Source organism: Nocardia sp. CA-128927 (assembly GCF_050955855.1).
In the GTDB taxonomy this organism is placed as follows: domain Bacteria; phylum Actinomycetota; class Actinomycetes; order Mycobacteriales; family Mycobacteriaceae; genus Nocardia.
In genome coordinates this window covers 5,951,903-6,006,458 of record NZ_CP192087.1, presented here as the reverse complement: position 1 = coordinate 6,006,458, position 54,556 = coordinate 5,951,903, and the positions used below count along the sequence as shown (strand labels likewise).

61 protein-coding genes and 2 pseudogenes (2 of these 63 cut by a window edge) are annotated in these 54,556 nt (G+C 65.6%); 31 read left to right on the top strand and 32 right to left on the bottom strand.

Going from position 1 to position 54,556, the window contains the following annotated elements:
• Positions 1-112, bottom strand: the start of a protein-coding gene (locus tag ACQPW1_RS28180; protein ID WP_433654620.1) for a TIGR03084 family metal-binding protein. 662 nt of this gene lie to the left of the window's left edge; 112 of the gene's 774 nt are visible here — the first part of the coding sequence; the start codon lies at positions 110-112; its stop codon lies off the left edge, out of view.
• Positions 113-234: 122 nt separating this feature from the next.
• Positions 235-987, bottom strand: a complete 753-nt coding sequence (locus ACQPW1_RS28175) for a HEAT repeat domain-containing protein (protein ID WP_433654619.1) — start codon at positions 985-987, stop codon at positions 235-237.
• A 153-nt stretch (positions 988-1,140) separates the two neighbouring features.
• Here ACQPW1_RS28175 and ACQPW1_RS28170 point away from each other — a divergent pair, with 153 nt between their 5' ends.
• Positions 1,141-1,530 carry a VOC family protein gene (locus ACQPW1_RS28170; protein ID WP_433654618.1) on the top strand — a complete coding sequence of 130 codons (390 nt, stop codon included), beginning with the start codon at positions 1,141-1,143 and terminating at the stop codon, positions 1,528-1,530.
• A 151-nt stretch (positions 1,531-1,681) separates the two neighbouring features.
• Here the strand turns inward: ACQPW1_RS28170 and ACQPW1_RS28165 are convergent, their stop codons facing one another.
• Together ACQPW1_RS28165 and ACQPW1_RS28160 are read right to left on the bottom strand one after the other, a co-directional pair.
• A complete protein-coding gene (locus tag ACQPW1_RS28165; protein WP_433654617.1) occupies positions 1,682-2,038 on the bottom strand; it encodes an NAD(P)H-binding protein in 357 nt (118 codons plus the stop codon).
• A 96-nt stretch (positions 2,039-2,134) separates the two neighbouring features.
• A complete protein-coding gene (locus tag ACQPW1_RS28160) occupies positions 2,135-3,100 on the bottom strand; it encodes an Lrp/AsnC family transcriptional regulator (protein WP_433654616.1) in 966 nt (321 codons plus the stop codon).
• A gap of 115 nt (positions 3,101-3,215) precedes the next feature.
• Here ACQPW1_RS28160 and ACQPW1_RS28155 point away from each other — a divergent pair, with 115 nt between their 5' ends.
• Together ACQPW1_RS28155 and ACQPW1_RS28150 are read left to right on the top strand one after the other, a co-directional pair.
• On the top strand, positions 3,216-4,670 hold the full coding sequence (locus tag ACQPW1_RS28155; protein ID WP_433654615.1) for an FAD-dependent monooxygenase: 1,455 nt from the start codon (positions 3,216-3,218) through the stop codon (positions 4,668-4,670).
• Positions 4,663-5,136 carry a helix-turn-helix domain-containing protein gene (locus ACQPW1_RS28150; protein WP_433654614.1) on the top strand — a complete coding sequence of 158 codons (474 nt, stop codon included), beginning with the start codon at positions 4,663-4,665 and terminating at the stop codon, positions 5,134-5,136. The genes ACQPW1_RS28155 and ACQPW1_RS28150 overlap by 8 nt, the downstream gene beginning before the upstream one ends.
• A 130-nt stretch (positions 5,137-5,266) precedes the next feature.
• Here the strand turns inward: ACQPW1_RS28150 and ACQPW1_RS28145 are convergent, their stop codons facing one another.
• Entirely contained in the window at positions 5,267-5,932 is a 666-nt protein-coding gene (locus tag ACQPW1_RS28145; RefSeq protein WP_433654613.1) for an MspA family porin, read from the bottom strand.
• A gap of 48 nt (positions 5,933-5,980) precedes the next feature.
• The gene (locus ACQPW1_RS28140; protein WP_433654612.1) at positions 5,981-6,649 is read right to left on the bottom strand and encodes an MspA family porin; all 669 of its coding nucleotides are present in this window, start codon (positions 6,647-6,649) and stop codon (positions 5,981-5,983) included.
• Positions 6,650-6,983: 334 nt separating this feature from the next.
• Here ACQPW1_RS28140 and ACQPW1_RS28135 point away from each other — a divergent pair, with 334 nt between their 5' ends.
• On the top strand, positions 6,984-7,670 hold the full coding sequence (locus tag ACQPW1_RS28135) for an LGFP repeat-containing protein (RefSeq protein ID WP_433654611.1): 687 nt from the start codon (positions 6,984-6,986) through the stop codon (positions 7,668-7,670).
• Between the two features lie 9 nt (positions 7,671-7,679).
• Here the strand turns inward: ACQPW1_RS28135 and ACQPW1_RS28130 are convergent, their stop codons facing one another.
• Positions 7,680-8,177 carry a serine hydrolase gene (locus ACQPW1_RS28130; protein WP_433654610.1) on the bottom strand — a complete coding sequence of 166 codons (498 nt, stop codon included), beginning with the start codon at positions 8,175-8,177 and terminating at the stop codon, positions 7,680-7,682.
• A complete protein-coding gene (locus ACQPW1_RS28125; protein WP_433654609.1) occupies positions 8,105-8,743 on the bottom strand; it encodes a hypothetical protein in 639 nt (212 codons plus the stop codon). Before ACQPW1_RS28125 ends, ACQPW1_RS28130 begins: the two co-directional genes overlap by 73 nt.
• 112 nt (positions 8,744-8,855) lie before the next feature.
• On the opposite strand from ACQPW1_RS28125, the gene ACQPW1_RS28120 reads away from it, so the two are divergent.
• Complete coding sequence (locus ACQPW1_RS28120) at positions 8,856-9,497, top strand: hypothetical protein (protein ID WP_433654608.1); 642 nt, start codon at positions 8,856-8,858, stop codon at positions 9,495-9,497.
• A 59-nt stretch (positions 9,498-9,556) separates the two neighbouring features.
• Here ACQPW1_RS28120 and ACQPW1_RS28115 read toward each other — a convergent pair whose 3' ends face one another.
• From ACQPW1_RS28115 to ACQPW1_RS28105, 3 genes are all read right to left on the bottom strand, one after another.
• Positions 9,557-9,895: a hypothetical protein gene (locus tag ACQPW1_RS28115; RefSeq protein ID WP_433654607.1), complete on the bottom strand. Its 339-nt coding sequence runs from the start codon at positions 9,893-9,895 to the stop codon at positions 9,557-9,559.
• Between the two features lie 139 nt (positions 9,896-10,034).
• A complete protein-coding gene (locus ACQPW1_RS28110) occupies positions 10,035-10,631 on the bottom strand; it encodes a TetR/AcrR family transcriptional regulator (RefSeq protein ID WP_433654606.1) in 597 nt (198 codons plus the stop codon).
• A 179-nt stretch (positions 10,632-10,810) separates the two neighbouring features.
• Positions 10,811-11,170 (bottom strand): MerR family transcriptional regulator, encoded by a 360-nt coding sequence (locus ACQPW1_RS28105; protein ID WP_433654605.1) that lies wholly within the window; start codon positions 11,168-11,170, stop codon positions 10,811-10,813.
• Between the two features lie 362 nt (positions 11,171-11,532).
• On the opposite strand from ACQPW1_RS28105, the gene ACQPW1_RS28100 reads away from it, so the two are divergent.
• A complete protein-coding gene (locus tag ACQPW1_RS28100) occupies positions 11,533-11,895 on the top strand; it encodes an STAS domain-containing protein (protein WP_433654604.1) in 363 nt (120 codons plus the stop codon).
• A gap of 49 nt (positions 11,896-11,944) precedes the next feature.
• On the opposite strand, the gene ACQPW1_RS28095 is transcribed toward ACQPW1_RS28100, so the two are convergent.
• Together ACQPW1_RS28095 and ACQPW1_RS28090 are read right to left on the bottom strand one after the other, a co-directional pair.
• The gene (locus ACQPW1_RS28095) at positions 11,945-12,910 is read right to left on the bottom strand and encodes a glycoside hydrolase family 43 protein (protein WP_433654603.1); all 966 of its coding nucleotides are present in this window, start codon (positions 12,908-12,910) and stop codon (positions 11,945-11,947) included.
• 78 nt (positions 12,911-12,988) lie between these two features.
• On the bottom strand, positions 12,989-13,828 hold the full coding sequence (locus ACQPW1_RS28090; protein ID WP_433654602.1) for an SGNH/GDSL hydrolase family protein: 840 nt from the start codon (positions 13,826-13,828) through the stop codon (positions 12,989-12,991).
• A 358-nt stretch (positions 13,829-14,186) separates the two neighbouring features.
• On the opposite strand from ACQPW1_RS28090, the gene ACQPW1_RS28085 reads away from it, so the two are divergent.
• The 4 genes and pseudogenes from ACQPW1_RS28085 (at position 14,187) to ACQPW1_RS28070 (ending at position 16,384) form a co-directional block, all read left to right on the top strand.
• Positions 14,187-14,345 carry a hypothetical protein gene (locus ACQPW1_RS28085; protein WP_433654601.1) on the top strand — a complete coding sequence of 53 codons (159 nt, stop codon included), beginning with the start codon at positions 14,187-14,189 and terminating at the stop codon, positions 14,343-14,345.
• An 18-nt stretch (positions 14,346-14,363) separates the two neighbouring features.
• Positions 14,364-14,618: pseudogene (locus tag ACQPW1_RS28080) on the top strand (PhnE/PtxC family ABC transporter permease); the annotation flags it as partial.
• A 21-nt stretch (positions 14,619-14,639) separates the two neighbouring features.
• Positions 14,640-15,542, top strand: coding sequence for a PhnE/PtxC family ABC transporter permease (locus ACQPW1_RS28075; protein ID WP_433665354.1), 903 nt, complete (start codon positions 14,640-14,642; stop codon positions 15,540-15,542).
• 23 nt (positions 15,543-15,565) lie between these two features.
• The gene (locus ACQPW1_RS28070; RefSeq protein WP_433654600.1) at positions 15,566-16,384 is read left to right on the top strand and encodes an inositol monophosphatase family protein; all 819 of its coding nucleotides are present in this window, start codon (positions 15,566-15,568) and stop codon (positions 16,382-16,384) included.
• Positions 16,385-16,563: 179 nt separating this feature from the next.
• On the opposite strand, the gene ACQPW1_RS28065 is transcribed toward ACQPW1_RS28070, so the two are convergent.
• Positions 16,564-17,160, bottom strand: coding sequence for a TetR/AcrR family transcriptional regulator (locus tag ACQPW1_RS28065; protein ID WP_433654599.1), 597 nt, complete (start codon positions 17,158-17,160; stop codon positions 16,564-16,566).
• Positions 17,161-17,311: 151 nt separating this feature from the next.
• Here ACQPW1_RS28065 and ACQPW1_RS28060 point away from each other — a divergent pair, with 151 nt between their 5' ends.
• Entirely contained in the window at positions 17,312-18,517 is a 1,206-nt protein-coding gene (locus ACQPW1_RS28060) for an FAD-dependent oxidoreductase (RefSeq protein WP_433654598.1), read from the top strand.
• A gap of 192 nt (positions 18,518-18,709) precedes the next feature.
• Positions 18,710-20,770, top strand: a complete 2,061-nt coding sequence (locus tag ACQPW1_RS28055; protein WP_433654597.1) for an MMPL family transporter — start codon at positions 18,710-18,712, stop codon at positions 20,768-20,770.
• Here the strand turns inward: ACQPW1_RS28055 and ACQPW1_RS28050 are convergent.
• Positions 20,746-22,305, bottom strand: coding sequence for an AMP-binding protein (locus ACQPW1_RS28050; RefSeq protein ID WP_433654596.1), 1,560 nt, complete (start codon positions 22,303-22,305; stop codon positions 20,746-20,748). The genes ACQPW1_RS28055 and ACQPW1_RS28050 overlap by 25 nt on opposite strands.
• A 276-nt stretch (positions 22,306-22,581) precedes the next feature.
• Here ACQPW1_RS28050 and ACQPW1_RS28045 point away from each other — a divergent pair, with 276 nt between their 5' ends.
• The 6 genes from ACQPW1_RS28045 (at position 22,582) to ACQPW1_RS28020 (ending at position 27,769) form a co-directional block, all read left to right on the top strand.
• On the top strand, positions 22,582-23,238 hold the full coding sequence (locus tag ACQPW1_RS28045) for a helix-turn-helix transcriptional regulator (RefSeq protein ID WP_433654595.1): 657 nt from the start codon (positions 22,582-22,584) through the stop codon (positions 23,236-23,238).
• On the top strand, positions 23,235-24,197 hold the full coding sequence (locus tag ACQPW1_RS28040; protein WP_433654594.1) for an ornithine cyclodeaminase family protein: 963 nt from the start codon (positions 23,235-23,237) through the stop codon (positions 24,195-24,197). The genes ACQPW1_RS28045 and ACQPW1_RS28040 overlap by 4 nt, the downstream gene beginning before the upstream one ends.
• A gap of 3 nt (positions 24,198-24,200) precedes the next feature.
• Entirely contained in the window at positions 24,201-25,334 is a 1,134-nt protein-coding gene (locus ACQPW1_RS28035; protein WP_433654593.1) for a DSD1 family PLP-dependent enzyme, read from the top strand.
• A 143-nt stretch (positions 25,335-25,477) separates the two neighbouring features.
• On the top strand, positions 25,478-25,987 hold the full coding sequence (locus ACQPW1_RS28030; protein WP_433654592.1) for a hypothetical protein: 510 nt from the start codon (positions 25,478-25,480) through the stop codon (positions 25,985-25,987).
• A 73-nt stretch (positions 25,988-26,060) separates the two neighbouring features.
• Complete coding sequence (locus tag ACQPW1_RS28025; protein WP_433654591.1) at positions 26,061-26,423, top strand: PadR family transcriptional regulator; 363 nt, start codon at positions 26,061-26,063, stop codon at positions 26,421-26,423.
• On the top strand, positions 26,423-27,769 hold the full coding sequence (locus ACQPW1_RS28020) for a permease prefix domain 1-containing protein (RefSeq protein ID WP_433654590.1): 1,347 nt from the start codon (positions 26,423-26,425) through the stop codon (positions 27,767-27,769). Before ACQPW1_RS28025 ends, ACQPW1_RS28020 begins: the two co-directional genes overlap by 1 nt.
• Before the next feature lie 16 nt (positions 27,770-27,785).
• Here ACQPW1_RS28020 and ACQPW1_RS28015 read toward each other — a convergent pair whose 3' ends face one another.
• A complete protein-coding gene (locus tag ACQPW1_RS28015) occupies positions 27,786-29,468 on the bottom strand; it encodes an ABC-F family ATP-binding cassette domain-containing protein (RefSeq protein WP_433654588.1) in 1,683 nt (560 codons plus the stop codon).
• 232 nt (positions 29,469-29,700) lie between these two features.
• On the opposite strand from ACQPW1_RS28015, the gene ACQPW1_RS28010 reads away from it, so the two are divergent.
• The 3 genes from ACQPW1_RS28010 (at position 29,701) to ACQPW1_RS28000 (ending at position 33,502) form a co-directional block, all read left to right on the top strand.
• Positions 29,701-32,067, top strand: coding sequence for a hypothetical protein (locus ACQPW1_RS28010; RefSeq protein WP_433654587.1), 2,367 nt, complete (start codon positions 29,701-29,703; stop codon positions 32,065-32,067).
• A 24-nt stretch (positions 32,068-32,091) separates the two neighbouring features.
• The gene (locus ACQPW1_RS28005; protein ID WP_433654586.1) at positions 32,092-32,394 is read left to right on the top strand and encodes a hypothetical protein; all 303 of its coding nucleotides are present in this window, start codon (positions 32,092-32,094) and stop codon (positions 32,392-32,394) included.
• A gap of 88 nt (positions 32,395-32,482) precedes the next feature.
• Positions 32,483-33,502, top strand: coding sequence for an alpha/beta hydrolase fold domain-containing protein (locus ACQPW1_RS28000; RefSeq protein ID WP_433654585.1), 1,020 nt, complete (start codon positions 32,483-32,485; stop codon positions 33,500-33,502).
• A 27-nt stretch (positions 33,503-33,529) separates the two neighbouring features.
• On the opposite strand, the gene ACQPW1_RS27995 is transcribed toward ACQPW1_RS28000, so the two are convergent.
• The 4 genes and pseudogenes from ACQPW1_RS27995 to ACQPW1_RS27980 all read right to left on the bottom strand — a co-directional run bounded on the left by ACQPW1_RS27995 (position 33,530) and on the right by ACQPW1_RS27980 (position 35,811).
• The gene (locus ACQPW1_RS27995) at positions 33,530-34,618 is read right to left on the bottom strand and encodes an IS3 family transposase (protein WP_433653973.1); all 1,089 of its coding nucleotides are present in this window, start codon (positions 34,616-34,618) and stop codon (positions 33,530-33,532) included.
• Positions 34,510-34,752, bottom strand: a pseudogene (locus tag ACQPW1_RS27990) (transposase); the annotation flags it as partial. The pseudogene ACQPW1_RS27990 and the gene ACQPW1_RS27995, both read right to left, overlap by 109 nt.
• Positions 34,753-34,956: 204 nt before the next feature.
• Positions 34,957-35,553, bottom strand: coding sequence for a hypothetical protein (locus tag ACQPW1_RS27985; RefSeq protein ID WP_433654584.1), 597 nt, complete (start codon positions 35,551-35,553; stop codon positions 34,957-34,959).
• A gap of 42 nt (positions 35,554-35,595) precedes the next feature.
• A complete protein-coding gene (locus ACQPW1_RS27980) occupies positions 35,596-35,811 on the bottom strand; it encodes a hypothetical protein (RefSeq protein ID WP_433654583.1) in 216 nt (71 codons plus the stop codon).
• 453 nt (positions 35,812-36,264) lie between these two features.
• Here ACQPW1_RS27980 and acpM point away from each other — a divergent pair, with 453 nt between their 5' ends.
• The 4 genes from acpM to ACQPW1_RS27960 all read left to right on the top strand — a co-directional run bounded on the left by acpM (position 36,265) and on the right by ACQPW1_RS27960 (position 40,514).
• Positions 36,265-36,570: a meromycolate extension acyl carrier protein AcpM gene (acpM, locus tag ACQPW1_RS27975; RefSeq protein WP_433654582.1), complete on the top strand. Its 306-nt coding sequence runs from the start codon at positions 36,265-36,267 to the stop codon at positions 36,568-36,570.
• Positions 36,571-36,943: 373 nt separating this feature from the next.
• Positions 36,944-38,575, top strand: a complete 1,632-nt coding sequence (locus ACQPW1_RS27970; RefSeq protein WP_433654581.1) for a protein-arginine deiminase domain-containing protein — start codon at positions 36,944-36,946, stop codon at positions 38,573-38,575.
• 128 nt (positions 38,576-38,703) lie between these two features.
• Entirely contained in the window at positions 38,704-39,408 is a 705-nt protein-coding gene (locus ACQPW1_RS27965) for a response regulator (RefSeq protein WP_433654580.1), read from the top strand.
• On the top strand, positions 39,405-40,514 hold the full coding sequence (locus ACQPW1_RS27960) for a sensor histidine kinase (RefSeq protein ID WP_433654578.1): 1,110 nt from the start codon (positions 39,405-39,407) through the stop codon (positions 40,512-40,514). The genes ACQPW1_RS27965 and ACQPW1_RS27960 overlap by 4 nt, the downstream gene beginning before the upstream one ends.
• A gap of 4 nt (positions 40,515-40,518) precedes the next feature.
• Here ACQPW1_RS27960 and ACQPW1_RS27955 read toward each other — a convergent pair whose 3' ends face one another.
• Entirely contained in the window at positions 40,519-41,049 is a 531-nt protein-coding gene (locus ACQPW1_RS27955) for a GNAT family N-acetyltransferase (protein WP_433654577.1), read from the bottom strand.
• 77 nt (positions 41,050-41,126) lie between these two features.
• Between ACQPW1_RS27955 and ACQPW1_RS27950 the strand changes: the two genes are divergently transcribed.
• Positions 41,127-41,570 (top strand): pyridoxamine 5'-phosphate oxidase, encoded by a 444-nt coding sequence (locus ACQPW1_RS27950; RefSeq protein ID WP_433654576.1) that lies wholly within the window; start codon positions 41,127-41,129, stop codon positions 41,568-41,570.
• Here ACQPW1_RS27950 and ACQPW1_RS27945 read toward each other — a convergent pair whose 3' ends face one another.
• The 4 genes from ACQPW1_RS27945 to ACQPW1_RS27930 form a co-directional block, all read right to left on the bottom strand.
• Entirely contained in the window at positions 41,571-42,446 is an 876-nt protein-coding gene (locus ACQPW1_RS27945; RefSeq protein WP_433654575.1) for a hypothetical protein, read from the bottom strand.
• A gap of 164 nt (positions 42,447-42,610) precedes the next feature.
• Entirely contained in the window at positions 42,611-42,994 is a 384-nt protein-coding gene (locus tag ACQPW1_RS27940; RefSeq protein ID WP_433654574.1) for a hypothetical protein, read from the bottom strand.
• Positions 42,995-43,098: 104 nt separating this feature from the next.
• The gene (locus ACQPW1_RS27935; RefSeq protein ID WP_433654573.1) at positions 43,099-44,520 is read right to left on the bottom strand and encodes a CoA transferase; all 1,422 of its coding nucleotides are present in this window, start codon (positions 44,518-44,520) and stop codon (positions 43,099-43,101) included.
• Positions 44,517-45,170, bottom strand: a complete 654-nt coding sequence (locus ACQPW1_RS27930; RefSeq protein ID WP_433654572.1) for a TetR/AcrR family transcriptional regulator — start codon at positions 45,168-45,170, stop codon at positions 44,517-44,519. Before ACQPW1_RS27930 ends, ACQPW1_RS27935 begins: the two co-directional genes overlap by 4 nt.
• Before the next feature lie 309 nt (positions 45,171-45,479).
• On the opposite strand from ACQPW1_RS27930, the gene ACQPW1_RS27925 reads away from it, so the two are divergent.
• Complete coding sequence (locus tag ACQPW1_RS27925; protein WP_433654570.1) at positions 45,480-46,559, top strand: MCE family protein; 1,080 nt, start codon at positions 45,480-45,482, stop codon at positions 46,557-46,559.
• 54 nt (positions 46,560-46,613) lie between these two features.
• Here the strand turns inward: ACQPW1_RS27925 and thiD are convergent, their stop codons facing one another.
• Positions 46,614-47,465, bottom strand: a complete 852-nt coding sequence (gene thiD, locus ACQPW1_RS27920) for a bifunctional hydroxymethylpyrimidine kinase/phosphomethylpyrimidine kinase (RefSeq protein ID WP_433654569.1) — start codon at positions 47,463-47,465, stop codon at positions 46,614-46,616.
• Between the two features lie 17 nt (positions 47,466-47,482).
• On the opposite strand from thiD, the gene ACQPW1_RS27915 reads away from it, so the two are divergent.
• Complete coding sequence (locus ACQPW1_RS27915; protein WP_433654568.1) at positions 47,483-47,905, top strand: YncE family protein; 423 nt, start codon at positions 47,483-47,485, stop codon at positions 47,903-47,905.
• Here ACQPW1_RS27915 and ACQPW1_RS27910 read toward each other — a convergent pair.
• Positions 47,885-48,013: a MerR family transcriptional regulator gene (locus ACQPW1_RS27910; RefSeq protein ID WP_433665353.1), complete on the bottom strand. Its 129-nt coding sequence runs from the start codon at positions 48,011-48,013 to the stop codon at positions 47,885-47,887. The genes ACQPW1_RS27915 and ACQPW1_RS27910 overlap by 21 nt on opposite strands.
• Positions 48,014-48,212: 199 nt before the next feature.
• Here ACQPW1_RS27910 and ACQPW1_RS27905 point away from each other — a divergent pair, with 199 nt between their 5' ends.
• Positions 48,213-49,361 carry a serine hydrolase domain-containing protein gene (locus ACQPW1_RS27905; RefSeq protein WP_433654567.1) on the top strand — a complete coding sequence of 383 codons (1,149 nt, stop codon included), beginning with the start codon at positions 48,213-48,215 and terminating at the stop codon, positions 49,359-49,361.
• A gap of 144 nt (positions 49,362-49,505) precedes the next feature.
• On the opposite strand, the gene ACQPW1_RS27900 is transcribed toward ACQPW1_RS27905, so the two are convergent.
• Positions 49,506-50,102 (bottom strand): ABC transporter permease, encoded by a 597-nt coding sequence (locus ACQPW1_RS27900; RefSeq protein ID WP_433654566.1) that lies wholly within the window; start codon positions 50,100-50,102, stop codon positions 49,506-49,508.
• Between the two features lie 64 nt (positions 50,103-50,166).
• A complete protein-coding gene (locus tag ACQPW1_RS27895) occupies positions 50,167-51,198 on the bottom strand; it encodes a medium chain dehydrogenase/reductase family protein (RefSeq protein WP_433654565.1) in 1,032 nt (343 codons plus the stop codon).
• A 105-nt stretch (positions 51,199-51,303) separates the two neighbouring features.
• Between ACQPW1_RS27895 and ACQPW1_RS27890 the strand changes: the two genes are divergently transcribed.
• Together ACQPW1_RS27890 and ACQPW1_RS27885 are read left to right on the top strand one after the other, a co-directional pair.
• Positions 51,304-51,951, top strand: a complete 648-nt coding sequence (locus ACQPW1_RS27890) for a TetR/AcrR family transcriptional regulator (protein ID WP_433654564.1) — start codon at positions 51,304-51,306, stop codon at positions 51,949-51,951.
• Between the two features lie 190 nt (positions 51,952-52,141).
• The gene (locus ACQPW1_RS27885) at positions 52,142-52,612 is read left to right on the top strand and encodes a GtrA family protein (RefSeq protein ID WP_433665352.1); all 471 of its coding nucleotides are present in this window, start codon (positions 52,142-52,144) and stop codon (positions 52,610-52,612) included.
• A gap of 64 nt (positions 52,613-52,676) precedes the next feature.
• On the opposite strand, the gene ACQPW1_RS27880 is transcribed toward ACQPW1_RS27885, so the two are convergent.
• The 3 genes from ACQPW1_RS27880 to ACQPW1_RS27870 form a co-directional block, all read right to left on the bottom strand.
• Entirely contained in the window at positions 52,677-52,811 is a 135-nt protein-coding gene (locus ACQPW1_RS27880; RefSeq protein WP_433654563.1) for a hypothetical protein, read from the bottom strand.
• Positions 52,812-52,861: 50 nt separating this feature from the next.
• Entirely contained in the window at positions 52,862-53,386 is a 525-nt protein-coding gene (locus ACQPW1_RS27875; protein WP_433654561.1) for a hypothetical protein, read from the bottom strand.
• Positions 53,387-53,514: 128 nt separating this feature from the next.
• Positions 53,515-54,556 carry the 3' portion of a hypothetical protein gene (locus tag ACQPW1_RS27870; RefSeq protein WP_433654560.1) on the bottom strand. It continues 605 nt past the right edge of the window, so 1,042 of the gene's 1,647 nt are visible here — the last part of the coding sequence; its start codon lies off the right edge, out of view; its stop codon occupies positions 53,515-53,517.

Here is a 54,556-nt window from a genome sequence, read left to right as displayed (position 1 = left end):
ACCAGTCGGGTTGCGCTGATACCAGGGCGTCGAGCTCATATCCTTCGGCCACCAGGTCGGGCAGCGCGATATCGCGCACCACATCGGACATGTCGAGGCCGTAATCCAACATCTAGTAGCACCTTCACACGCATCGACGGCACCGGGGCCTGCCGAGCCTATGGGCGCCGACTGGGGCCCGCAAGCACTCTGACGTGCAGGATTACTGAAAACTGACAGCCGACTTGCCGATGGCTATCGGCCCGTCGCCGCCGCGTCACGTACTTCGGGATCGGTATCCGCAGCCAACCTGGCCAGCAGTCGTCGGGCCTCGCCGCCGCGATATCTGCGCAATGCCAGCGCGAGCACGTAGCGAACCTCTGGGTTGGCGTGGTCGACCAGGTGCGCGACGTCGTCGACATCGCCACGACTCCGACGGGCCAAGCCGTAGAGCGCGTCGATCAGGTCATCGTCGTTGTCCGCGTTCCGTAAGTGTTCCAGCAGTTGAGGTTTCGTGAGCGCCGGGGAGTCGATGGAGAATCGGCGGCGCAGATCGGCGGCCTTGAATTCGCCGCGTCCCAGGCACGCCGGACAGGCGCAGGGTCGACGACCGTGTGCCTCCGGGTGATACCGCCACCCCGTCACCTGCCGGACCTGCCGAATCCGATGTAACTCCGTAGGAGCGATCGAACGAGGTACGACGATCTGGTACCCGCGCGCGTCCTCGGCGTGCATGATCACCGAAACAGCCTCGGCCGCAGTCATTTCCGTGCCAGCGCTCGAGTAGTGCCCGACGAAGACCGGTTCGTCGTCGGGTATCCGGAAATGCACCGCGACGATCAGCCGCTGCCCACCGCGCCGCAACTCACGCAACCATTGATTCGACAGCACATACGACGGCAGCACCGGCATGCAGAACACGCCGCGCCGGTAGCCGCGCGCGGTGATGCCCGCACGGCGGATTCGCCGAGCGTCTTTCTCGGGTGTCAGGTGCACTAGCAGGGCCACAGCACAAACCGTAGCGACCCCGGGCAACCGGATTATCGGGGCCTGCGCGACTCGGGTGACGGCGGACACTCAGGCGGGTGGGGTTACCGGGTTAAGATCAACTAGAGCTGGCAAGAACATCCTCAGGCTGACCCGAAGGAGGGGAAGCGGTAGGTGAACGTCCTCGGCGGCGCGATAATGGTCAACGTTCCTGATCCGGATGCCTCGGCGGATTTCCTGATCAGCCATCTCGGTTTCACCGATACCATTTCCGACGATGGTCTCGCCGTGGTTTTCTCGGCCGAAGCAGGATTGCATATAGCATTCCTGCGCGTCGGTGCACCCGACTTCATTCCGGAATCCATAGCGGGTGCTTTGAGCAAGGGGATGATCATCGTGCTCGTCACCGACGACGTCGAAACCGAGTATTCTCGGGTGCAGGAAGCGGGTGTCGATATAGTGACGCCACTCCGGTTCTCGAAATGGGAAGCGAGCACCGGCGAGCGATACTTTCAGATGCGGGATCCGAATGGGATCATTGTCCGCCTCACGGAGTGGGTGTGATCTCTCGGGGATCCTTCTGCACTAGCGAACATTCGCTCGGACCGCCTTGTCGATCGGTGCCGAGCCCGTGTTGAGTTCGAGGATCTGCCGACCGATGCGCGGCTCGTGCAGCAGTTCGGCGAGCGTGCCTGCCACATCATCGCGAGTGATCTCACCGTGGAACTCGGCGGGACCGAGGGATACGTTGCCTGTTCCCGAACCATCGAGCAGCAACGCGGGACGCAGGATCATCGCCATCGATGGCCTTCGTGATTTCCCGACTGCCGCCATTGGATCCGGCGCTGAAAACGATCACGTCGGCCGCACCGAACGATGCCGCCAGCTCGTCCTCGGTCATACCGGCCAGATCGCCGACCAGTGCGTCCACGCCGCGCGTTGCGAGCTCAGCCCGCTGGTCCTCTCGGCGCACGAGCCCGCGGACAGTGTCTCCGCGCGACCGCAGTTTCTGCGCGAGCAGACCACCGATACCGCCGGTGATGCCGATGATGCCGATGATGAAAACGTCCATCGTGGATGCTCCGTTCAGTTGATCGGGCCATACCTCAGCGTTCAACCACGCTGCCCTCCACGAGAATTCCGGACGGCTACGGCGACGAACAGTCGGCTACGCCGAATTCGCGGCCTGTTTGACGGTCCTGATCACCGGTGCGGTCTCCACGTGGGTAACGCCGGGCAGGGCCGCCACCTGGGTGGTCAGATAGCGGTACAGCGCCCGCTGATCAGCGCAGATCGTGGTCGCGTACAGGTTCGTCGGCCCGGTTGTCGCTGCGGCGAAAGCGATCTCGGGATGCTCGGCCAGTGCCGCGCCCGCCAACTGCAAATGCGCGGGGGAGACCGAGAGCCAGAGCAGGGTGCGGATGCCGAGACCGAACAGGCGCCAGTCGATGTCGATATCCAGGTACAGCACCCGGTGTTCGCGTAGCTCGGTCATCCGCCGCCGGACCGTCGTCGGCGACCAGCCGGTCACCGCGGCCAACTGCTCGACGCTGGTCCGCCCGTCGTCGGCCAGGGCGGCGAGCAGTTTGCGGTCGCCGTTGTCGAGCCGCACCGGTTCCGGCCGATTCGGCAGCGGGGACGGGCGTAGCCGCGCGGCCTCCGCCTCGGTCAACAGGCCGCGCTTGGCGATCAGGTTGTCCGAGCTGCCGTAGAAGACGTGCAGCACCGAGTGCGCGGTCACCCCCTCCACTCGGGAGGTGCGCGGGAGTTTGGCCAATAGCAGTGTCTCGCTGTCGGTTTCGCTCTCCGTGCGGACCGCGCAGGTGATCTCGGTGCCGCCGGAGCACAGGCTCACCCAGGAGGTGTCCGTGCGCCGGGCCAGCGCCTCGGCGACCGGGACGGCCGCGGCGGGTGCGCAGCGCACCCGCAGAAACCACATCGCCGCACCCAGCCCCGCGGGGTCGACGTCGCCGAGCACCCGCACCGCACCGACCGACCGCATCCGGGCGTAGCGGCGGGCAATGGTGCGATCCGATACGCCGAGCACCTCGGCGATGGCGCTGAACGCGGCCCGGCCATCGATCTGCAGGGCGTGCACGAGGCGAAGATCGAGCTCGTCGAAGGCGAATTCCACCGCCCAGACGCTAGCCAATGTCGAATGTCGCCACAATGCGCCCGGTCGCTGGCTCGACCATCCCCATGGACGCACCGTTGCTCTGACACGACAGCCAGGCAATGAAGGGAAAACCGTGGATACCGACGTGCTGATCATCGGCGCAGGCCCGACCGGGATGACGCTGGCCAACGAACTGCAGCTAGCCGGCGTGCCGACTGTGCTGGTCGACAAGCTCGCACAGCGCAGCGAGTTGTCCAAGGCGGGTGGCGTGCAGTCCCGCACCCAGGAGGCATTCGATCAGCGCGGTCTGCTGGAACCGTTGCTGGCCAAGGGAAGTCACCCGACCAGCATCGCGCACTTCGCGGGCATCCGGCTCGAACTGACCCGGGGCAGGCACCGCCTGCCGTGGCGCTCCATACCGCAGGTGGTGATCGAGGCGGTCTTCGAGGAACACCTTGCCGCACAAGGCATTCACGTCCGGCGCGACCACGAACTGGTCGACCTCACCCAGCACGACAGCGGCGCGACCGCGACCTTCGCCAACGGCGTCACCATCGACGCCGGCTATGTTGTCGCCGCTGACGGCGGTCACAGCACGGTGCGGTCACTGCTGCGCGCCGAATTCCCCGGCCGGCCGGGAACAACGACCGTGGTCGCTGCCGACGTGCGGTTGGCCGGCGACATCCCGTCGGTGGCCCAAAGTCGAAGCGAGGAAGGCTATTCCGCGCAGATCTTCCCGCTGGGCACCGACCCGCAGGGCAGACCACTGCACCGACTCGCCCTCGGCGGACCGGACCGGTCAGTGCCCAGAGATACCCCGATCACCGAGGACGAAATCCGCGACGGACTGCGCAGCGTATTCGGCTCGCGAGTACGACTACTCGAACTGCGCTACGCCCGCCGCATCACCAACGCGGCCCGCCTGGTCGCCCGATACCGGCACGGGCGCGTGTTCCTGGCCGGCGATGCCGCCCACGTCCATCTCCCGATCGGTGCGCAAGGCATGAACACCGGAATCCAGGACGCACTCAACCTCGGCTGGAAACTCGGTGCGGCGGTGCACAATTGGGCCCCGGCGCGCCTGCTGGACACCTACCACAGCGAACGGCACCCGGTCGCGGCCGCCGTGCTGCGCAATGTCCAGGCACAAAGCCTGCTGATGGACCGGGACGGCGTCGGCGACCCGGATGTGGCCGCCGCCAAGGATTTGTTCGCGTCGCTGACGCAACTGCGCGAGGTCCAGTACCACCTCGACGACATGCTGTCCGGGATGGGCATCCGCTACCCGATGCCCGGCAGCGACGACCGGCCACTCGTCGGCCTCCCGGCACCGGACCGGAAGATCGGCGCGACTCGGTTGCACGAACTGCTGCGCTCCGGCCGCGGCGTCCTGCTGGACCCGTCCGACGAACTCGCCGAACTCGTTGGCCCCTGGTCGGATCGGGTAGACCGCACTGGTCAGGGGGCCGAGACCGAGCCGATGCTCATCCGTCCCGACGGCTACGTGTGCTGGACCGCAGGCGGTGACCACCGCACTGCGGGGTTGGAATCGTCACTGGATCACTGGTTCGGTGTATCTCATGGATGAACAGCTGAGCAGGTTGACACCCGATCGGTATCCAGCAGTGCCGAATGGGTCGCCGTTCCCGGGACTTTCACATCTGCAGTTCGAAGCGGAGCTCTACTTATCCGTGCTCGCGCCGCATGCGCGGCCGGCGGCCGATCGCATACCTTCGCGGGAGGACACGCGGATCCGTGCGGCTACCGCGATGATGCGCGAGCGGCTCGCCGATTCGATCACCTTGGCGGACCTCGGTGCCGAAGTGCACCTGAGCAGCTTCCACTTCGTCCGCGTCTTCAAGAAGGCGACCGGGGTGACGCCATATCAGTACCTGACGCGACTGCGGATCGACGAGGCGAAACGGCTGCTGCGCCATACCGACCTGACCATCGATCAGGTGGCGGGACGGTGCGGGTTTGCCAGCTCAGGTGCACTGTCGACCGCCTTCTTGCGGCATACCGGAGCGCGTCCTTCGGTGTATCGCAATTCCTGATCGGTGTGCAAGCGATCGTGCACGGAGGTGGCGGCGAGCACCCGCGCGAGGGGATGCGCGAACACGGGTGCTCGCCGCCGCACCCGGCGGTGGCTCCCGCCGGGGCATATTCACCGTCCGGTGACCCGGATCAGCCGAGGCTGAACGGCTGACCCCACAGGGTCACCACCGAATTGACGGTGGCGGTCGAGACTTTCACGCGGACGAAGGCGCGAGCCTGGGCATACCCTGCGCAGCCTTGTACACCGATGGTGGAGTCGGCCCAGGTGACGCTGCCGCTGGTGCCCTTGAATCTGTTTCGGGTGCTGTGCGATTCGTTGCCGAAGTCATCGGCTTCTTCCTCGTCGAGTAAGTACATGGCCTTGGCTTGGCCGGGTCCGAGGGAGAGGTTGCCGCCGGCCTTGCCGCCGATTTCCGGCTTCTTGCCCTCCCAGTCGGTCTTGGCGTCGATGCCGCCGTTCACGCCCCCGCCGTTGATCGTGACCTGGCAGCCCACCACATAACCGGGATAGATCTTGCCGCCGACGGCAGCTGAGCCCGACAGCTCGACCTGCGCCGAGCCGGAGACCCAGGCATTGCGATGGACCGGGGTAGCGCCCATCGACGGGCTGATGGTGGCGGATTCGCCGACCAGCCGGACGGTCAACACGGTACCGTCGGACAGCGTCTTGCTGATCTCGCCGCCGGGTAACGGGACGAAGGTGTCGGCATGGGCGATACCGGTGGGGCACAGGGCAATTGCCGCGGTCGCGGCGACGCCGGTGGCCAGGCGCGTCACGGCGGTGCGATTGATCATCGAGACATCCTTGAATCGAATGCGGTTGTATGAGTGGAGGTTTGGAGTTCAGCCGAGGCTGAATGGCTGCCCGTAGAGGGAGACCTTGGCATAGTTGTCGCCGATGATCTCGGCCACGGCGTACGAGCGCGCCTGCGCGTAACCCGCACAGCCCTCGATCTGTAATTCGACATCGCGGTATTCGATCGAGTACGTGCCCGGCTTCGGGATGTCCTTGCCCTCCACGCTCACAAAGCTCACCTGGCCCGGCCCGAGCTTGAGGCCGATCGTGCCGCCCGCCTTCACGCCGGTGAGGTTGATGCCGCCGGACAACCCGGCGGAGATGGCGTTGTCGCTGATGCTGACCTGGCAGCCGACGAGATAGCCTGCGCTGAGGCGAGATACGCCGTGGGTGGAGGAGTTGTTCGTACCCGGCGCGTTCTTGGGACCGTTGTTGGGTCCGGCTTTGCCTGGCGGCGTCGCCGTCACCTCCGCGGCCACCACTCCGGTCAGCCAGGCCACCCGTCCGGCGCCGTTGGCGGCCAGTGACGGCGAGACCAGCGCGCTCTCCTGCGTCCGGCTGATCTTCAGGCCGGGCCCGACACGTTCCCCGTCCGGCAGGGGCACGAAGGTATCGGCATGTGCCGCACCGGTAGCCGACATACCGAGCGCCACGGTTGCCACGACGCCGAGCCCGGCAGCTCGCCAGCCGCGGTGGCCCGCGCTAAAACTGTTCATTTGTACCCTCATCACGTTGCTGAAGTGCGAATTACGCACCGCGAGAACCGAATCGCCGCTGTGGTAGCCGAGTTGCGATCCGGTCGAGCGTAGGCACGCGGCGGCGGACCGGACATCCGCCGAGTGGCCGGAACATTCCGTCTATCGGCGGTTTTCGGCGCTGGGTACCCGATACCGGTTGGGCCGCTTCGGCACTGTCGAAAGCGCTCGGGCGCAGGTAAAGTGGGTTCCATCCACGGGGGCGCAAGGAGGGGTCATGTCAACCGGTCTGCGAAATTCGAAGCACGGTCGACGTCGAGCCGCCCGGGTAGTCCGAGCCGCCACGGTCCTAGCGGTGCTCAGCACTTTCGCGCTGACGCCCACCCAAGCCTCCGCACAGCCGTATCCGATCGGCGGCGCAATCCGGGTCGAATACGACGAGACCGGTGGTTTCGCCTTCTTCGGCAATGCGGTGAACCCGGAGTCCGATGCCGGCCGCGGCGGCCGCTGGCAGGCGTTCGAGAAGAACAGCTCGATCTACTGGCACCCACTGGTCTCCGACGGACACGCCAACCAGATCGGCGGTGCGATCCGCGCCAAATGGGGCGACCTCGGCTGGGAGAACGGCGCGCTGCGCTACCCGACCAGCCGCGAGCTGCCGACCCGAAAGCCGGGTCGTTTCAACCACTTCGAGGGCGGCACCATCCACTGGTCGCAGTCGACCGGAGCACACAACACCTGGGGCGCGATCCGCGACAAGTGGGCCACCCTCTCCTGGGAGGACGGCCGACTCGGCTTCCCGGTCGTCGACGAGTTCCGCGCCAAGAACAACGGAGCCGGACAGCATTTCGAGGGCGGCTCGATCTACTGGTCCGCCGACACCGGCGCGCGCGTGGTATCCGGGGCGATCAGAGAGATCTGGGCGAACCAGAACTGGGAGAACGGCCGCTACGGCTACCCGATCAGCGACGAGTACGACTACAACAACGGCCGCGCCCAGGACTTCCAGGGCGGCCGCATCGAATGGCAGCCGCCCCGCTGACCCGAGGTCTCAACCACACAGCGCCAGTTGGATGAAAGCCTGAAGAGCACCGTCGATGGGATGCGGCTGCGGCTTCTGTGCGGAGTCGAGTCGGTTCCATCGCTGCAGGTTCACCGCGAACGACATCTGTCGTTTGCCGTCGGCACCGGTCATCGACATCGCTCCGCTGCCCCAGGCGGAGCCGTCATGACCCCAGAAGATGCCGTGGCCGGGCACCGTCAGCTTGTGCAGGCCCAGACCGTACTCGATGGTCTTTCCCTCGAAGGAGATGACCGGGACGGTGCGTTGCATCTCCGCCAGCGACGATTCGCTGATGATCTCGCCCGCCAACAGCAGGCTGTAGAAGCGATTCAGGTCCGCGACAGTCGATATCAGCGAGGCCGCAGGCCCCACCCAGGACATGTCGTAGACGCTGTAGTCGCGCGGTGGGTCGATCATGCCGAACCAAGCCTCATAGTGCATCGAGTGCGGTCCGGTGATGTACGGCGCAGCCGTTTGTGGCTCCATCCGACGGAATCGGCGAGCGCACCGATCTTCACCTGACCATGGGAGGCGAGTATGTGATGCCAACCGGCCAGCACCTCCGGATCGGGCGTCCGCATCGGCCGGTCGCACTGTGCCAGAAACGATTTCGTCAACGCGAAACGCTCGTCCCAGGTGCGGGCGGCCGCGAGCTGCTCACGTAGTCGCCGCGCCCGCGGTCCCCACAGCTCGTCCAGATCGACCGCGCCGCGGCCCAAATCCGTTGGGGCAACACCCAACAGCGAATACGCCCGGATCGGCGACAGGCGAACCTCGATGCACTCCGCCCGCTCGCTACGGATGCGCATGGGCTCGACGGGCAGCCCGACCACGAAGCCGCCGAGATTCCGCCGCCCGACCGCGTCGTCGACGATCACCTCGCGACCCCCCAATTCGATCACCACGGTGATCGCCGCCGTCCCGGCAACCCGCAGATCCAACCCGACGCCACCCATATCGCGGTAACCGATGATCGCGGCACCCAGCGGCCCGGCATCGGCCGGACCCGCAAAGTCCCACGCCACCTCAGGCTCGCGGCCGACAGCTCCCACCCGTCCAGGCTACGGAAACGACGGCCAGCGGGCCTATTTATGCAGCTCGTGCATATGTCGGTGAACTGGGGGTAGGCGGTAGGAGCAGCTACTTCGACAAATGGAGGCTCTGATGAACGTCGATGACAACGTTTCTTCGGACCGTGGTCCGGCGCTCCGAATTCCGCGTAGCCGGGGAGCCCTCGGCGGGCTCGCGGTGTTCTTGCTCGGAATCTGGGGTGCGCTGATTCCGTTCCTCGGGCCGTACTTCGATTTCGCGTTCACCCCGGATGACGCGTGGGTGTGGACCTCGGCGCGCGGCTGGCTGGAGGTGCTCCCCGGCGCCACCGCGATCGTCGGCGGCTGGCTGATGCTGGCGAGTCGCAACCGCCTCGTCGCCGGCTTCGGCGGTTGGCTGGCCGCGGCGGCGGGCCTGTGGTTCATCGTCGGCCCGTTCCTGGCGGACCTGCTGAACATCGGTGCGCTCGGTGAACCGGTCGCGGCATCCGACCTGAAACGCGCTGTCCTGCAACTGACCTTCTTCTACGGTCTCGGCGCCCTGATCCTGTTCTTCGCCGCGACCTCACTGGGTCGTCTGTCCGTGCGCACCGCACGCGATATCGCCTTCGCCCGCCGCGAGGTCGATGCCAGGGCCGTTCGGCCGGACGATCGCGGTGCCATCGCCGACGTGCCGGAACCGGTGACCGCCGACCGGCCCACGTTCGGCGCACAGCCGCAACTGCACAAGCCGAAACTGGGCGGCGGACACGCTTGATCGACAGTTGTGACGCGACGAACGCGCCCACCCCTCGCCGAGTAAACGAAGGTGGTTCGTTACTCCGCGAAGGGCGCGTTTGTCACTCCCATCTCGAATCCGAGTTGACGCATCACCGCCGTACGGCCGTCGGGCACGTTCTCTGATTCGATGCGGACCGCTTCGATTACGCGGCGCTTGAAATCGAGGCGAGGGTGTTGCGCGACAATCCCGTCCACCCACTGACGATTCATCTCTTCGATGCGAGTTCCACCGAGGTCGGTCTCGCATCCCGCCGAAACGATGCCCGCCAGATCCGACAGGTCTTTCTCGACGCCGAAGGTGATGTGTCCGGATATGCCGTTGCGTACGAGGACCACCTTGTCCCGGGATACGTTGAGACCGGTGAGGAAGTGCATGACTACTGAATGCGCCGGGCATCAGCGTTGCCGCGGCGATGAGCAGTTTGCCCAGCTGCCGCCGATCGAGCTTCCCGCCGGTTCCGCTTGCCCAATTCCAGTCGAAATCGTCCTGTGCGCCCATCGATCGAACCTCAATTCATAGCGTGTCGAAGACCGTCATTGCCATGTCCGCGGTCGTGATCAAGGAGTCGTGGGTGGCGCCGTCGCGGGCCTGAATGGCCATACCGAAGACGACGGTGCCGAAGTAGGCCGCGAGTGCCGCGATGTGCACGGTCTCGGGGATTTCGTTTTCGCGTACTGCTGCCTGCAGGCGGAGCTGGATCCCGGCCTGCAGTGAGCCGCGGAGCTCGGTGAGGAATTCACGCAGCGGGTCATCGTGGTCCGGCCCGTCGGTCGCCGAAAGTACGACCAGACAACCCAGTGGTGTGCCCGGCCTACTGAATGCGGTGGCATAGGCCTGCAATGTCTTGGCAATCGCGTCCCGTGTGCTGGATTCTCCGCGCAGCGCACTCTCGACCGGGCCGCGAAGCTTGCCGGAGTACAAGGCGACGGCCTCCCGGAACAACGCCTCCTTGTTCCCGAACGCGGCATACATGCTGGGGCGATTGATGCCCAAAGCACTGGTGATATCCGTCAGCGACGTGCCTCGGTAACCGCGCTCCCAGAACAGCTCCATCGCCTGCTCGAGGGCGATGCCGCGATCGAAATTGCGTGGGCGCCCCTTGACTGCCACGGCTGACCTCCTTTCTGTACCTATCGGTAAATATAGCCACTGGCAACACCTAGGCAACGGGAAACGGTGTTTTTATTACCTATAGGTACAGAAATGGAGAGCTGGGCCACCGTTGTGACAGACGGAAACGGGCCCGAGCCATCGGCTCGGGCCCGCGATAGGCGCTCGAAAGGTGCGGTCTACCCGGACGTTTCGCTGGTGCGCTGACCGGTCTCGCGCAGGGCGGCGTTGTCGGTGCGCAGGCGATCGTTGTCGGTATGCAGGTCGGTGTTGGCGTCCTCGAGCTCGAGGATATGGCCGATGCCCGCGAGGTTCACCCCGGTCGCGGCCAATGCGGCGATGCGCTGCAGGCGGGCGATGTCGTCGCCGCTGTACCGGCGGGTGCCGCCGTCGCTGCGTGCGGGAGTGAGTAGGCCGTGGCGTTCGTAGAGTCGCAGTGTTTGCACACCGATCCCGGCCAGATCGGCGGCCACCGAGATGCCGTACACCGCCTGTGCGGGATCGGGCAGATGTGAACCTTGGGGGGACTCCTGCTGCATCGCTCTCCTTGCCACTGGGCGCCTGTCAGATTTCCTATCTTAGCCGCTTGTACTCGTCTGTCGAGGGTGCTACAAATTACCTCTGTCAGATGACATAGGTTATCTGACATGGCCGACAAACCCGACCATCCGGAACAACTCTGTGCGAGGAGGTCTGCCATGGCGGCAGTTGACGGCGTGCGGCGGTCTGCACCACCTGTGCGGTCGGATTGCTATCGCATCGAATACGGTAGGTCGACGCGACGGTCGCCTCTAACGATGCAGGGGTCCGGCCGGGCGGGCATTGAGGAACTGAGGGCGGACTGCGTCATGGTTTGCGACTACTCGAGCACTGCGGTGTCGGCACCCAGCGGGGTACGGCGATGAGCGCCGAATCCCGTGCGCTGGCGGTACATCTGGACCGGGTCGACTCGGCAGCGGTGCTCACCATCGGTGGTGAGGTCGACGCGGCCTCGGCGCCACAGCTGCAATCGGGGATCGAGGACGCGCTGGGTGCCAAGCCGGCACTGCTCGTGGTCGACCTGTCGGGCGTGCGGTTCTTCGGTTCCGCGGGGCTCAGCGTGCTGCTGCTGGCGGTGGAGGCCGTCACGAAGAACGGACTGCGAGTAGTCGTGTCGCCGCAGGTGCGGCGGCCGATCGAGGTGACCGGGCTCGACGGGATACTCGATATCTTCGACACCCTGCAAGACGCGTTGACGGCGGGCGAAACTCCGAACATCGCTTGAGTCCCGCACATTCGAGTGCCGATCGACCTAGGAAGGTTGATCGGCGCGCTCACGCCCGGTCGGAGGCGGTGACACCCGAGATCTCGCTGCCGGGATCGCCGGAGGGCAGCGCGATTTCGGTGTCCAGTGACAGCGGTCGGCCGAAATCCGGTGTGCCGTCGGCATTCCAGGTGAACGGCTGCGCCCGGGTGGTCCGCCCATCGTAGGTGTACTCGCTGGTGTCCTTGGCGTGGTAGACGATCCAGTCCTCGCGCCCATCCGGACTCTGGAAGATTCCGTTCGAACCCGGGCCGAACACGCTGGCCTTGTCGTCGCGGGTGAACACCGCATTCGGGTGCTGGCACCAGTTGGCGGGCACCAGCGGGTCGGCGCCGGGCGGCAGCGAATGCATCCACAGCTGATAGTCCGGTTTGCCGGTGTCGCAGGTGGAGTAGATCAGATAGGTGGTGCCGTCGCGCTGGATCGTCGTCGGAGCCTCGCGCACCTCGTCGCATCCGCCGGCCGACGGCAGATACACCGCTCGACCCGATACGGTGACCGGATCGCTCATCGGCGCGATGTGCAGCAGGTTGTTCGGGCCGCTCCAGAGCAGGTAGTACCGATCGCCGAGCTGCAGCAGTTCCGGATCGATCGCCCATACGTCCGGCGCGCCGAGCTGGCCCGCGAAGGTGTACGGGCCCAGCGGATTCGAGCCCGCCGACCGCAAGGCATAGAGACGATGACCGTTGGCGGTGCCATCGCCCGCGCTGTAGTAGAAGTACCAATACCCGTCGAGCAGGCGGAAAGACGGCGCCCACATGTCCCGATTGCGCGAGGGGTCGTGGTCCAGCCAGACCGTATTCGGTTGCGCGGTAGCCAGATCCGCCAGCGACGGGGCCTTCCAGATCCGCAAGCAGTCGTTCTGGCTGGTGGAGAGGTAATAGTTCCCCTCGTAATGAGTCAGGAACGGATCCGGCCCCGGATTCAAGGGATTCCGAAACGTCCCGGCACCGTCGGCCGCCGCATGCTCGATCATTGAACGCCTGCCCCTCGTCGCGGAACTCGTAACAAGCACTGGACTCTAGGGCACCACATCGAAGGCGGGGATGGACAGCTAACGTCCCAGCGCGGCGACTACCTGACGGGCTTGGTCCTTTGCGCCGAGCTCGTTCGGATGCAGTGGCGCGGCCAAGTCGGTGGGGATGGGGCCCTCGAGCCATTTCGTGCCCGGTGCCTGGCACAGGTCGTGGCCGATGCTGCTGGTGTAGGTGTCCACATAGGTGGCGTTATATCGGCTCGCCTGCTCGATGAGGACTTGGTTGAGCAGTTTTACCTTGTCCCGCAGATACGGCACGTCGCCATCGGAAATCGGTACGGTCGGCCAGCAGCCGTTGCCGGTCTCGGGCAGCACCACCGGGTAGCCGATGAGCAGCACCTTGGCCCTGGGTGATTGTTGGTGGATACCGTCAAGTGCCGCACCGACTTTGGGGCCGACCGCGCGGACCTGCTCGGCAAGCGTGTCGGTGCCGCCTTTGGTGTAGAAGTCCTTGCACGGGGAGCCGTGTGGGACCGCTGCGTCGCGCATTCCGCAGTTGAACACGATCCCGAAGGCAGGTATGTCGTTACCGCCGATGCCGAGGGTGACCAGCGCGGTGTCCGGCCGCAACGCATCGAACTGCGGCGGATTGCCCGTCAGCACTTGGTTGTTGGTCATGGCCTTGGTGGTCGCGCCGGCACAGCTGGCATCGGCGAAGGACCCGGCTTTGATCGCGGTGGCGACCAGCCTGGGGTAGTTGCGTTCGGCCCTGACGCAGCGAGGGTCGACCACGGGCAGGAACGCGCCTGCCGTGAAGGAATCGCCGAGCGAAACGTAGGACGGGTACTCGGGCGTGGCGGCCGCCGAGGCAACCGGAGCGGCAACAGTGCTCCCAACGAGCGCTATCAGAATGGCCATAAATACTGGTCGCTTATACATCGGAATTCTCCTGTGCAATCCAGCGCGAAGTGCCATGGCCCGTGTGGGCGGCCAGGCTGGGACACTCGATCAACGCTGTCCCAAGTCACAGTAGAGACGATGATGGTCCTGTCGCCAAGTTCCCCAATTCCCCAGTTGACCTCGTCCGATGCCGTGCTGCGCCGGTCACTGGAACAGCCGGACAAGTCATCGACCGAACCCGGAATTCCACGGGGTGGAACAACGCCTTGGCTACCGTCGCGGAGAGCTTGGACACTGGGTTCCACTGGACCTCGAGCCAGCGTTGGATCGATGTGTCCAGGACATCGGCACCGGCACAACACCGTTCGGGAGGACCATGATTCTCGCAGCGGAATTCCTGAACGGCAGCAGGCAGCAGAACAACTTCGTTGTCCTCGCGCTGACGGCCTTTGCTGTAATCGATGTTGCGTTGATCGTCTTGGCTTTTCGAGAATGGCGGCGGACGGTAGGCCACAACTGGCGATCCTGGTGGTAAGCGCGCTCATCGCTAGCTACAACGACGCGGGCGGCCGGTGCGACGTGGTCGCAGCAGATCACGGGTGGTGTTCTGCCACAGGCGATGCCCGCGTTCATCGCTACCGCGCTGCACCGGTTCGACATCAACCTGCGGGCCTCGGTGCTGCTCGGTTACGTCGGGGTCGGCGGCATCGGCATGGAACTGTCGCTGGCCATGAAGACTTTGGACTATCGGCGCGGAATTGCTTTGGCGCTGTTGATAGTCGGGCTGTGCATCGTGATCGAGCTGATCTCCGGTGCGGTGCGGGCGGCCATGCTCGGTGATTCGGCGCCGAAACGGGTCGGCCGGTGGGGGCGGCTGCAACGACGCGTGACCAACGCCGCAGGTGGATGGGTCGACGGCGGGCCTGCCGCGACGAAGACGGACGCGCGGTATCCGATCAGCCCGCCGTGGTCGGCGGGGCGCATTAGGCACGTCGGATACTTCGGTGTGACGGCGGTGATCCTGGTCGCGGCGATCTGGGGTGCGGGCATCGATGTGTCGCGGATGGCCGAGGGTGTCTCCACGATGTGGACGACGCTGAAGCTCTTTGTCCCGCCCAGTACGGGTGGTATCGGCGGCGAACTGTTCGCGCAGTTGCTCGTCACGGTCCAGATCGCGCTTGCCGCAACATTTCTCGGGTTGCTGCTCGCGGTGCCCATCGGGGTCCTCGCGGCACGCAATGTCGCGCCGAGTCCCGGTATCGCGCGGTTCTTCCGGATCGTCATCGTCGTCATACGAGGCATTCCGGATCTGATCTTCGCGATCATCTTCATCGTCATCACCGGGCTCGGCGCCCCGGCGGGTGCGCTGGCGCTTGCCGTCGGCGCGGTCGGCCTGCTCGGCAAGCTCATCGCGGACTCGCTCGAGGAGTCCGATGTGCGGGTGCAGCAGGCGGTGGCCGCCTCCGGTGCGACCGGACCGCAGGTGTTCGTCGCGGCGACCGTGCGTCAGTGTGCCCCGGCCTTGGCGGCGCACGTGTTCTATCAACTCGACGTCAATATCCGCGCGGCCACCTTGCTCGGTGTGGTCGGCGCGGGCGGGATCGGCTTTTACCTGACCAACGCCGCACGCGTGCTGCAGTTCGATGTCGTCACGATGATCGTCCTGATGGTCTTCGCCGGGGTGCTCGCTGTCGAGGGCCTCGCGATGTGGATCCGCCGAGCACTGTCCTAGTTCGCCCTGTCATCGGAGGTTTCATGATCTTCTCGAATACTGTTGGTTCCGAAGCGAATACGGCCCTGCTCGCCGCGGCCGATGCCGCGGTGATCGCCTACCGGAACGCGCTCGCGAACCACTCGCCCGCCGAGCTCGCGACCGTCGCAATGGACGGCGCCGATGGCACCCCGACCATGTTCATCGACGTGCTGGTCGAGGACGCGATCATCGCCGCGGCCACTGCCGCCGGGGTGAATGTCCTTTCCGAGGAACGGGGTTGGGTGGATGTGGGGTCGGCGGTGACCCTGGTCGTCGATCCCGTCGACGGCTCCGCCAACGCCGCCGCCGGAGTTCCGCTGTCCTGTTTCAGTGCGGCGGTGGCCATCGACGGCGAGTTCACCGAGGCCATGACCGTGTGGTTGCACACCGACGAGCGCTGGTGGGCCTCGCGTGAGCACAGCGAGTTTCGCACCAGCGGTTGCCGCTCGGTGCGGACCGCCGCAGTATCGATGCTGCGGCCACACCCGCGCAACTGGGCCGCCTGGACCCGAGTTGCCGAGGCCGCCACTCGAATCCGCATCCTCAGCTGTAGCACCCTGGACGCGGCCTTCGTCGCGACCGGCGCCATCGACGCTTTCGTCGACGCAGGCAGCGACACCCACCGGCTCATGGACATAGCCGCCGCCACTATCTTGGTCGGCGCGTCCGGCGGCGCCGTGGTCGACGCCTTCGACCGCCCGATCACCTTCGACACCGACCTCACCCGCCGCTGGAGCGGAATCGTCGCCGCTACCCCGGAACTCGCCGACGAACTACGCGCCCTGATCTCAGGAGCTTCCAGTTCTGCGGCGGTGCAATGAGTTAGGCGTCGCGCACCTACTTCAGGAGTTCGATCACAGGCGCGAAGGCTTCCATGTCCGATTCCATCATCGTGAAGTAGGTGACCCCGTAGCGCGCATGGCGAACACGGTTTGCTCGAGGTGATCGACGCGGGCGCCCGGGCTGGCCATCGGTATCCCCGCCGCGTCGAATTCTGCCTTCACATGGGGGTGGATTTCTTCGTCACTCCCGTCCATCCGGTGTCGAGGAGGGTGAAGATCCGGTCGAGTGCGGGCTCGGTGTCGTCCCGCCCGTAGACGAGGGTGATGGCTTCGAGAGCGAAATGGGCCAGCGCCTGCGCGGCGGGGTCGCTCTCGGGCAGTCCGGCGTCGGCGGCGATCGCCGCGGCGAGGGCGTTCTCGTGGCGCAGGTGCATGCGGCGAAAGTGCTCGCGCAGCGCCGGAGTGGTGTCGATCAGGTGGCGGAAGTCGGCGAAGCGAGGGTCTTCGTGGACCTGTCGGGAGCGCTCGTCGTGCAGTAGCCGACGCAGCGCCTGGGGGATGGACTGGCCGGTGGGGCGCTCGCGGACCGCGGCGACGAGCGCTGCCTCACGGTCGGCGTCCTGGTCGAAGACCAGTGCTTCTTTGCCGTCGGGGAAGTGCTTGAACAGCGTGGCCACCGAGACGTCGGCGGCCTCGGCGATCTCCCGCACGCCGACCGCGTCGTAACCGCGCTCCAGGAATAGGTTCACCGCCGCTTCCGCCAGGGCTTGGCGGTTGGCGGCCTTCTTGCGCTCGCGGCGTCCTGGCTCGGTCACGTCCCCATCTTAACGCATGAGTAGAACAGGTCGAAACATAGAACGGATATACTTTTCGAACGGTTTCACTTAAGCTGAGTGAGGCGAGGGCGTCCGGCCTGAGCCCGGCGGCGAGAACAACACCGCCGCAACAAGTTCGGAAGGATTTCTGATGACCACACCCCGTATTGCCATCGTCGGCGGTGGCCCCGCCGGTTTGATGTGCGCACGTGTCCTGCAGGGACATGACATCCAGGCGACGGTGTACGACGCGGACGCCGCGGTGGACGCCCGTGACCCCGGAGGGACGCTCGACCTGCACGCAGACTCGGGCCAGATCGCGTTGGAGGACGCCGGGCTGATGGACGCCTTCCGTGCGTTGGCCCGGGTCGAGGGCCAGGCCAAAAGCCGCCGCGATCAGCACGGCACCGTCCTGGCCGAGTTCATTCCAGACGAGGGCGACGAGGCGGCACCCGAGATCGACCGCGCCCAACTGCGGACCATGCTCTATGAGCACCTACGCCCCGGCACGGTCGCCTGGGGGCACAAACTCCTTGACGTCACCCAGATCGAAGGCGGGGCGCACCGACTGGAGTTCGCCAACGGTGCCAGCGCCGAAGCCGACCTCGTTATCGGCGCCGACGGCGCATGGTCGGTGGTTCGCCGGTTGCTCACCGACGCGGTGCCGCAGTACCTCGGTGTCTCCTTTCTCGACGCCCGATTCGACGACGTGGACACCCGCCACCCCGAGATCGCCGCGATCGTCGGCGACGGCCACATGTTCTCCAACGACAGCGACGGCCGCGCGGTGATCGTGCAGCGCAACAGCAATGGTGTGGTCCGCGGCTACGTCGCCTTCCGCGCCGAACTCGACTGGTACGTCACCGCAGGCGTCGACGTCACCGATCGCGCGGCCGTCCGGTCGTATCTGTTGCGGGAATTCAGCGAATGGTCCGCGCTCATGCGCCCACTGATCACCGACAACGACAGCGACTACGTGCTGCGCAACTTCTGGGCCCTGCCCGCACCGCTGACCTGGAACCACGTCCCCGGTGTCACCCTGATCGGCGACGCGGCCCACCTGATGGCCCCCTTCGGCGGCCACGGCACGAACCTCGCACTACTCGATGGCGTGGAACTCGCGCACGCCATCAAGAAAGAGCACAGTCTCGACGCCGCGATCACCCGCTACGAGACAACGATGTTCCCACGATCCGGAGAACTAGCCGTGAGCTCGAACACCGCCCTCACCCAGTTCTTCGCCACCACATCCCCGGACGCACCCCACCTCCCCCCGGACCACGCACAGGAACACAAGAACTACCAGTCCAGAGCAGCCGAATACCGACGCAGGCAAACCGCAGCCGATCGGTCCTGAGCCCGTAGTGGTTGTGTCGCTCCGGATGTAGATCGGAACGGAAGAGGTTGTGGTACCAAGACTTCTGTCATTCTTCGGCCGATCCGCGAGGAAGCCCGACGGCGCGCGTCGGTTGTCGCTGTGACGGTAATCATGGCCACGCGGTTGCCGTCACACCGCGCGCTATATCCGTGGTTCTGCGATCGTGTGGTGATGCGCATGTGGGATCGGTTCGCGGCCGTGGTCACCGCTCGTAAGTCATGGTTGCTGCTCGTGGTACTGGCCGCCGTTTGGGCGGGGTTGATCGGGGGGATCGGGGACAACGACGCCGCGGGGGAGGCGCCGAACTCGTTGCCGGGCAGTGCGGAATCGGCGCGCGTCAAAGAGTTGCTCACGCAGTTTCCTGATGCGGGGACCGCGCCAGCGGTGGTCGTGGTGACGCGCAGCGACGCTGCCGAATTGCGTGCCGACGACCTGACGGGGCTGCGCGCGAAGCTTGGCGAGCTGGCGTTTTCGCCGGATCGGAAAGCCGCGATCGGGCGGCTGCCGGTCGATGCGAAGCTGAGCGGGTTCGCGTTGACCGACCGCATCAATGAGCTGCGTGACTCCGTGAAAGCTGGGCAGCCGGCCGATCTGCGGATCCAGGTGACCGGTGGGCCCGCGTTCGGTGGTGACATCGCGGATTCCTTCGCGGGGGCCAACATCACCCTGCTCGCGGTGACGGCTCTCGTCGTCGCGGTGCTGCTGATCGTCACCTACCGGTCGCCGGTGCTGTGGCTGGTGCCGCTGCTCGTCGTCGGATCGGCGGATCGGGTGGCCGCCACCGTCGGCACCGGGCTGGCTCGGCTGACCGGGCTGGCTTTCGATGGCTCGACGTCGGGGATCACCAGCGTGCTCGTGTTCGGAGCCGGGACGAACTATGCGTTGCTGCTGGTCTCGCGCTACCGCGACGAGTTGCATCCGCACCCGGATCATCGAACGGCGTTGCGCCGCGCGGTTCGGCACGCTGGTCCGGCGATCCTGGCGAGCAACGTCACCGTCGTCGCCGCACTCTTGACGCTGCTGCTGGCTTCGTTGCCGAACACCCGGAGTCTCGGTGTGGGTGCGGCCGCCGGATTGGTAGTCGCGCTGGTGTTCGTCCTCATCGCGCTGCCTGCCGCGCTCGCCCTGTGCGGGCGAAACGTCTTCTGGCCGTTCGTGCCGCGTGCGGACGATCGGATCGCGGCCGAGCAAGGGATGTGGCACGCGATCGCCGCATTTGTGGTGCGCAAGCCGGTGCTCGTGGCCTGCGGCGCGGTGGCTGTGCTGGGCGTGTTCGCGGCGGGTTTGATCGGGACGGACGTCGGTCTGTCGCAGACCGATCAGTTCCGGGTCCGCGCCGAATCCGTCGAGGGATTCGACACGCTCGCCGCGCATTTCCCCGCGGGCGCGGCCAATCCGACGATCGTGGTGGCGAAGGGTGACGCGGGGGTCCAACAGGCGCTGAGCGCCTTGCCCGGCGTTACGTCGGTAACGCCCACCGGAACCGCGCCGTCCGGGCTGATGCGGTGGTCGGTCGTGCTGAACGCCGAACCCGGTTCCCCGCAAGCCTTCTCCACCATCGAGTCGATGCGCGCCGAGTTGGCTTCGGTGCCCGGGGCACTCGTCGGTGGCGGTGACGCGGAAGGTTTGGACACCAGGAAAGCCGCCGAACACGATCAACGCTTGGTGATCCCGGCGATCCTGGCCGTCGTGTCGATCATCCTGCTCGCCCTGCTGCGCGCCGTCCCCGCCGCCCTGCTGCTGGTCGGCGTTTCGGTGCTCAGCGCGCTGGCCGCGCTCGGTCTCGGCGCCTGGATCGGCCTGCACGTCTTCGGGTTTCCGGCGTTGGATACCAGCGCCCCGCTGTACGCCTTCCTCTTCCTGGTCGCGCTCGGCATCGACTACACCATCTTCCTGGTCACCCGAGCCCGTGAGGAAACCCCCGACCACGGCAGCACCCAGGGCATCGTGCGCGCCGTATCCGCCACCGGCGCAGTCATCACCAGCGCGGGCATCGTGCTGGCCGCCGTCTTCTGTGTACTGGGCGTCCTCCCGCTGATCATCCTCACCCAACTCGGAATCATCGTCGGTCTGGGCATCCTGCTTGACACATTCTTGGTCCGAACCGTAGTAATCCCAGCGCTTTTCAGCCTCATCGGTCCGAAGATCTGGTGGCCCAACCCACTCTCGCGGGTCGCCACCCCGACAGGCGACACGGAGCAGCGGAATCAGGTCGCTTCCGGCGGCGCCTGAATCTCGAGGCGATCCGCGGCGAGACGGCGCAGCACAGTGCGGTCCGGTTTGTTGCTACCGATCGTCGGCATCTGGGCGAGGATCAGCACCACTTCGGGTGCGTAGGCTTCGCCCATTTCGGCGCGAACCAGAGCTGTCACATCTTCGCCTGACAGATGACCCGGGGGAGTGGGAACTACTGCGGCGGCGATCCTTTCGTCGCGGTCGGCACCGATGATGACCCCGAACACGACCGCCTGCTGAATCCGAGGATCACGGTGCAGCACCTTGTCGATCTGAGCGGGATACACCGTCTGGCCGACACCGACGATGGTGTCCTTGCTGCGCCCCACGATGCTGAGATACCCTTCCGCATCGAGGAATCCGAGGTCGCCGGTGTGGAACCAGCCGTCACGCAACGCTTCCGCGGTGAGGTCGGGCCGCTTGTAGTAGCCGCTCATCAATCCTGGTCCGCGAACCCAGATTTCACCGGTCGCCCCGGTCTCCAGTGACTCGGCATCCCCATCGCGGATACTCACCTCCACTCGCTGCATCGGCCGCCCGACGGTCATCAGCAGTTCCGGCCGTTGCTGCTCTGCGGGGCCGAGCAGGGTGATCTGGCCTATTTCGTTGGTCCCGTACCCGGTGGTGATGATCGGTCCGAACCGCTTCAGCGCCTGGACGATACGTTCCGGGGCGGCTGGACCACCGGTGATCATCAGCAACCGCAGGCTCGAGGTGTCGGTCGATTCGAGGGCCGGGTGGTCCAGCAATCGATGCAGCATGCTCGGCTGCATCCAGATGAAATTGATACCTTCGCGTTCGATCGCCGCCAGGACCTGGCCGGGGTCGAAGGCGTTCTCTTGCAACACCACCCGGCCACCCGCGGCGAGCACGACCTCGGCCAGCGTTCCGCCGAGATGCCCGATCGCGGTGCACATCAGCTGTGTTGTCTTCCACATTCGCAACGCCGCAGGGGAGTAGTAACCGGGCAGGGCGAAGGTATGTGGGATTCCCTTGGGCGTCCCGGTGCTCCCGCCGGTGAGCCGGATCGCCGAAAGATCCTCCGGCCGTGCCTGAATGGCGATCGGCTCGGCGGATTCGGCGGCGGCGAGCTCGGTCAGGTTTGCGGCGTCGGGATGTCGTCCCAGTGCGAGAGCGGTGACGCCAGGAACCTGCTCGATAGCCGCCAGCAGCCGGTCGTCGTCACGACCAGGAGTGAACACGACCGCGGTGGGTTCCACATAGCGCAGCATCTCGACCAGCAGCGACGGCCCGAGATCGTCGTAGATGATCCAGGTAGCGCAGCCGATCGCGTTGGCGGCGAATCGCAGCACGAACGTCTCCGGTTCGGCACCAGTGGCCACCGCGACCACATCACCGCGTCGCAACCCCTGAGCGGTGAGCACGCGCGCCATCCGGTTGATGCCGTCGAGCAGGTCACCGTACGTCCATTCGCCACGCGCATGGGTGATCGCGACTTGCGAAGGCTGCTGCGCGAAGGCATCGAGAAGATAACCGATCGTGGTCGTCTCGCCTTCGGAAGTTGTTGCCATGAAATGCCTTTCCAGGTTTCAGGACGCGGTCGCGCGAATCGCAACAGGGAGCGCGCGGGGTTCAGTGACATCGTCGCCGAGAGCGGCGGTCGCCGCTGGCGATCAGCAGCACGTGAGTCGGCGCACGATCAGGTCGACCCGGGTGGCGTTGACGCGACCATTGTGTGACACTTTGTTCAGATCTGGACACTTTGTAAAGGAGTAATCGGGAATGATTGCGGCGCTCTTGCTGGTGGCGGCACGTCTCAGCAATCTCGGGGTCTCGGCGGGCGAGAAGTGAGCGGTACCGCGGACGCGGTGTTCGCCGCGATGACGCCCTTGGTCGAGGGCATCGCGGCGACCTTCGGGCGCAGCTGTGAGGTTGTGCTGCACGACTACCGCGACCCGGAGCGGTCCGTGGTCGCGGTCGCCGGTTCGGTCACGGGGCGCGGCGTCGGCGATGCCATGAGCGAAATCGGTTTGCGGGTGCTGGCCGCGGGGCCGGACGCGTGCAACGAGGTCGGCTATCTCACCCGCGCCCAGGACGGGCGGATGCTGAAATGCACGACGCTGCCGCTGCACGACGCCGACGGGACGCTGATCGGCGCCTTGTGCATCAACGTCGACCTCTCGGCCATCAACCGGGCCACGGGTGTGTTGTCGGACCTGCTCGGGCTGTCCGCGATGGCGGAATTGCCCGTGCCGGCGACGGACTTCTCCGGGGATCTGGACCAGGTGCTCGACTCCCTGATCGAGCGCGCCGAACGTGCGCACGCGGTGCCCGCGGCGGCACTGGGACGTGATCAACGGCTGGAACTCGTGCAATCACTGCATGATTCGGGCGTCTTCGCGCTGCGCGGTGCACCCGCGCGGGTGGCCAAGCGCCTCGGCATCTCTCGAACCGGCCTCTACAACGACCTGGCCACCGTGAAGAAGGACTGCGAACAGCCATGACCGACACCATCTCTCCGGCAACCCGCCCACCCGCCGAGACTCCGGCACTGATCACCGAGTCCGAGTCGGCGGCCCTGATCGACGAGGAACTCGCGATGCAGGCCGCTCGAAAAGCGTTCCTGGCGAGCACAACTGGAACGGCGTTTCCGGTGGTGATCGGGCACGCAGGCCGGCCCGCCAATCGGTTCACCCTGAAATCAGGCTCGGCGGGCGACCTGGTCGGCGTCAAAGTCGGCAGCTTCTGGCCCGACAACGACAAGATCGCGATGCCGCGCCACAACTCGACCATCGTGCTGCTCGCCCCCGAGACCGGCCGCCTGGCCGCCGTGGTGGAGGCCGCGACCGCCAACGCCTATCGCACCGCCGCTGCGGACGCACTCGCCGTCGACACCCTGGCGCGACCCGACGCGCACACGCTGACCGTAATCGGCACGGGCCACCAGGCCCTCTACGAGGTCCGTGCCGTCACCCGGGTGCGACCGATCCGACGGGTCTTCGTGGTCGGCCGCCGCCCCGACGTCGCGCGCGAATTCGCTCTAGCCGTAACGACTTACACCGGTTTGCCCGCCGAACCCGCCGAGACGCAGACTGCGGTCGCCGCGGCGGACGTCGTCGTCACCGCGACGACTGCCCGCGAGCCGCTGTTCGACGCGGCGTGGATCGCACCCGGAACGCACATCTCCGCGATGGGCGCCGACGGCCCCGGCAAACAGGAACTGCCGCCGGAGTTGTACGACCGGGCGCGCCTGTTCTGCGACCTGCCAGACCAATCGCGGACCATCGGCGAATTCCAGCACGCGGGCACGGCCGCACTCACCCCGCTGGGTGCCGTGCTCACCGGTGCCGCCGAGGGCCGCCGATCACCCGACGACATCACGGTGTTCGACAGCTCTGGTTTCGCTCTCCAAGACCTCATCCTCGCCGCCGCACTGCTGCACCGGCACAACACGCAGGACTAACCCGTGATCACCCTGGACACTCCCGACACCCCCTTCGCCGTCGTCGACACCACTCGACTCGACCGCAATATCCAACGGCTGCACGACCATCTGGACACACTCGGCGTCCCATTGCGTCTCCACGTCAAGACGAGCAAGTCCACCGATGTCGCCCGTCGCGTGCACGCAGCCGGACCCGGGCCCATCACCGTTTCCACCCTCGGTGAGGCCGAGTACTTCGCCGACGCCGGTTACCGCGACATCCTCTACGCCGTGGGCATCGACCCGCACAAACTGCCCCGCGTCGCCGCGCTCATCGGTCGCGGCGTCACCCTCACCGTCCTGCTCGACAGCCCAGCCCAAGCACACGCCCTCACTCGGTTCGCCGACGAGCAGGGCATTCGGATCCCCACGCTGATCGAGATCGACTGCGACGGCCACCGCGGCGGCGTCACACCGAGCGATCCCGCCTTGCTCGAGATCGGCCGGATCCTCGCCGATAATCTCGCCGGTGTCCTCGGCCACGCAGGCGAGTCCTACTTCGCTTACACACCCGAGGCTCTGCATAAGGCCGCCGACAACGAGCGCGACGCCACGGTTGCCGCGGCGAGCGCCCTCCGCACCGCAGGACTGCCCTGTCCGGTGGTGAGCGTCGGTTCGACGCCCACCGCGCACGGTGCCACCGACCTCACCGGGGTAACCGAGGTCCGAGCCGGTAACTACGTCTTCTTCGACCTCGTCATGGCAGGTATCGGCGTCTGCACCGCCGACGATCTCGCACTGTCGGTGGTCGTCACCGTCATCGGGCATCAACGCGCCAAGGACTGGATCATCACCGACGGTGGCTGGATGGCCACGTCACGCGACCGCGGAACCCAGAGCCAATCGGTCGACCAGGGCTACGGCCTCGTCACCGACCTCGCGGGCCAGCTCATCCCGGACTTGCTCATGACCGGAGCCAGCCAGGAACACGGCATCCTGACCCGCCGCCCCGGCAGCACCCGCCCCATGCCCGATCTGCCCGTCGGCACCCGGCTGCGCATCCTGCCCAACCACGCCTGCGCCACCGCCGCCCAACATCACCGCTACCACGTGGTCGACAGCTCGACGAGTACTCTCGAGATCGACGCAGTGTGGCTGCGCCACAACGGTTGGTAGACAGCGTTGTGGCGGAGTGACCACGACCGAACGTGATTGAGCGCGAGGAGCCGGGGTACGGCTGAGAACGAGGACCCGCCGGAGTTGCCGGGAACCTGACACCGATCGATCGGTGGACTCTTCAGGGAAAAGGAACGAACGCGATGACAGATACCCTCGTCGACCTCGAGCTCGAAGGTCAGGTGGCGCGACCTGCTGCTCGGCGACGGCCGGTACGGAGCGGTGGTGCGGCCGCCGCGGACGTCTGGCGCGACGCCAAAACCGTTCTGGTGACCCGAGTCACCGGCCCGCGGCAGCTGACCAAGGCGCCACGGCTGGTCATTCCGATCGGCGACACCCAGCTCGCCTTCCGCGTGTCGTCGCAGTCCGACGAAGCCGCCGAGCTGGCGCGCGACGGACGGGTGCTCGTTCAACCCGGCGACCGGCGCGGCACCCCCGCACTCGGCTCCCACCAGCGGCAAGGCCGAGCCCAGTTGGTGACCGCGGGCAGCCTGCTGCCCCATGTGGAATCCGAGATCGCCGCCAAGTACCGGTGGCGAATCCCCATGACGCGCTTCGCCCATCGCCTCGGCCACCGCGACGCACCCTATGCCGACATCGTCGTCCTCGTCACCGTGGCCGAGCCCAGCCCGATCCCCATGCTGTCGCAGTAATACCGACGGCGAATCAGCAGCCATCGGTTTCTGCTATCGTCGATACCTAGCAGATCTAGGTATCGGAGTCTGGGTGCACATCGACAAGGATTTGGTCGCGGCGTCCGCGACGCCGCTGGTGCTCGGGATACTCGCCGACGGCGAGTCCTACGGCTACGCCATTCTCAAGCGGGTCAACGAGTTGTCCGGTGGGCGCATGCAATGGACCGACGGGATGCTCTATCCGCTGTTGCACCGGCTAGAGCGGCTCGGCCATGTGACGTCGACCTGGCAGGCTGCCGAGAGCGGGCGGCGGCGCAAACACTATGCGATCACCGATTCGGGCCGGGCCGCGCTCGCCGAACGACGCACCCAATGGGCCGTCGTGGCCGACGCACTCGGGCAGGTCTGGCGCAGCGTCGAGCTGCCGCCGACCACGGCGAACGGATGGGCGTGATGAGTACCGAGGCCGAGCTGGAATCGCAGATCGGGCAGTGGCGCGGCTACGTCCAGCGGCACCGGGCGATCTCGGCCGCCGATGTCGCGGAGATGGAAGACCATCTGCGCGAACAGGTTTCGGACCTGACCGGCGCCGGCCTGGCATCCGACGAGGCGTTTCTGGTCGCCGTCAAACGGATGGGTAGTGTCGACTCGATCTCCCGTGAATTCGCGCGCGAGCATTCCGACCGGCTGTGGAAACAGCTGGTACTGCTGCCCGCCGAACCGGAAGGCGGGGTCGCTCGCCCCAGGCGTGAGTTGATCGTCGTGCTCGCCTTGGCCGTCGTCGCGGCGCTGACGTTGAAGCTCGGCCTCTCGGTCCTCGATGATGCCGTGTTGGCCCGCAACATCAGTTTGTTCGTATTGCCTTTCCTCGCTGGCTATTTCGCGTGGAAGCGCCAGGTGTCGCCGCGCGTCGCCGCCGCCCTGCTGGTGCCGTTCGCACTCGCCGCCATCGTGCTGAACGTCTATCCCTTCGACCCGGATGGCTCGACCGAGATCATCGCCGCGATCCACGCGCCGATCGCGTTGTGGTTCGCCGTCGGTGTGGCGTATGTCGGCGGGGAGTGGCGATCCGACCAGCGCCGAATGGATTTCATCCGATTCACCGGCGAATGGGTGGTCTACCTGACCCTGCTCGCCTTCGGTGGTGGCGTGCTGATGGGCCTGACGGTCAACGCGTTCGCCACCCTCGACGTGGACATCGAGTGGGTCATCGGAGATTGGGTGCTGCCGTTCGGCGTCGCGGGTGCGGTGATCGTCGCGGCCTGGCTGGTCGAGGCCAAGCAGAACGTGGTGGAGAACATCGCTCCCGTACTCACCCGCGTGTTCACCCCGCTCACCGTCGTGATGCTGCTCGCGCTGCTGGTGGCGTTCGCGACCAACCGCAGCGTCATCGACGTCGACCGCAATCTGCTCATCCTGATGGATGTGATTCTCGTGCTGGTGCTCGGATTGCTGCTGTATGCGATCTCCGCGCGCGATCCGCTTGCCCCGCCCGACACCTTCGATCGCCTGCAGCTGGTCCTGGTCATCAGCGCGCTCGCCGTCGATGTGGTGATGCTGGCCGCAATGGCCTCGCGCATCGTGGAATTCGGCTTCACCCCGAACAAGGCGGTGGCGCTCGGTATGAACCTGGTGCTGCTGGTGAATCTGGTGTGGTCGATACGGCTCGGGTTCGGATTCGTCCGCGGCAAGCGCGGGTTCGCCGACGTCGAACGCTGGCAGACCCAGTATCTACCGGTCTACGGCGCGTGGGCCGCGGCCGTGATCGTCGTGCTGCCACCGGTTTTCGACTTCGCTTGACAGCGAGCTGACGCGGTCAGCGTGCGCGATGTACCCGCGTCTCGTCCCAGACCGGTGTGTCGCGTTCGTAAACGGCACCGTCGGAACCGAACACGAGGAAGCGGTCGAATTCGCGGGCGAACCACCGGTCGTGGGTGACGGCGATGACCGTGCCCTCGAATTGGGCGATGCCCTGCTCGAGCGCGTCGGCCGAGTGTAAGTCCAGGTTGTCGGTCGGCTCGTCGAGCAACAGCATTGTCACGCCGGACAATTCGAGCAACAGGATCTGCAACCGCGCCTGCTGACCACCCGACAGATGGTCGTAGCGTTGTTCGGCGGCGCGGGCGAGCTCGTATCGATCCAGCACCCGGCTGGCCGCCTCGCGACCCATCCCGTCCCGGTGTTCGTTGCCGAGATGCAGGATCTCGAGCAGCGTTCGGCCCGAAAGGTCCGGCCGGGAATGGGTTTGTGCGAAGTAGCCGGGGCGGACCCGGGCGCCGAGCACGGCGGTGCCGGTATGCGGCACCGGCGCGAGATCGACATCCTGGACGGGCCGGTGTCCGATATCGGGATCGGTGCCGCCCGCCGCGAGTAGCCGCAGGAAGTGTGACTTGCCGGATCCGTTGGCGCCCAACACCGCAACGCGATCGCCATACCAGATCTCGGCGTCGAACGGCCGCATCAACCCGGTGAGTTCGAGTTGCGTGCACACCAGCGATCGTCGTCCGGTCCGGCCGCCGCGCAACCGCACGGATACGTTCTGCCGCAACGGAATCGCCTCGGGCGGTCCGGCGGCCTCGAACTTCGCCAACCTGGTCTGCGCGGCGTGGTAGCGCGCCGCGACACCGTCGTTGAACTTGGCCTTCTCCCGCAAGCGCAGGACAAGCGCGCGCAACTTGACGCGGTCTTCGTCCCAGCGTCTGCCCAATTCGGCCAGCCGCGAATTGCGATCCTCGCGCGCCTGCTGATAACCGGCGAAACCGCCACCGTGAATCCAGGATGTCGCGCCACTGACGCCGGGTTCGAGGGTCACGATCCTGGTGGCGGCGTTCGCGATCAGCTCGCGATCGTGGCTGACGAACAGCACCGACTTGTCCGATTCGGCGATCGTGCGTTCCAGCCACTGTTTGCCGGGCACATCCAGGTAGTTGTCCGGCTCGTCGAGCAGCAGCAACTCGTCCGGCCCGGCGAACAGCGCCTCCAGGACGACACGCTTCTGCTCACCCCCGCTGAGCGTGCTCAGGCTCCGCCACTTGGCCCGATCGAACGGGACGCCGAGAGCGGCTATGGTCACCCGGTCCCAGAACGTTTCGACCTCGTATCCGCCGACATCGGCCCAGTCCGTGAGCGCGTGCGCATACGCCAGTTGAGTCGACTGCTCGTCTCGTTCGATCAACGTGTTCTCGGCGGCGTCGAGCGTGGTCGCGGCCGCACGGACCGCGCTCGGCGCAACCGCCACGAGCAGGTCACGCACCGTGGACTCGTCGTCGGCCTGGCCGATGAACTGCCGCATGACGCCCAGACTCCCGGACCGGGTGACCGCGCCACCGTCGGGTGTGAGATCACCGGCGATGAGGCCGAGCAGGGTCGTCTTCCCGGTGCCGTTCGGCCCGATCAGCGCCGCCTTGACGCCTTCGCCGATGCGGAAGCCGACCCCGTCGAGCAGCTGTCGCCCGTCGGGGAGGAAGTAGTCGAGGTCCGCGATATCTATGTGCGCCATGGCGTGTCCAGCCAACCCCACCGATGCCCGACATCGCAAACGGGTTTCCCCCGAGGGGTCGGTGACCGGCAAGTGAACTCATAGCGGCCAGACGGGTATCAGGGTGGTGCAGAGGTTCGTGCGTAGGTCATCGTGGATTCCGGCACCTGCGCAGTCCGCCGACTTGCGGTGTCAGATGCACTGTGGCACTTCAGTTTTGCTGACCAGCACATCCGAGCCGGAGCGAGTCGACTTGAGTTTGTATCTCCCGGAGGAACTCCGCTGGCTGGGCTGGATCGCGGGATCGAACTGGCCCGACGGCGACGAGGACGCGATGTGGGCGGTCGCCGCGGCATGGAAGACCGCGAGCGGGGAGCTCGAGGCGCTGCTCTCGCAGATCGACGCGGCCAAGCGGGACACTGTGCGGGCCTATCCGCAGGGTGCGGCCGCCGAGGAGATGGGCAAGCTGTTCGACGGGCTCCGCAGCGGCGATCAGTCGCTGGAATCGCTGGCTCAGCTGTTGCAGCAGATATCGGACTCGTCCTTCGATCTGGGTACCCAGCTGCAGGCGACCAAGCTCACCATCGTCATCTCGCTGTGCTGGCTGGCGATGGAAATCCTGTGGGCGTGGCTGTTTCCGCCGACCGCGCCCGCCGTGGAGGCTGCCGCCATCACGACTACCCGTTCGTTTCTGCGGGTCTTCGAAGACATGGTGCAGAAGGCGATCACGAACCTGGCCCGCAAGCTGGGCGCGTCCGCCGAGAAGCGGTACTTCTGGAAGTCGTTGGCGGGCGGGCGATTCGTGCTGCCGACCGCGAAGGGCTGGGGCGTGTACGGCGTGAAGTTCGGCGAAAGTGCCATCACGTCAGCGGGATTGAACGCGGCCGTGCAACTCGGTCAGATGGCGGACGGGAAGCGGCGGCACTTCGACGGTAAAGAGTTCGGTGTGTCGGTGTTCGCCTCGGCCGCCGGAACGCTGCCTTCGCGTGAGTTCGCACGGTATCTGGGCCGGGGGATCGACAAGTGGGCCGGTCGGTCCCTGGACAACGTGTGGGGGCGCACCGGGCGCGGTGCGTTCATCGGGGCGGCGTCGGGTGTGGTCGGTTCCGCGGCGGGAAACGTCGCGGTCGGTGTGGCAACCGGGGATTGGTCGTCGTTCACGTCGCCCGCGGGGTGGGTCGGTGGTGCCGCGCGCGGCGGGCTGGTCGGTGGTGCGCGCGGTGGGTTCGCGAAGTCGAGCCCGATCTCGCGAGGCGATGTTCGGTTCCCGGTTTGGATGCACAAGCCGGGTGCGCCGCGGACGCCGCCGTCGGACGTGGCGAGTCATGGCAGCTCGGGCGGTTCGAGTCGGTCGGGCGGATCTTCTATCGAGATGCAATCGCTGAACGGGGGAGGGAGCGGCCGTAGCGGTTCGACCGGCGGAGGAACGGGCGGTCGGAGCACGCACAGCAGCTCGTACAGCGGCGGGGGCGACAACTCGAGTGGTAACGGTGGTCGTGGGAGCTCGCATGGCGGGGGTGATGGGGCGAGTAACAACGGTGGTCGTTCGCATGGCGGTGACGGCTCGAGCATCAACAGTGGCTCGCATGGCGGCGACGGCGCGAGTAACAACAGTGGTCGCAACGGCTCGCATGGTGGCGACGGGTCGAGTAATAACGGTGGTCGCGGCAGTTCGTATGGCGGTGAGGGGTCGACCAACAATGGCAGTCGCGGCACCGGTCCGGCGCCTTCCACGGTCGAAAGTGGTGGCGGATCACGGAGTTCGCAACCAACACCAGTAGGGAACGGTTCGGTATCGCACCAGAGCCCGCCAGCAGTGCGCCCCGCCGACGGTACGGTCCGCGGCGATACCAACAGCCGGGGCACGCTCGACAGTGACGGGCGGTCGTTCCATACCGACCGGGGCACGCTCGACAGCCAAGGCCAGTCGTTCCACACCGGCCGCGGGACACTCGACAGTCAGGGACAGTCGTTCCATACCGCGCGGGATTCGTTCCATTCCGCGCAGGAGTCGCTCGGCGGTGGTCAGTCGTCGGTGCACGGCTCGAATAGCGATGGCGGATCGACGGGTTCGGGCCGCGACGGGTTCGTGCCACCCACGTCGTGGCAATCGTCGGTCGACGGCGGATGGCGGCCGCCCAGCAGCCATGGATCGGTGGTGGATCCGCCGCCCGCACCCGGTTCGTCCACGGGCGGCGGATCGCGTGCGGGAACTCCGATTCCAGGGTCGCCGGTGCCCGGCGGATCGGTCAACGGTCAGTCTTCCGGCTCGTCCGTCTCCTCCGGTGCGTCCGGCACGGGTTCGTCGTCCACGGGCCCGCATTCAGGTCCACCCTCGGGCGGCCCGGGTTCCACGCACTCCGGCGACAGCACGAACAGCCGTGGCTCGCAAAACAATCACGGAGCCCCTCGACCGGATCCTTTCCTCGGCCCGGGCAAGGACATGAAGGGCAAGACGCGACCGAAACTGCTGCCGCACTGGGAGCCGCTGCCGGGTGGATTCGACGCGCCGGACGCGCCGGACGCCTCCGCATGGATGTTCGGCCCATCGGAAGACGACCCGCCGAAGGACACCGAAGGTGGCACGGGGGACGTGCCTTTCACGCTGAACGGCCGCTAGACACACGAGCAGAGAGCAGACGAAATGGCACGCAAGGTCGAGGTCGACACGAACCAACTGCGACACGCCGCGGGGGAGTGCGATCAGATCCACGACAGCATCTCGCGCACCCTGGGCACGCTGCGCTCGGCGGTGAGCGGAGCCGGAGCCCCCTGGGGCAAAGACAGTTTCGGCAAGAAGTTCGCCGACGGCGACAAGGGTTACCTTGTGGCCCGCGAGAACCTGCTGGCCGGTGTCGAGCAGATGGCAACCACGTTCGGTGACTACGGCAAAGGCCAACGGGACGCTGCCGACAAGATGGATGCGATGGAAGCCGGCAACACGTAGGGGCACAGCTGAGCTCACGCGAAGCGGCGCTCGAACTACGTCAACTGACGGATTCGCGTGCCGGTTGTCGCCACCTAGTTTCGTAGACGTGTACACCGAGCCGCACAAACATCTCCCCGGGCCCCTGCTGGTCGTCGCCGCTCTCACGATCGCCTTGGCCGCGACCGCATGCGGCGACACCGCATCGCCGACGCCCGCCGCGGTCGTCACGGAATGCCCGAGCAGCCCGATACCGCCGGGCCGACCCGTCCCCGCCCAAGGCGCACCTCCCCGGATAGTCGTGCCGGTCGACACCAGCACCAGCACGGTCCTCAACCCGGGCACGGCTCCACAGATCCAATGCGGACGCACACCCATCTCCACCCGCGCCGACGTCGCCTACGCAACGGTGCCCCTGCCCGGCGGGCAGACCAAGCAGCTGGCAATGGACATCCAGGTCCCGCAGACCGCCGGGCGCAAGCCGCTGGTCGTCTACGTTCCCGGCGGCGGGTTCGTCATGGCGGACAAGGGCGGAAATCTCGCGCTACGAACGTTTGTCGCCGAAGCGGGCTACGTCGTCGCCAGCATCCAGTACCGCGTTCAACCCGACGGCGCGACCTACGCCGACAGCATCTCCGACGTCAAAGCCGCTATCCGATACCTGCGAGCGCACGCCGCCGACTACGACATCAACCCCAATACAGTCGGCGTCTGGGGCGACTCCGCCGGCGGCTACCTGGCCGCGATGACTGGAGTCACCAATGGCGACAAACGCTTCGACATCGGCGCCGATCTCAACCAGCCCAGCGACGTACAGGCCGTCATCGACAAGTTCGGCGCCTCCGACCTCTCCCGACTCCAGTCCGACTTCGACCCCGACACCCAGCAGGCCATGGCCCCACTACTCGCCTCGACCGCGAAATACGTCAACGGCCCCACCAGCACAACACCACTCACCGCAGACCCCACCGCCGTCGCCCAAGCCAACCCCATCACCCACATCCACCCCACCGACCCACCCTTCGCAATCTTCCACGGCAGCGAAGACACCACAATCTCGCCAAGCCAAACCCTCATCCTCCACAACGCCCTGATCGCCGCAGGCGTCAACAGCACCCGCTACATCTGAGGTTCCCCCCAAATGGTGGACGGGGGGTTATGCGGCCGAAGTGGCCGCGAGGAGTGACCGCTCATAATTGTCGGGGCTGAGCATCCCGATCGTGGAGTGGCGTCTTCTACTGTTGTAGAAATTCATCCATTTGTCAACTGCTGCAACGAGTTCCGCTTTGGTGGCGAAGGTGTGTCGATAGTAGTATTCGTGTTTGAATGTCGACCACAGGCTTTCCGCGCCGGCATTGTCCCAGCATATTCCGGTCGATCCCATGGATCGGCGCAGACCGTGCCGATCGCAGGCGGCAGCCATGTCGTTGGCGGTGTACTGGCTACCTCGGTCCGAATGCAGAACCGTGCCCGCACACGACCCGCCACGCGCCGCTACCGCCCGGTCCACGGCGTCGGTGACCATCTCGGTCCGCATGTGATCGGCCACGGTCCAGCCGAGCACCTTCTTGGAATGCTCGTCCTTGATCGCGCACAGGTACATATCGCCTTCACCGCAAGTCAGATAGGTGATGTCGGAAACCCAGACTGCGTCTACACGGCCCTGGTCGAAAAGACGTTGCACCAGGTCGTCCGGGAACGACGCGGTCGGGTCCACGATCGTGGTCCGCACCTTGAAGGTGCGCGGGCTGATCCCGGCCAGCCCGATCTCGGCCATGATCGCCGCGACCGTCTTCTCCGACACCCGATCACCGCGATCGCGCAGCTCGGCGGTGATCCGCGGAGCCCCGTAGGTCCCATCGGAGTCTTTATGGACGGCAAGGATCTTCACCGTCAAGTCGGCGCGCCGCTGCTGCCGATCGGTCAACACAGGGGCCGTCTTCCGCTTCAGGTACGCGTAGAACCCTGAGGTCGATACACTCAACAACCGCGCCATGCGCGTGATATCGGCTGTGCTGCCGTTGATTTCGGTGGCGGCGCACTGCGCTGCCATCAGCTCGAACCGGGCCGGTTCTGCTGCATCGCCGCGAAGTACGCGCTCGCTTTTTTTAGGAAACTGACGTCTTTCTCCAGCTCGCTGACCTGCTTGCGTAACCGGAGCAACTCTGCCCGCTCGGCCGGGCTCAACGGCTGCTCGCCGTGTACCTCGGCCGCCGCTATCCGGCGGCGTTCGTCTTGGACCCATTTAGCGAGAAGGCTTTCATGCAAACCCAACTCGCCAGCCACCGCGGCGATCGTGCGACCGGAATCGATCACCCGATGCGCGGCCTCGACCCGGTACTCGGCCGTGAACGACCGGCGCTTCCGAGACGATGACATACTGGACATCCTTCCAGCAGGACCGCGATCCCGCTAAATCGGTGTCCACTGCTTGGGGGGAGCCTCAATCATCACCGGCGCCGCCCACGGCGACGTAGCCTTCACCGGAACCCCCGAGAACTCCCTACAGTGGACAACCCAGGAAGTCGCCACCCACCTCACAACCTTCCTCACACAGCACCTGAAGCGATAAGCGTTGGCGGACTAGTAGGGCCGGTATGGCGGTTGACCTTGGCCGTTAGGGTTTGCGGGCTGACCGTAGGGCGGGGCGGGCTGACCGTACGGGGGCCCAGGTTGATACGGAGGTCCCGGCGGGAATTGGGCTTGATTCTGTTGGCGGCGAGCCGCGATCCAGCGGCCAGTGTTCGGAACCGCAGCGAGAGTCAGTGTCGCCAGGACAAGCACGACGCCAACCACTGACAGCGGACTGAACACACCGAACAAGGCCGAACTGATGATCAGGTTGAGCAAGGCCAGCGCCCCGCCCACGAACACCATGACGCGGCCCGCCGTCAGTCGGCACATCAACACAATGCCGCCCACCACGAGCAGAAATGCGATGAATCCCGCTGCGATCGCACTGAATTGGAGCTTGCCCGGCGTCACGCCGAGCCGACCCGGGTCCAACGATGCCCACGCCGCGGCCGCAAGCACGTTCTGCCCACCACACAGCACTGCGAGCACCCCACCGATGATCGCAGTCGCACCGCTGGCCGATGGCGGCAGCGGAGGTGGATATCCATGGCCGGGCGGTGGGTAGCCTGGCTGACCATAGCCCTGCGGACCATACGGATAGCTCATCGGAACTCCCCCTCGCACATGGTATTTCCGCAAACCCTACCGCTAATCGAGATCCTCTTCGAGGGTCAAACGGCGGGTAGCGAGGCGGGCGGCGTAGCGGGCTTTGCGGTTGCGGGCCCGGTTCATCTCTCCGCGTTCCCTTTTGGCGGCGCGGCCGTTGGGGCCGGAGCAGCAGGTGGTGCCGAACTCGGGGTATCCGTGGCGGGAGTGCTCGGCGAAGCGCACCCACAGCGGTTTCGTTTTGTCTGTGCGGGACATCTCGTTCCTTCGGAACCAGCCGCCCGGGTCTCCGGACCTTCCGGGGTTGGGCGGCTAGGTTTGCCGTCGCGGAAACGCCGACAGGGCAGAGAGTTTGCGCACGGTTCGAAGTCTAGGTTGCGATTCCGGCCTGGGGAACCGGCCAGATGGATGGATACGTCCGCCAAGTGGTTGGGCCGAGGCGGTTGGTCGGCGGCGGCTCCTGTCTGTTGGAGGGTTCCTACAAGAAGCCGCACGAAAGTTGTCGACCGCTCCTATCTTCTTGCGTCACCGGCCCGTATACGTTTGACGACGGACGGGAGAATCAAAGCACCTGCACCACAGCAATTTTCGGTGGGCGAGGTGTGTGTCGGTCGGATGATGCATGCCTCGCGGGCTAATGTGCGGTTTCGGCTTCCGTCCTTCTGCTGTTTGTTCGTCTCGACAGGTCTGATGCAAGGAAAGGGATTGGCTGTGGCCGCAACTCAGGAAGAGATCGTCGCCGGTATCGCTGAGATCATCGAGGAGGTGACTGGCATCGAGGCCGACGAGGTGACGATCGAGAGGTCCTTCGTCGACGACCTGGACATCGACTCGCTGTCGCTGGTCGAGATCGCGGTGCAGTTGGAGGACAAGTACAAGGTCAAGATCCCGGACGAGGACCTGTCCAGCCTGCGTACGGTCGGCGACGCGGTCGCGTACGTTCAGAAGATGGAAGCCGAAAACTCCGAGCTCGCGGCGGAGTTGAAAGCGAAGTACCAGGAAGGCCACGCCGAGTGACGAATGCCGGTCGGTAAGGCGGCGGTCCCGGTGAAGGTCTGCGGACGGATTCCGTCCCCGAACTCCGCACCGGGACTTCGACATTCGCAGAGCCGGGCTCTCAAATCCAGCCATCCGTTCGACGACGGCCGCACGCAACTGGCCGCACTGATCCGCTGTCACCTCCCGACTTCCTGACCGCCGATCGGCTGGAATTGAAAAGCCTTTCGGCCCTTCCGTTTCAGCCTTCCGGTGGGCGCCGCGTGCGTTGATCGTCAGTAGCGTTATCGATGTGAATGCATCGATTCGATCGATGACGTGGATCGGCGTTGCCGCTTTGATCCTCGCCAGTTGTTCGGCAAAGGGCGATGATCGACTCGTCGCGGATATTCGTGTGGATAGCAATCGGGATGGTGTCGTCGACGGAAATGACGTCGCAGCCGGTATCGATAAGAGCAAATGGACGGCCGAGTATGGCGCGATTGTGCTCCCGAATATCGGTGATGTGGCGCGGCGCTGTCCGTCGAGTCGAAGCCAGGTTTCCGACGCCGAACTTGCCGGTTGCCACGACGCGGCCGACGATGTGGCGCGCGCACCCGACTACCTGGCGCTCATGGTTACCAAGCCGATCGGGCGAAGCGCCCAGGGAGTGGTCGGGCGGGTGGCGGCGGTAGGTGTCGGCGCCGACAAGATCCGCATATTCGTCCAACGGCAAGGTTCGTGGATAAAGCTGTCGGCCGATGCGAACCTGACCGAGGCCGAGCTGCGCGACGGTGCAACGCTCGGCATCGATTCGCGAGATGTGGTGCGGGACAAGGCCGTATGGGACGGTTCGTTCACCGTTCGCTTCACCGTCCAAGACGGCAAGCAATCGGTGGCCGACGATGTTGCTCTTCGAGTAGCTCCCGTCGTCATCCATAACCACACCCAGAGCGCTGAGGCCTTGGTAGCTCCCGAGAGCGGCGACGACCAAGTGTATGAACGGTTCGTCGGCGATTTGACCTCGGCCGCGCAGGCCAGCGGACTGAACACGCCGCTGATCAGGATGAACACCACCGATACCTGGGCACAGGACTTCGTCGAGTTCGGCTACGTTTCGATGCCCGGCAAGGGCGGCAAGACCGTTTCGCTGCGCATCGCGATCCGTTCACCGCAACCCGAAAGAGAAGGCGGCCGTGCCGTTTTCGACCTCCGTGGCCCCGGCATGGGTGCGCTTCAACTCGGTGGCGCCGGTGATCGCCACGTGGATTCGTTCGGAAACGTCGAGACGATACCGCCGTATACCCATGGCGGAAAAGAGTTTCCGGCAGGTCGCGTCGTCATCGGCACCGGAAATCGGAACGACGCCCCCGTGTCGAGCGTGGAACTGCAGAAGTTCTTTGCCGCCCAACAGGTTCAGCCGCCACTGATTCTGGACACGACCTGGCTGGTAGTCGGACACGTCGACGAGTTCATCCAGTTTCTTCCGACACCGTCCGGTCGCGGCTGGCGCCCTGCCGTCACGGATCCCCGGCGCGGGCTCGAGATTCTGCGCGAGCAGCAAAGATCCGGCCATGGAGCCCAACCGGCGTTTTCCAAACCGGGCGCGCCCGATCGGACCATCGACAACGTTCTGGCGGACCAGAAATTCGTCGCCGACAACGAACTCGCGGCACGCAAAGTCGACGAGAACGCCGAGCTCCTGATCCGGGAGACCGGGGTGCGACCGGACGAGTTCGTGCGCATTCCAGGCCTCTACGAGTTGTCCATGGGCATCGATGACGAACCGGACGCGCTGGTGAGCTTCTACCCGGGAGCAGTCAACGGAGTACTGATGAACGCGCAGAATTACATCGCGCCGCGACAGTGGGGCCCGATAATCGACGGGCGCGACGTATTCGAGGCCGCGGTGACCGAGGCCTATCGGTCGGCAGGGGTATCGGTGCATTACGTAGACGAATGGGAGACCCTGCACGTGGCAGGTGGCGAAATCCATTGCGGGACGAACGCCTTACGACAGATCGGCGGTCTCCCGATCGTTCGGTGATCACTGCTGCCCGACACCCCCGCCGGTCGGCTGACGCCCCAGCCGACCGGCTGGAATGGCCGTGCCGGGCGGCCGGTATCGGTGGTCCGCACTACCCGCACGGCAACCGCCGAGGCAACCTTGATGGATTGTGGACGATCCGGCTACGGACGATCGTCCGTGGATTTGATGAAAGTGTGCGCATGATTCGCGTGGCCATAGTTGACGATGAGGCGCTCGTGCGATCGGGCTTCACACTGATCCTCGGCGCTTCCGATGACATCGATGTCGTCGTCACGAGCGATGGCATGGGTGCTGTCGCAGCGATTCGCGCCGCAGATCCCCATGTTGTCCTGCTCGATATCCGTATGCCGAATGTCGACGGTCTGCACATCCTGTCCAGGCTGCTCGAAGCCCCGCAGCCGCCGACCGTAGCAATGCTGACGACATTCGCCGCGGACGAGTACATTGCCGACGCACTTCGTCGAGGCGCATCCGGTTTCATTCTGAAAGACACCGAACCACAGCACCTCAGCTCCATGGTTCGGGCACTGGCGGCCGGTGCGGTCGTGCTGTCACCGAAGGTCACCAAAGCTGTAGTCGAAGGCTATCTCGACACCGTCGACACCGGGGCGCCCGAACTCGTGCGACTACTCACGAATCGTGAACGCGATATCGTCGTTCTCATCGCGGATGGTCTGTCCAATGCGGATATCGGCCTTCGCCTGCACCTGAGTATCGGGACGGTAAAGGACTCGGTGAGCAGTATCTTCACCAAACTGAACATCGGCACCCGCGTGCAGGCTGCGCTGATCGCGGAGCGTGCCGGGATTCTGGCCGCTGACCTGTCATGAGCGGACGTGAACGGGTCTATCGACCTTCGCCCATCGCGGTCGACCTGCTCATCGCCGCGATCGGGGTGTTCGATGTCTGGTGCAATCGTGATGTGCCGCTTGCTGTTTGGGAGATCGGCGTCGCGGTGCTCACCGGATCGGCGTTGCTAGTCCGCAGGCACGCACCGATTGTCGCGTTCGTGCTCACGCTGCCCGCGGTGATGCTGGTCGGGGCGCTGCTGGCGCCGATGGCGGCGCTGTACTCGGTGGCGCGTGGTTCGGCACATCGATGGGTCGTCGCGGCACTGGCGGTCGTTCTCGGGTTGTCGTGCCTGTTCACGTCATCCTATGACGACTTCGGGCTGCGTGACCTCGAATTCTTGCTCCACCAAATACTTTTCGCCGTTCTGGTCGGTGCGGGGCCCGCGGCACTGGGGTGGCTGGTGGCGACGCGGCTGCGGCTGGCGCGGCAGATGTCCGAGGTAGACCGCGTCTACGCCCACGAGCGGGAACTGCATATCGCCGCCGCGCGTGATCGCGAACGCGCGGAGCTGGCGAGAGAAATGCACGATGTGGTTTCGCATCAGGTGAGTCTCATCGCGGTGCAGGCCGGGGCGCTTCAGATGGTGAGTGCCGACCGCGACGCGCGCTCGGCCGCGGACGTCATCCGCAAACTCAGCGTCAATACACTCGACGAACTGCGGCACATGATGAAGGTCCTCCGCGCCCCGGCCGCAACCAGTGAAATCAGCCCGCAGCCGACCATCGAGCATCTGCCAGACCTGCTGGCCGCCAGCGCCTTACCCGTTGAACTGATCGGCCAACTGCCAACGAACCTGACAGCGGCGGGCGAGCGCGCCATCTATCGGACGGTTCAAGAGGCTTTGACCAATGTCCGCAAACACGCACCCGGCGCGGCAGTAACGATCGCCACCGCTCGCACGGATCGCACAGTGACAGTGACGATTACGAACGTCGCCTCCACTGAATCTCCAGTAGCCCTGCCCAGTGCGGGTTCCGGCATCTCCGGTTTACAACAACGCGCACACCTGCTGGGCGGAACGGTAACGGCGCAGCCAATCCCGGACGGCGGCTGGACAGTGCGACTCGAGTTGCCTCAAACCTGATCACCTACACCGGCTTGTGGAAGATGAGGAAGTCGCAGGGAGTGGCGAGTAGTGGTACGAGGTGTGGATAGTCCTGCTCCAGTTCACCTTTGCGTTCGAGCACATAGCCGAGGCGGAGGTACCAGTTGCGCAGGAAGTCCTTGACCGGATGCGTCCAGCCACGTGGCACCAGCAGTTCGAGCTGAATGGTGTCGGCCCCGTGGTCGGCGCACCATCGTTCGGCGAAATCGACCAGCGCCCGGCCGAGTCCGCTGCCGCGTTGTTCGGGCGCGCACACGAGCATGCCGAATTCGCCTACACCGTCAGCGAATTGCTGCACCCGCACGGCACCGGCGATCTCGTTGTCCGCATCGCGAGCGACGACGATCTCGCCCGCGCTGATCAACGATGCCAGCTCGGAAGGTGTTGTGCGACAGTAACCGTCGCGCCAGATTCTCTCTTCGGCCACCGTGTACACGCGGTTGATCAGTTCGGTCAGCTCCGCCACCAGCGCGGCATCGTCCGCCGCGGCCGCGGGGAGTATTTCGATGGACATCATTGATCCCTCCTTCGACTGCGAGATCGACGATAACCCGTGCCCACCCGGTCGCCGCCGGTCCGTAGACTTCGGCTGTGACTGATATCGCGGACTTTGCCCGACTGATCGCGGGCGATCACGGCCTCTGTGTTGTCTCGACCTCGCGGGCCGACGGCACCGTGCAGTCCACCCTCGTCAACGCGGGTGTGTTGGCGCACCCGCAGACCGGCGAGTCCGTGGTGGGCATGGTGATCCGTGGTGGCACCCGCAAGTTGGACAATCTCCGTGTTCGCGCGCGGATGACGGTGGTCGCCCGCGTCGGGTGGGCGTGGGCGGCCGTCGAGGGCGCGGTGTGGATTGTCGGTCCCGACGACCAGGTGCCCGGCATCGACGCCGAACGACTGCGGCAGCTCCTGCGTGAGGTGTTCACCGCGGCGGGCGGCACGCACGACGACTGGGACGAATACGACCGGGTCATGGCCGCCGACCGTCGCGCAGTCGTGCTCGTCGTGCCGGATCGGATCTACGGCAACGGCTGACTATCCGCTGCCACCCCGGTAGATGGTCGGCATCGAGCCGAGATCGGCGAAGTTGAGCTTGTTCTGGCCGTCGGTGCCGAACCAGGCGACATAGGTGATCCCGTTGATGGTCGCGACCGCGGGTGGCCACGGGCTGGTATCGGCGAATTTCCAACGCTGCGCTTGGTTTTCGTTCAGATTGTCGATATCGAAAAGCAGGTAGATGTTGGTGTTCTTACCGGTGTAGCCCGCCACATAACGGCCGCCGAGCGTGAACAGGTTCGGGCCGCCGATGAGCCGATCGCTGAAAGTGGCCCGACCCGGCGGGACATTCACGCCGATATAGCGCGCGTTCAGATTGTTCGCGCTGTCCATACCCGTCCAGGCCAGCAGCACACCCTTGCTGGGATGGATTACCAGTCCCGGAGTATCCACGCTGTGCTCGGCGGGTTCCGGGGTCCTTCCGTAGGAACTGAACGGTGGATTCTGCGATTGCACCGCGCTGAGCACGAGGTCGTCCTGTGCGGTGTAGCTCAGCCACATCGAGACATTGTCCGACTGCATGGCAGGCCCGCCGATAGGCGGCTCCAGCCATTCTCGTCGATCCTGATAGTCGACGCCATTGTTCGACCACGCGAGCCACATCTTGCCGTCGGTGCGCGTATAGCCGAGGTAGAGCAGACCGGTCTGCGCATGCGCAGCCAATGCCGGGCGCTGCAGGCTGAAGTCCGACGGCAACGGTTTCGCATTGACAACCCCGTCGGCTTCCATTCCCGACGCGACATACATGGTGCCGCTCTGCGTCGACCAAACCAACACCAGCTTGTTGTTGTAAACCGTCAACGCGGGCGCGGCGATCGGCTGATTGGACTGCCACAAGGTGCGTCCAGTGAACATGAGTACCCCCAATACATTCCCGGAGTCGAGCACTTGATGGGGGAGCGTAAGTGCCGCAGTACACGAAGTCAGGACTTCGTTTCGACCAGCGGACCGCCGTTCCGCACATCAGCGGAAATGCATTGTCGGAAAAGGGGTTCTTATCGTGCTTTGTTCGAACTGCGTCAGGGGGTGTCCAGTGCGGTTGCCGGGACGCCGTAGGGGAGGAAGCGGACGCGGCGGCGTTCGTCGGTGTTGTCGCGATGCGCGCGCAGGGCCTCGAGCTCGCTCGGGAAGACCTGCTCGATCCTGGCCTCGCCCGCGTCATCGATGCTGTAGATGACCCACACGCCGCTGCCGGTCTCGCCGGTGGTCTCGTCCTCCGGTTTGGTCGGCCGGGTGTGTTCCGGCTGAACGAACTGGCCGAACAGCGAGGCCAGCGTGTTCACGCTGGTGCGGTCGACGTACTCGCTGGCCTTTCCGATGATGTCGCGGATATCGATCCCCGCTTCGCGTAACGCGCGTTCGAAGTCTTCCGGATTGATCCCAAACGGTCTGTCGGGTGCCATCACATTGCTCCTGGAGAGACGAATTGGGCGCTTGTGTCTTCAGTGTCCTCGCGTTACGCCGACTTCGCCACGATCGGCACTGATCAGCGGCCTGACGCGGCGAATCAGGTCCAGCGCGGTCGGCTGGATCCGCGTGGGACCAGTGCGGGATCGTTCCACCGCGGTGGTGTCTCGCTGAAGGTGACCGGTGGGGCCAGGGTGTGCAGCGCACCGAGTGGCGTGTCGGCGTCGTATGCGGTGGGCTCTCGAAGTTGTTGCTGCTCATTGCTATTGGCGTTGTCGGGATCCACGAGGCCTAATGTCTGGTACCACATCGCGGTGCGGGTAAGGCTGACGGTGACATGCCAACTGCCGCCCTCGGTGGCGCGCCGCAACAGCGCCGCTGTGGCGCCCGCGGCACCCAGATAGCCGGTGATGAAGTCGTTGATCATGCCGGTGGGCGGCAACGTGGGTTGTTCGAGTGTGCCCTCCAGAACCATCAAACCTGAAGCGGCAGAACCGTTCATGTCGAATCCGCCACGCTCGGCCCACGGCCCGGTGGATCCGTAGCAAGTCACCGACACGCTGATGATGCCCGGGTACTTCTCGGCGAGTTCGTGAGGGTCGAGGCCGAGCTTGTCGAGTTTGCCGCCGCGATGGTTGTTGACCACGATGTCGGCGTCGGCGAGCAGCGACTCCGCGCGAGCTTTGCCGCGTTCGGTGCTCATGTCGATGTATGCGCTGCGCGATCCGATATTGGCCTCGTCGTAGATGAAATCGTGTTCGTAGTCGTTGGGGCGGGTCGCGCACAGCACGTCCGCGCCCTGCTCGGCGAGTGTTCGGCCGACGACGGGGCCGGCGATCGCGTGAGTGAACGACAGCACGCGCACCCCACCCAGCGGTCGATCCGAGGCGTCGAATCGCCGCGGAGGTCCGTCGCCGATGCGAGTCAACCCGATCACCGGCTGTTCGGCCAGCAATGCGCCCTGCGGATGCGCGAGCCATTCCTGCGGGGTGCGTGCCACGCACAACGGCAACCCGGCGGCGTTCGCAGCCTCTTCGAGTTCGAAGGCGTTCCACGTCGAGATGGCCGCGGCGACCTTGTCGGGATCCGGTGGCACGTCCAGAAAACGGCACCAGTGCGCGGCCAAATGTGGATATACACCCGATGCCATGACCGTTCGGCCGTCGCGGGTGCGATAGGAGTCGAGCAGGAACGGGTTGTCGGCCACCAGCGGGTGCGGTGTCGCCTCGCCTGCGAGGGTCGGCTGCCAGAACGCGTTCGGCGTGATGCCATGGACGGCTTGGCGCAGGTCCAGATGTAGATCCTGGGCTTGCCCGGTGCGCTGCCGCCACAGTGCCGCCGCGCCGACGGCACCCGCCATCACCGGGATGCCGATGCAGGCGCCCAACCGGTGGCGGGACGCGACGATCGGGTCGTTACCCGCGAAACTCACCCGTCCGCCTGCCGAGGCATGCGACAAACCGACGTCGGCCAACAGTCGATCGAGATGGTCGACCGGATCGAACGCTCGGGCACTGCTCACGACGGTTCTCCTCGGGTGTCGGGGAAAGCGGGAGCTGACATGTCGACGGGACGCGTGTACTCCCGCAGCAACAGCGGAACCAACCGCGCCCGCACGCTCTGCTGCGCCGAGCCGGTCGCGGATACTTCGGTCAGCGTCTGCGCATCGCCGCCCTCACAGGCCGCCACCACCAACCGCACGAGCTCGCTGACCGCGATCGTGGGCACCCGATCGATGGCCGCCAACGCATCGGCCAGTAGATCGGCAAGCGTCGCGCGACTGCGTGCCTCGTGTTCGGCGAGCGCGGCAGCCACCTCGGGATGCCGAATCGCATGCAGGGTGAACTCCATCGAGATCAAAAACCATTGCCGCTGTTCACCATTCGGCTCCGGCAGGCGCGGCGGATCGGCACCGACCAACTGGCCCGCCGACTCGGCCAACACCACCCGCACCCGCTCGGCAGTGGCCTCGTGGTGCCGATCGAACAACGCGAGGAACAACGCCTCTTTATCGGGAAAGTTCGAGTAGAACGCCCCTTTGGTCAGCCCGGCGCGTCCGCAGATATCGGGCACGGAGGTGGCCCCGAATCCTCGCTCGGCAAACACCACCTGCGCGGCATCCAGCAACGCCGCGACCGTCAACGGTCGACGCTTCGTCGGCGACTTCGGCACGGCATCTCCTCGTCGAAACGGATACTGATAGGTATCCGATACCGGACGGTACTCGTTACCGGAGTGTTCGGCAAGGGCACTCTGTCGACGTTCGGCAGCCAAGCGCGATCAGCAATCCGAGGTGATCGTCGACTCGAATTCGGCTTCGATTTCGCCACAGCGGCTTTCGGGCTGCTGGTAGTGTCTGGGCAGCGACGGGGGGCCGACGGTGAGTGCAGAGCTCGAAATCGAGGCGCAGGGGAACACCAATTCCTCGGGGGTGCCGATAGCGCGGCTGGTGGGTAAGGTTCACGAATTCGACTGTGCGTCATGATGATCAAGGCGCGATGGGGGCTGGTAGTCGTCGCGGTGGTATTCACCGCCGGGTGTGGTCTGACGGTGGAGAAACTGCCGTTGCCCAAGCCTGGTGTTTCCGGCGAAACCTATACCGTGCATGCGGTATTCGAGAACGCGCTGAACTTGCCGGACCAGGCGAAGGTGAAGATCGGTGGCTCGGATGTCGGGGTGGTCTCCAACATCAAGACCAAGAACTTCCAGGCGGTCGTCGACCTGACGATCAGCAAGGACATCGAGCTGCCCAAGGACAGCACCGCCGAACTGCGCCAGGCCACGCCACTCGGTGACGTGTTCGTCGCGGTGTCCAAGCCGAAGACCGAACCGGGCACGCAGGTACTGCGCAACGGCGACACCCTCGGTCTGGACAAGACTTCGGCGGGTGCGACTGTCGAGCAGTTGCTGATCTCGATCTCCATGCTGTTCAACGGTGGTGGCGTCGCGAGCCTGAGCAAGCTGACCTCGGAGCTGGATTCGATCGTCGGCGGGCGCGGCGGTCAGTTGTCGCATCTGATCACCGAAATGACCGGGGTGGTCGGCAGTTTGAACGACAACTCCGCCAAGGTCGACGGTGTGCTCAACGAATTCGGCGCGCTGGCCAACACCATCGAGGCCCGCCGTGGTGAGCTCGGTCAGGTGGCCGACACGTTGCCGCAGATGATCGGCGCGATCGCCGAGAACAACAGGGCTATCGGCGATCTGCTGACGAAGTTGTCGACCACCAGTGCCGCGCTCGGTGACTACTCCGATACTTCCGGTCAGCAGTTGGGCAGTCTGCTCGACAACACCCATCAGTTGATGGATGCGCTGACCAACACCGGTGACAACCTCGGCATCCTGCTCGACCAGTTCCGTGAGTTCATGCCCAAGTTCGTCGCGACCTTCAGGGGCAGGGGCTACGCCCCTTTCGTCTCCATAACCTCGCTCGACGTCAGCGCGTTCACCGATCCGCAGCACGGCGGCTTCCAGGATCTGCGCGATCTACAGGATTTCGCGGGCAGCCTGATCCAGGTGCTGCAGATCGTGCAGAACCGGGTACAGGACGGCCACCGATGACGCTGCCGCCACGGTACTGTGGTCTTCCGGGTCGCACGGGGTAATCCGCGTCACCTACCGAGGCGGCAACGGCGCAGCTTCACGCAGGCGCCACAGGGCAGACACGGGCCCGCGCCCCGCGCCGAGCGGGTAGGACGCCTGCAGGGAACGGGTGGTCCATTCTTTGGCGAACGCGATGGCCAACGGCACGTCGTAGCCGTGCGCGAGGGCGCAGGCGGTTGCGGCGGCCAGGGTGTCGCCCGCGCCATGGTCGTGAGCGGTGACGATGCGCGGCGCGGACATCTCGTGGAACTTGTCGCCGTCGTAGAGCAGGTCGGTGCTGACGGGGGAGGAGCGCAGATGGCCGCCCTTCACGATGGTCCAGCGCTGGCCGAACTTGTGCAGGGCCTCGGCAGCCTGGCGTGCGGTGCGATCGTCGATGCCGACGAGCACTCGGACCTCGTCCAGATTCGGGGTCAGCACCGTGGCCATCGGAATCAGCGTGTGCCGCAGGGCATCCAGCGCCGAGTCGGGCAGCAGCGGATCGCCGTTTATCGAGGCAGCGACCGGGTCGACCACCAGCGGGATCGACCCGGTCTGCCCGATGCCCACCTCCGCACACACCTGCGCGACCGCTTCGATGGTGGCCTGGGAGGCCAGCATGCCGGTCTTGGCGGCGCCGATCCCGATATCGCTCACCACCACCCGCACCTGATCGGCAACCGTCTGCGGCGGGATCACGTGAAAGTCGCTGACGCGCAATGAGTTCTGCACGGTCACGGCGGTCACTGCCACGCACGCGTGCACCCCGAGCAGGGTCATGGTGCGGGAGTCCGCCTGGACGCCCGCGCTTCCACCGGAGTCGGTCCCGGCGATGGTGAGCACGCGGACCGGGGTCTGCCCATCGGGTGTCAGTGGCAAGAGCACGGACGATAGTCAACACCATGCCGCGACGGCACGGTCAAGCCCCGCACCTCTATGTCGTGGACGCGGTCGCCGCCCGCATCGAAACAACACTGGAACTGGCAGATGGACCGGGCGCCGTTGCCGTCACCCCGGACGGCAGCCGCGTCCTGACCACCAGCTTCAACTTCACCTACTGGGCACCGAATCCAGAACTCCGCCAAGGCTCTTGCCAACCGCTGGACCCGGTAACCCTGCGGCTCGGCCCGAGTATCCCGGTAGGCCGATTCCCTCTCAACGTGATCGCGAGCGCCGACTCTTCGACCGCATACGTCAGCAATTACCAAGACAACTCCGTATCGGTCATCGACCTCCAAGCAATGGAGGTCACGACCACGTTCGAGGTCGGCTCCGGCCCACACGGTCTGGCCTACCTCGACGCATCACCGGCTTCGACGAGCTGAGGTAGCAACGCCCGGCTCGAGGCGATGTCCGGGCAGTCCTTCGCGCAAGTAGTACGTCATCGTGCGAACGGAAACCCCACTGCGGCTGCTCAACTCCGCAATACGCATTCGACCCTCCGTGTTCACTCAGGACCTCCTTGCGGATCCTACCGCGATATGGATAGTGTAACTACCCGTTAGCGGATAGTCTGACTATCCATTTGGAACCGTGGCGTGACCAGCTACCGGCTCGGCATGCGGCCGGGCCGGTCACGGTCATGTCGTGTCAGCGGAAGGGAAACCCTTGAATACGAGCATGTTTCGGCGTGTGGGGAAACGGACGGCGTTGCTCGCCGTGTCGGTGGGTGTGTTGTGCGCGGTCACCTCCTGCGGCGCCGGTCCGAAGCCCGAGGCACAGAACCTGGACGTGGAATCGGGCCGGGCCGCGGTCGCCAGGGCGCTGGATGCGGTGGTGACGGCAGGAGTGCCCGGGGCGCAGGTTGTCGTGACGAAGCAGGGTCGGGACTGGATCGCGACCTCGGGGGTCGGCGATCTCGCCACCGGCGTGCGTTTTCCGGACGACGGCTACATCCGAATCGGTAGCAATACCAAGACGTTCACGGCCACGGTGCTGCTGCAGTTGGTCGCGGAGAGCACCGTGGTACTGGACGCGCCCGTAGAGCGCTACCTGCCCGGTGTTGTGCGGGGCGGTAACGACGGCACCCAGATCGCGGTGCGGAACCTGTTGCAGCACAGCAGCGGATTGCCCGATACCGAGCAAGTGCTATCGCAGGTTCCACAGGACGACTTGGCGGCGATGCGCTGGCAGCAGTTCGACGTTGCCGACGTGCTGCGACCGATCCTGGCCCTGCCGTCGCGTTTTGCGCCCGGCACGAAGGCCGAATACTCCAACACCAACTACCTGCTCATCGGCATGATCATCGAGCGGATCACCGGGCGGCCGGTTGCCGAGGAGATCACCCGCCGGGTGATCGCCCCTCTTGGGCTGACCGCGACCTACTTCCCCGCACCGGGTGAGACCGCGCTGCGCGACCCACATCCGTTGGGCTACATGGTGGTTGATCATCACCGCATCGAATACACCGAGTTCAACCCGTCCTGGGCGGGGGCCTCCGGTGCGATGATCTCCACCGGCGCGGAGCTGAACCGGTTCTTCATCGCGCTGCTCGCTGGAAAGCTACTGCCCGCAGCGCAATTGGACGAGATGAAGCGCAACACCATGCCCTTCGACCGAATGCCGGGCGCGGGTTACGGACTCGGACTGATCCACTACCCGACGTCGTGTGGCAAGGACGTCTGGGGACACGGCGGCAGCATTTCCGGATTCCACACCCGCAACGGCGTGACTGCCGAGGGTCGCGCGGTCACGGTCGTCGTGAACGAGATACCCGACGACGGCCCGACCGAGGACGCGGTACTGGCCGCCTTCGACACCACGGTGTGCTCCGGCCCCTGATTCGTGCCCGCGTTACCCCGTGACCGGATGCTGCGTCCCCGCGCCGCCGAGCCGGTGACATGGAAATGTCCGGAGCCCGTGGGGTTTCGGGCTCCGGACCGGGGGATCGGGTGTGGCTATTGGGGGAGAGTGCTGGAACGGTTTTCAGAGGGCAGCGAGGCGGCGGCGCTCGAGGACGGTGGCCACGGCATAGCCGCCACCGCCGCCGATGGTGAGGATCCAGAAGAGGCCGGGGGTGCCGAGCAGGAGCGCGCCGGTGGAGACCAGGGCGAGCCAGGTGCCGAGGCAGTAGTGCAGGACATTGCGCCGCGCGGCCCCTTCGCCGAGGTAGAGCAGGCCGACGACGAGGCCGGAGCCGACGGGCCAGAGCACGCCCTGCAGGTCCTGTCTGTCCAGCAGCGAGGTGATGCCGGTGATGACGAGGAAGAGGGCGGCGAAGGCGCTGGCCCAGGAGACGCCGAGTAGCTTGCCGGACAGGATGTCTCGGCTGTCGGCGCCGCGCTGAGCGCGCAGTGCGGCCGTGGTCGCGTAGACGGTGCCGGCCGCGAGGCCGAGGCCGAGCAGGGCCATCGGCAGCCAGCCGGGCAGGCTGAGGATCGGATCGGCGCCCTTGGACAGGGCGGCGGCACCGTGCCCGAACACGTATGCGAGGGCGAAGCTGAGATAGGTGGCGCGGTTGTCGACGTCGCCCGCGCGTTCGATGACGGGGGCGGCCGGGGCGGGGAGTGTCATGGTGGTCATGGCTGAATTCCTCAGGCTGCGAACAGAGTTGAACTGACGTGGCGGGCGGTTGACTGGTGATCGGCTACGCGGTGATGACGACCTTGCCCGCGACCGTGCGTGACTCGGCGAGGGCGAGCGCCTGCGCGGCGTCGGCGAGGGGGAACTGCGCGGCGATCTGTGGCGACAGAACGCCGTCCGCCAGCAGTCGCAACACCTGGACGAGGTCGTCGTGCAGTCGATTACGGAAGACGTTCAGGCGACGCTTGCCCGCCCAGAAGTTGTAGAAGTGGGCGCTCTTGCCATTGGGCAGGTAGTTCCACACCGCCAACCGCGCGAACGACTTCAGTACCGGCAGTTGGGAATTGCCGTCCTCGTCCTTGGTCGCCGCGGTGCCGTAGGACACCAGCGTTCCGCCCTTGCGCAGCAGCGCCCAGGACTGCGCCAACGCGGCGCCGCCGACATGATCGAACACGGCATCGACACCGTCGGGTGCGATCTGCCGAATGCGCTCGTACATGTCCGGGTCGCGATAGTCGACCGGGATCGCGCCCAGCTCGCGGATCATCTCGTGATGCCGCGGCGAGGCCGTCCCGATCACCGTCATGCCGGCGTGCCTGGCCAGCTGAACGAGGGTGGAACCGACGCCGCCGTTGGCGCCGAGCACCACGATCGTGGCGCCGCTGCGCGCCTTCGCCGTCCGGTACAGCATCTGCCATGCGGTGATCCCGTTGACCACCACCGTCTCTGCGGCGGCCGAGGTGACGCCGTCCGGAATGGGCACCAGATCGGCGGCGTCGATCAGCAGGTGGCTGGCCCAGCCGCCGACCTTGACGACCGCGGCGTACCGGTGACCGACCATCGCGGCATTCACCTCGGGGCCGACTGCGATGACCGTGCCGACCACGTCGTATCCGGGGACGAAGGGGAACGGCGGCTGGTCGTAGTACTTGCCGCGGCGCATCTGCTGCTCGGCGAAGGAGACGCCGGTCGCGTCCATCCGCAGGACGACCTGGCCCGTGCTGGGTGCGGCAAGGTCGCGGGTGCGGATCAGCAGGCCGTCGGTTCCGACCTTCCCGGGCAGCACTACCTCGGTGGTGACAGTGGTGATGTTCATGATGCTCTCCGCGTTCAGTGGATGATTACACCTGTAACCATACGCACGTTAGCTTCGAAGATTCAAGGGCTAACGCCGATAAGTTTTCAGATGTAAGTTAACGGTATGGCAGACAACATCACCGCGACTCCCGCTCGCGTACGCAACCGTCGAGGGGAGGGCGCCCGCCTGCGCGACGACATCGTGGCCGCGGCCGTCGAACTGCTCGACGAGACCGGCGACGAAAAGGCCGTCACCCTGCGGTCCGTCGCCCGTCGGGTCGGGATCGCCGCGCCCTCGATCTACCGTCACTTCCCCGACCAACCGACCATCATGCTGGCCGTCGTGCAGCAAGCATTCGCAGAGCTGGTGGAACATCTCAGTGCCGCGGTGGCCGCGGCAGGCGACGACCCGCGGGACCGGCTGCTCGCTCTGTGCCATGCGTACCTGGAGTTCGCCGAACGCCATCCCGAGCGCTACCGCACCATGTTCGGCGGACTCTGGATGCCCGCCCTGGACGAGACCACCCTCACCGAATCCGATGTCTCCACGCTCGGTGACGTGACGATGGCTCTGCTCACCGAGCTCATGCAGGACTGCGTTCAGGCGGGCGAGTCCACCAGCACCGACCTGCCGACCGATTCCGTCGCCTTGTGGCTCGGCTTGCACGGGCTGGCGCATCAGCGCGCGTCGACCGTCGCCTTTCCGTGGCCGCCGAACATCGCCGACCGCATGATCACGTCGCTGGCGCATCTGAAGGACGTGCCCGAGTAACGCCGCTCTGAACAGGCAGAACACCGTGTCAGTCGGCGTGACAGGTCGGTGACAGGTCCGTGTAAGCCGAGCGGGCGACGGTATTCCCGTGAACAGCACAGCAATCGCAGCATCCGGCGGACGTCAGGCATACGGGGACAACTCGATCCTCGATGGCATCGATCTGACCATCGGTGCCGGGCGCGACGCGATGCTGGGCACGGAATGGCCCGACCGATTCGCCCGCGCGCGGCAGTATCTGCGCGGCGATCACTCGTTCGCCCAGCTGATCCGCTTCGCGCTGGTCGGCGGCGCCAGCAACATCGCGTACGTGCTGTTGTTCATGGCGATGAACGGGATGGGCCCGTTGGTCGCCAATATCGCAGGCTCGATCCTCAGCACGGTGATCGCGAACGAACTGCACCGCCAGTTGACTTTCCACGCCGCCGGACGGGTCGGCTGGTTCACCGCACAGTGGGAAGGCGGCGGGCTGGCACTGATCGGCCTACTGATCAGCACGGCGGCGCTGGCCAGTCTCGACTTCTGGGCACCCGGGCTCGGCGCGACCGCACAGGCGGGCGCGGTGATCGTCACCATGGCGGCGGTCGGCGGCATGCGCTTCCTGGCCCTACGCGGCTTCGTCTTCACTCACGAAGCCACTGTGCCGAGCGCCCACCGCTAGCCGAGAGTCCAAAAAGACATCCTTAGGCACATTCCTGCCATATGTCTCGGCTCGATCGGCGTGTTCAGTTGTCTTGGGTATCCCAGGAACTCGCGAGCAGGCCCGGATAGGTGGCGAGGAGTGCGATCAGTGCGGAGGCCAGGCGTGGATCCCATCGGCCGTCCGGGACGCGGAGGCGATCGTCTTGGTAGTCGAGCATGACGGCACCGGTTGCGTTGTCGCGCCAGCGGATTCGGCGCGGTGGGCGGGCTAGGTTGCCGTCGCCACCGCGCCGACGAAGAGGGCGACGATGATGAGCGCTCCTATGACGAGCTGAATCGGCAAGAGCAGCAACCATACGAACCACCAGCCGCGTTGGCCCTTGTATCCGACAAGGGGTTTCGCGCCTGTCGGCGTTACGGTCCATCGGGTGCGCATGCGTCCACCCCGGGGGCCGGGCTCTCGGACTATCGTGCCGGCCGATTCGCCTGCGGCGCCGAGCACTTCGTAAGTGGCCGGTGCTCGCCTTGCTGCGGTGCGGGTAACGACACGGGCGAACATCTGTTTCCGATCAGGATCCGCCCACAGCACGAATGCTCGGCCGCCCTGCTTACGCATCGCCCGGTATTCGGTGAACCCGTCGGGCGCCATGTCGCGCTTCACATAGATTGCGGCGCTGGTGGGTTCGGTGTTGTCGCTACGCCGTCCGCGCTGACCGCTATCGGCGATCTGCCAGACGGAACCGCGTCGATTGGGACGCGCATCCACTGCTTTCGTCAGCGACAGCCGTACCACGAATCCTCCCCACAGCCTTCGGTCTCAACGGCGGTGACGACCATACCTTCTCGGCGCGGCGGTGGCGGGTTGGGTGTACGAGCGGGCCGACCTCCCTTGCGGTGCAAGGGAGGTCGGCCTTTCTCAGGCTAGAACAAGCCGCCGCCGTCGAATCCGCCTCCGACACTGGCGAGATCGCCGAGTCCGCCGCCACCGCCGAACAGATCGCCGCCGCCGAAGTCGTTGCCTCCGCCGCCGAACCAATCGAATCCGCCGCCGGAATCGCCGCCGCCGAACAGGTCGCCGCCGTTGCCGCCGCCGAACAGGTCGCCGGAATCGCCGCCGCCGAAGAGGTCGCCGCTGTCGCCGCCGCCGAACAGATCTCCGCTGTCACCGCCACTATCGCCGAGCCAATCGAAGCCGCCGCCACTGTCACCGCTGTCGCCGCCGAACAGGTCTCCGGAGTCGGCGGCATCATCGGTGCGGCTGTCGCCGAGCCAATCGAATCCGTCGCCGCCGTCATCCCCGCCGGACATATCGCCGCCTGACATGTCGTCGTCGCCACCTGACATGTCGCCACCTGACATGTCGTCGTCGCCACCGGATGTGTCGCCGCCTGACATGTCGTCGTCACCGCCGGATGTGTCGCCGCCTGACATGTCGTCGTCACCGCCGGATGTGTCGCCGCCTGACATGTCGTCGTCGCCACCGGATGTGTCGCCGCCCGACGAATCGTCATCGCCACCCGATGTGTCCCCACCGTTGGAAGTGTCATCGCCGCCGGACGAATCGGTTCCATCACCGGGCTGGCTTTGCTGATCGTCCTCGGCGTCTTGTCCCGGCTTACCCTGCTGATCGTCCCCGCCGTCTTGTTCCGGCTTACCCTGCTGCTTTTTCGGTGGTTTCGAATCGCCCGGCTTAGTGCTATCGGATGGTTTGCTGGGCTTTGTTGGCTTGGTCTGATCGGACGGGTTGTTTTTGTTCGGCTTTCCTTTTGCATACATGCTATTGAGCTGGCTGACTTCATTCTTGCTCAGCGGGCTCGGGCCATTGTTGCATCGGTTGACCGAGCTGGCCATGATGCTGCAGCCGCTGTCATTGTGATCGAGACCGACGGAGTGGAGGAGTTCGTGTCCGGCGATCTCGGTTCGGTCGTCTTTGTTGAAGTTCTGCGTTTTCGGGTCGAGTTTG

What these genes read in the sequence shown, in the direction of transcription:
- ACQPW1_RS28165 (WP_433654617.1), bottom strand. Translation starts at nt 2,038, where the DNA reads ATGGACGTTTTCATCATCGGCATCATCGGCATCACCGGCGGTATCGGT.
- ACQPW1_RS28150 (WP_433654614.1), top strand. Translation starts at nt 4,663, where the DNA reads ATGGATGAACAGCTGAGCAGGTTGACACCCGATCGGTATCCAGCAGTG.
- ACQPW1_RS28145 (WP_433654613.1), bottom strand. Translation starts at nt 5,932, where the DNA reads ATGATCAATCGCACCGCCGTGACGCGCCTGGCCACCGGCGTCGCCGCG.
- ACQPW1_RS28140 (WP_433654612.1), bottom strand. Translation starts at nt 6,649, where the DNA reads ATGAACAGTTTTAGCGCGGGCCACCGCGGCTGGCGAGCTGCCGGGCTC.
- ACQPW1_RS28130 (WP_433654610.1), bottom strand. Translation starts at nt 8,177, where the DNA reads ATGGAGCCACAAACGGCTGCGCCGTACATCACCGGACCGCACTCGATG.
- ACQPW1_RS28120 (WP_433654608.1), top strand. Translation starts at nt 8,856, where the DNA reads ATGAACGTCGATGACAACGTTTCTTCGGACCGTGGTCCGGCGCTCCGA.
- ACQPW1_RS28115 (WP_433654607.1), bottom strand. Translation starts at nt 9,895, where the DNA reads ATGCACTTCCTCACCGGTCTCAACGTATCCCGGGACAAGGTGGTCCTC.
- ACQPW1_RS28105 (WP_433654605.1), bottom strand. Translation starts at nt 11,170, where the DNA reads ATGCAGCAGGAGTCCCCCCAAGGTTCACATCTGCCCGATCCCGCACAG.
- ACQPW1_RS28100 (WP_433654604.1), top strand. Translation starts at nt 11,533, where the DNA reads ATGAGCGCCGAATCCCGTGCGCTGGCGGTACATCTGGACCGGGTCGAC.
- ACQPW1_RS28095 (WP_433654603.1), bottom strand. Translation starts at nt 12,910, where the DNA reads ATGATCGAGCATGCGGCGGCCGACGGTGCCGGGACGTTTCGGAATCCC.
- ACQPW1_RS28090 (WP_433654602.1), bottom strand. Translation starts at nt 13,828, where the DNA reads ATGGCCATTCTGATAGCGCTCGTTGGGAGCACTGTTGCCGCTCCGGTT.
- ACQPW1_RS28085 (WP_433654601.1), top strand. Translation starts at nt 14,187, where the DNA reads ATGATTCTCGCAGCGGAATTCCTGAACGGCAGCAGGCAGCAGAACAAC.
- ACQPW1_RS28075 (WP_433665354.1), top strand. Translation starts at nt 14,640, where the DNA reads ATGCTCGGTGATTCGGCGCCGAAACGGGTCGGCCGGTGGGGGCGGCTG.
- ACQPW1_RS28070 (WP_433654600.1), top strand. Translation starts at nt 15,566, where the DNA reads ATGATCTTCTCGAATACTGTTGGTTCCGAAGCGAATACGGCCCTGCTC.
- ACQPW1_RS28060 (WP_433654598.1), top strand. Translation starts at nt 17,312, where the DNA reads ATGACCACACCCCGTATTGCCATCGTCGGCGGTGGCCCCGCCGGTTTG.
- ACQPW1_RS28055 (WP_433654597.1), top strand. Translation starts at nt 18,710, where the DNA reads ATGCGCATGTGGGATCGGTTCGCGGCCGTGGTCACCGCTCGTAAGTCA.
- ACQPW1_RS28050 (WP_433654596.1), bottom strand. Translation starts at nt 22,305, where the DNA reads ATGGCAACAACTTCCGAAGGCGAGACGACCACGATCGGTTATCTTCTC.
- ACQPW1_RS28040 (WP_433654594.1), top strand. Translation starts at nt 23,235, where the DNA reads ATGACCGACACCATCTCTCCGGCAACCCGCCCACCCGCCGAGACTCCG.
- ACQPW1_RS28030 (WP_433654592.1), top strand. Translation starts at nt 25,478, where the DNA reads ATGACAGATACCCTCGTCGACCTCGAGCTCGAAGGTCAGGTGGCGCGA.
- ACQPW1_RS28020 (WP_433654590.1), top strand. Translation starts at nt 26,423, where the DNA reads ATGAGTACCGAGGCCGAGCTGGAATCGCAGATCGGGCAGTGGCGCGGC.
- ACQPW1_RS28015 (WP_433654588.1), bottom strand. Translation starts at nt 29,468, where the DNA reads ATGGCGCACATAGATATCGCGGACCTCGACTACTTCCTCCCCGACGGG.
- ACQPW1_RS28005 (WP_433654586.1), top strand. Translation starts at nt 32,092, where the DNA reads ATGGCACGCAAGGTCGAGGTCGACACGAACCAACTGCGACACGCCGCG.
- ACQPW1_RS27995 (WP_433653973.1), bottom strand. Translation starts at nt 34,618, where the DNA reads ATGGGTCCAAGACGAACGCCGCCGGATAGCGGCGGCCGAGGTACACGG.
- ACQPW1_RS27985 (WP_433654584.1), bottom strand. Translation starts at nt 35,553, where the DNA reads ATGAGCTATCCGTATGGTCCGCAGGGCTATGGTCAGCCAGGCTACCCA.
- ACQPW1_RS27980 (WP_433654583.1), bottom strand. Translation starts at nt 35,811, where the DNA reads ATGTCCCGCACAGACAAAACGAAACCGCTGTGGGTGCGCTTCGCCGAG.
- ACQPW1_RS27960 (WP_433654578.1), top strand. Translation starts at nt 39,405, where the DNA reads ATGAGCGGACGTGAACGGGTCTATCGACCTTCGCCCATCGCGGTCGAC.
- ACQPW1_RS27955 (WP_433654577.1), bottom strand. Translation starts at nt 41,049, where the DNA reads ATGTCCATCGAAATACTCCCCGCGGCCGCGGCGGACGATGCCGCGCTG.
- ACQPW1_RS27945 (WP_433654575.1), bottom strand. Translation starts at nt 42,446, where the DNA reads ATGTTCACTGGACGCACCTTGTGGCAGTCCAATCAGCCGATCGCCGCG.
- ACQPW1_RS27940 (WP_433654574.1), bottom strand. Translation starts at nt 42,994, where the DNA reads ATGGCACCCGACAGACCGTTTGGGATCAATCCGGAAGACTTCGAACGC.
- ACQPW1_RS27925 (WP_433654570.1), top strand. Translation starts at nt 45,480, where the DNA reads ATGATGATCAAGGCGCGATGGGGGCTGGTAGTCGTCGCGGTGGTATTC.
- ACQPW1_RS27915 (WP_433654568.1), top strand. Translation starts at nt 47,483, where the DNA reads ATGCCGCGACGGCACGGTCAAGCCCCGCACCTCTATGTCGTGGACGCG.
- ACQPW1_RS27910 (WP_433665353.1), bottom strand. Translation starts at nt 48,013, where the DNA reads ATGCGTATTGCGGAGTTGAGCAGCCGCAGTGGGGTTTCCGTTCGCACG.
- ACQPW1_RS27900 (WP_433654566.1), bottom strand. Translation starts at nt 50,102, where the DNA reads ATGACCACCATGACACTCCCCGCCCCGGCCGCCCCCGTCATCGAACGC.
- ACQPW1_RS27895 (WP_433654565.1), bottom strand. Translation starts at nt 51,198, where the DNA reads ATGAACATCACCACTGTCACCACCGAGGTAGTGCTGCCCGGGAAGGTC.
- ACQPW1_RS27890 (WP_433654564.1), top strand. Translation starts at nt 51,304, where the DNA reads ATGGCAGACAACATCACCGCGACTCCCGCTCGCGTACGCAACCGTCGA.
- ACQPW1_RS27885 (WP_433665352.1), top strand. Translation starts at nt 52,142, where the DNA reads ATGCTGGGCACGGAATGGCCCGACCGATTCGCCCGCGCGCGGCAGTAT.
- ACQPW1_RS27880 (WP_433654563.1), bottom strand. Translation starts at nt 52,811, where the DNA reads ATGCTCGACTACCAAGACGATCGCCTCCGCGTCCCGGACGGCCGATGG.